The organism is Paracoccus onubensis (assembly GCF_003591515.1).
GTDB classification, from domain to species: domain Bacteria; phylum Pseudomonadota; class Alphaproteobacteria; order Rhodobacterales; family Rhodobacteraceae; genus Paracoccus; species Paracoccus onubensis.
This window is the reverse complement of the sequence record NZ_QZCG01000021.1, coordinates 1-55,876: the sequence shown is the minus strand read 5'-3', so window position 1 is coordinate 55,876 and position 55,876 is coordinate 1. Positions and strand designations below refer to the sequence as shown.

53 protein-coding genes, 1 pseudogene and 1 other annotated feature are annotated in these 55,876 nt (G+C 57.9%); of the genes and pseudogenes, 30 read left to right on the top strand and 24 right to left on the bottom strand.

What is annotated here, in order from left to right; translation table 11 throughout:
• Positions 1–121: 121 nt before the first annotated feature.
• Both D3P04_RS22080 and D3P04_RS22075 read right to left on the bottom strand, forming a co-directional pair.
• Positions 122–823, bottom strand: coding sequence for an IS6 family transposase (locus tag D3P04_RS22080; RefSeq protein WP_119752042.1), 702 nt, complete (start codon positions 821–823; stop codon positions 122–124).
• 212 nt (positions 824–1,035) lie between these two features.
• Positions 1,036–1,932, bottom strand: a complete 897-nt coding sequence (locus tag D3P04_RS22075) for a LysR family transcriptional regulator (protein ID WP_119752041.1) — start codon at positions 1,930–1,932, stop codon at positions 1,036–1,038.
• 296 nt (positions 1,933–2,228) lie between these two features.
• Between D3P04_RS22075 and D3P04_RS22070 the strand changes: the two genes are divergently transcribed.
• The 5 genes from D3P04_RS22070 (at position 2,229) to D3P04_RS22055 (ending at position 6,630) form a co-directional block, all read left to right on the top strand.
• Positions 2,229–3,584, top strand: a complete 1,356-nt coding sequence (locus D3P04_RS22070; RefSeq protein ID WP_119752040.1) for an MFS transporter — start codon at positions 2,229–2,231, stop codon at positions 3,582–3,584.
• A gap of 58 nt (positions 3,585–3,642) precedes the next feature.
• Positions 3,643–4,176 (top strand): 4-vinyl reductase, encoded by a 534-nt coding sequence (locus tag D3P04_RS22065; protein ID WP_182912969.1) that lies wholly within the window; start codon positions 3,643–3,645, stop codon positions 4,174–4,176.
• Between the two features lie 58 nt (positions 4,177–4,234).
• A complete protein-coding gene (locus D3P04_RS22060; RefSeq protein WP_232845130.1) occupies positions 4,235–4,990 on the top strand; it encodes a membrane dipeptidase in 756 nt (251 codons plus the stop codon).
• Entirely contained in the window at positions 4,947–5,222 is a 276-nt protein-coding gene (locus D3P04_RS24020; protein ID WP_456299494.1) for a membrane dipeptidase, read from the top strand. The genes D3P04_RS22060 and D3P04_RS24020 overlap by 44 nt, the downstream gene beginning before the upstream one ends.
• A 307-nt stretch (positions 5,223–5,529) precedes the next feature.
• Positions 5,530–6,630 carry an NADH:flavin oxidoreductase/NADH oxidase gene (locus D3P04_RS22055; protein WP_119752038.1) on the top strand — a complete coding sequence of 367 codons (1,101 nt, stop codon included), beginning with the start codon at positions 5,530–5,532 and terminating at the stop codon, positions 6,628–6,630.
• Between the two features lie 338 nt (positions 6,631–6,968).
• On the opposite strand, the gene D3P04_RS22050 is transcribed toward D3P04_RS22055, so the two are convergent.
• The 3 genes from D3P04_RS22050 to D3P04_RS22035 all read right to left on the bottom strand — a co-directional run bounded on the left by D3P04_RS22050 (position 6,969) and on the right by D3P04_RS22035 (position 10,064).
• Positions 6,969–8,774, bottom strand: a complete 1,806-nt coding sequence (locus D3P04_RS22050; protein WP_119752037.1) for a recombinase family protein — start codon at positions 8,772–8,774, stop codon at positions 6,969–6,971.
• A 475-nt stretch (positions 8,775–9,249) separates the two neighbouring features.
• A complete protein-coding gene (locus D3P04_RS22040; protein WP_119752036.1) occupies positions 9,250–9,579 on the bottom strand; it encodes an ArsR/SmtB family transcription factor in 330 nt (109 codons plus the stop codon).
• On the bottom strand, positions 9,576–10,064 hold the full coding sequence (locus D3P04_RS22035) for a VOC family protein (protein ID WP_220475394.1): 489 nt from the start codon (positions 10,062–10,064) through the stop codon (positions 9,576–9,578). Before D3P04_RS22035 ends, D3P04_RS22040 begins: the two co-directional genes overlap by 4 nt.
• Positions 10,065–10,076: 12 nt before the next feature.
• Here D3P04_RS22035 and D3P04_RS22030 point away from each other — a divergent pair.
• The 4 genes from D3P04_RS22030 to D3P04_RS22015 all read left to right on the top strand — a co-directional run bounded on the left by D3P04_RS22030 (position 10,077) and on the right by D3P04_RS22015 (position 13,432).
• A protein-coding gene (locus D3P04_RS22030) for an IS3 family transposase (protein WP_408634415.1) occupies positions 10,077–11,308 on the top strand; the annotation gives its coding sequence in 2 pieces (ribosomal slippage) (positions 10,077–10,389 and positions 10,389–11,308; 1,233 coding nt in all).
• Positions 10,364–10,480, top strand: a sequence feature (AL1L pseudoknot). (Overlaps the previous gene by 117 nt.)
• A gap of 392 nt (positions 11,309–11,700) precedes the next feature.
• A complete protein-coding gene (locus D3P04_RS22025; RefSeq protein ID WP_119752034.1) occupies positions 11,701–12,240 on the top strand; it encodes a glyoxalase superfamily protein in 540 nt (179 codons plus the stop codon).
• A 157-nt stretch (positions 12,241–12,397) separates the two neighbouring features.
• Positions 12,398–13,195: a class D beta-lactamase gene (gene blaOXA / locus D3P04_RS22020; protein WP_182912968.1), complete on the top strand. Its 798-nt coding sequence runs from the start codon at positions 12,398–12,400 to the stop codon at positions 13,193–13,195.
• 66 nt (positions 13,196–13,261) lie between these two features.
• Complete coding sequence (locus tag D3P04_RS22015; protein WP_119752032.1) at positions 13,262–13,432, top strand: helix-turn-helix domain-containing protein; 171 nt, start codon at positions 13,262–13,264, stop codon at positions 13,430–13,432.
• Between the two features lie 480 nt (positions 13,433–13,912).
• Here the strand turns inward: D3P04_RS22015 and D3P04_RS22010 are convergent, their stop codons facing one another.
• On the bottom strand, positions 13,913–14,851 hold the full coding sequence (locus D3P04_RS22010) for an alpha/beta hydrolase family protein (RefSeq protein WP_119752031.1): 939 nt from the start codon (positions 14,849–14,851) through the stop codon (positions 13,913–13,915).
• A gap of 92 nt (positions 14,852–14,943) precedes the next feature.
• Between D3P04_RS22010 and D3P04_RS22005 the strand changes: the two genes are divergently transcribed.
• Entirely contained in the window at positions 14,944–15,579 is a 636-nt protein-coding gene (locus D3P04_RS22005; protein WP_220475393.1) for a TetR/AcrR family transcriptional regulator, read from the top strand.
• Between the two features lie 173 nt (positions 15,580–15,752).
• Here D3P04_RS22005 and D3P04_RS22000 read toward each other — a convergent pair whose 3' ends face one another.
• Entirely contained in the window at positions 15,753–16,586 is an 834-nt protein-coding gene (locus D3P04_RS22000) for an enoyl-CoA hydratase/isomerase family protein (protein ID WP_119752029.1), read from the bottom strand.
• Between the two features lie 125 nt (positions 16,587–16,711).
• Here D3P04_RS22000 and D3P04_RS21995 point away from each other — a divergent pair, with 125 nt between their 5' ends.
• The 5 genes from D3P04_RS21995 (at position 16,712) to D3P04_RS21970 (ending at position 20,762) form a co-directional block, all read left to right on the top strand.
• Positions 16,712–17,098, top strand: a complete 387-nt coding sequence (locus D3P04_RS21995; RefSeq protein WP_119752028.1) for a winged helix-turn-helix transcriptional regulator — start codon at positions 16,712–16,714, stop codon at positions 17,096–17,098.
• Between the two features lie 488 nt (positions 17,099–17,586).
• The gene (locus tag D3P04_RS21985; protein WP_119752026.1) at positions 17,587–18,213 is read left to right on the top strand and encodes a TetR/AcrR family transcriptional regulator; all 627 of its coding nucleotides are present in this window, start codon (positions 17,587–17,589) and stop codon (positions 18,211–18,213) included.
• Between the two features lie 285 nt (positions 18,214–18,498).
• Positions 18,499–18,900 carry a RidA family protein gene (locus D3P04_RS21980; RefSeq protein ID WP_119752025.1) on the top strand — a complete coding sequence of 134 codons (402 nt, stop codon included), beginning with the start codon at positions 18,499–18,501 and terminating at the stop codon, positions 18,898–18,900.
• Between the two features lie 24 nt (positions 18,901–18,924).
• A complete protein-coding gene (locus tag D3P04_RS21975) occupies positions 18,925–19,605 on the top strand; it encodes a TetR/AcrR family transcriptional regulator (protein ID WP_232845128.1) in 681 nt (226 codons plus the stop codon).
• Positions 19,602–20,762 (top strand): MFS transporter, encoded by a 1,161-nt coding sequence (locus tag D3P04_RS21970; protein ID WP_119752024.1) that lies wholly within the window; start codon positions 19,602–19,604, stop codon positions 20,760–20,762. The genes D3P04_RS21975 and D3P04_RS21970 overlap by 4 nt, the downstream gene beginning before the upstream one ends.
• 114 nt (positions 20,763–20,876) lie before the next feature.
• Here D3P04_RS21970 and D3P04_RS21965 read toward each other — a convergent pair whose 3' ends face one another.
• The 3 genes from D3P04_RS21965 to D3P04_RS21955 all read right to left on the bottom strand — a co-directional run bounded on the left by D3P04_RS21965 (position 20,877) and on the right by D3P04_RS21955 (position 23,494).
• Positions 20,877–21,227: an ethanolamine utilization protein gene (locus tag D3P04_RS21965; RefSeq protein WP_119752023.1), complete on the bottom strand. Its 351-nt coding sequence runs from the start codon at positions 21,225–21,227 to the stop codon at positions 20,877–20,879.
• 280 nt (positions 21,228–21,507) lie between these two features.
• Positions 21,508–22,494 (bottom strand): alpha/beta fold hydrolase, encoded by a 987-nt coding sequence (locus D3P04_RS21960; RefSeq protein WP_119752022.1) that lies wholly within the window; start codon positions 22,492–22,494, stop codon positions 21,508–21,510.
• Positions 22,495–22,753: 259 nt separating this feature from the next.
• Entirely contained in the window at positions 22,754–23,494 is a 741-nt protein-coding gene (locus D3P04_RS21955) for an SDR family NAD(P)-dependent oxidoreductase (protein WP_119752021.1), read from the bottom strand.
• A gap of 519 nt (positions 23,495–24,013) precedes the next feature.
• On the opposite strand from D3P04_RS21955, the gene D3P04_RS21950 reads away from it, so the two are divergent.
• Complete coding sequence (locus D3P04_RS21950) at positions 24,014–24,850, top strand: NmrA family NAD(P)-binding protein (protein WP_119752020.1); 837 nt, start codon at positions 24,014–24,016, stop codon at positions 24,848–24,850.
• A 253-nt stretch (positions 24,851–25,103) separates the two neighbouring features.
• Here D3P04_RS21950 and D3P04_RS21945 read toward each other — a convergent pair whose 3' ends face one another.
• From D3P04_RS21945 to D3P04_RS21920, 6 genes are all read right to left on the bottom strand, one after another.
• Positions 25,104–26,063 carry a quinone oxidoreductase family protein gene (locus tag D3P04_RS21945; protein ID WP_119752019.1) on the bottom strand — a complete coding sequence of 320 codons (960 nt, stop codon included), beginning with the start codon at positions 26,061–26,063 and terminating at the stop codon, positions 25,104–25,106.
• Between the two features lie 42 nt (positions 26,064–26,105).
• Positions 26,106–27,869, bottom strand: a complete 1,764-nt coding sequence (locus tag D3P04_RS21940; protein WP_182912967.1) for a monovalent cation:proton antiporter-2 (CPA2) family protein — start codon at positions 27,867–27,869, stop codon at positions 26,106–26,108.
• A gap of 129 nt (positions 27,870–27,998) precedes the next feature.
• Positions 27,999–28,727: a nuclear transport factor 2 family protein gene (locus D3P04_RS23625; protein WP_220475392.1), complete on the bottom strand. Its 729-nt coding sequence runs from the start codon at positions 28,725–28,727 to the stop codon at positions 27,999–28,001.
• Between the two features lie 79 nt (positions 28,728–28,806).
• Entirely contained in the window at positions 28,807–29,439 is a 633-nt protein-coding gene (locus tag D3P04_RS21930) for a LysE family translocator (RefSeq protein WP_119752017.1), read from the bottom strand.
• Positions 29,440–29,515: 76 nt separating this feature from the next.
• Positions 29,516–30,034 (bottom strand): CPBP family intramembrane glutamic endopeptidase, encoded by a 519-nt coding sequence (locus D3P04_RS21925; RefSeq protein ID WP_220475391.1) that lies wholly within the window; start codon positions 30,032–30,034, stop codon positions 29,516–29,518.
• 275 nt (positions 30,035–30,309) lie between these two features.
• The gene (locus D3P04_RS21920; RefSeq protein WP_119752015.1) at positions 30,310–30,963 is read right to left on the bottom strand and encodes a hydrolase; all 654 of its coding nucleotides are present in this window, start codon (positions 30,961–30,963) and stop codon (positions 30,310–30,312) included.
• 588 nt (positions 30,964–31,551) lie between these two features.
• Between D3P04_RS21920 and D3P04_RS21915 the strand changes: the two genes are divergently transcribed.
• The 3 genes from D3P04_RS21915 (at position 31,552) to D3P04_RS21905 (ending at position 34,555) form a co-directional block, all read left to right on the top strand.
• The gene (locus D3P04_RS21915) at positions 31,552–32,487 is read left to right on the top strand and encodes a pirin family protein (protein ID WP_119752014.1); all 936 of its coding nucleotides are present in this window, start codon (positions 31,552–31,554) and stop codon (positions 32,485–32,487) included.
• Between the two features lie 76 nt (positions 32,488–32,563).
• Positions 32,564–33,832 carry a DUF5996 family protein gene (locus D3P04_RS21910; protein ID WP_333473112.1) on the top strand — a complete coding sequence of 423 codons (1,269 nt, stop codon included), beginning with the start codon at positions 32,564–32,566 and terminating at the stop codon, positions 33,830–33,832.
• Positions 33,833–33,979: 147 nt separating this feature from the next.
• Entirely contained in the window at positions 33,980–34,555 is a 576-nt protein-coding gene (locus D3P04_RS21905) for a YceI family protein (protein WP_408634416.1), read from the top strand.
• 717 nt (positions 34,556–35,272) lie between these two features.
• On the opposite strand, the gene D3P04_RS21900 is transcribed toward D3P04_RS21905, so the two are convergent.
• Entirely contained in the window at positions 35,273–35,893 is a 621-nt protein-coding gene (locus D3P04_RS21900) for a glutathione S-transferase family protein (protein ID WP_119752011.1), read from the bottom strand.
• Positions 35,894–36,226: 333 nt separating this feature from the next.
• Positions 36,227–37,267 (bottom strand): Atu2307/SP_0267 family LLM class monooxygenase, encoded by a 1,041-nt coding sequence (locus D3P04_RS21895; RefSeq protein WP_119752010.1) that lies wholly within the window; start codon positions 37,265–37,267, stop codon positions 36,227–36,229.
• A gap of 347 nt (positions 37,268–37,614) precedes the next feature.
• Here D3P04_RS21895 and D3P04_RS21890 point away from each other — a divergent pair, with 347 nt between their 5' ends.
• The 3 genes and pseudogenes from D3P04_RS21890 (at position 37,615) to D3P04_RS21880 (ending at position 39,917) form a co-directional block, all read left to right on the top strand.
• A complete protein-coding gene (locus tag D3P04_RS21890) occupies positions 37,615–38,508 on the top strand; it encodes a LysR family transcriptional regulator (protein ID WP_119752009.1) in 894 nt (297 codons plus the stop codon).
• A 175-nt stretch (positions 38,509–38,683) separates the two neighbouring features.
• Positions 38,684–38,914: pseudogene (locus D3P04_RS21885) on the top strand (pirin family protein); the annotation flags it as partial.
• Positions 38,915–39,026: 112 nt separating this feature from the next.
• Positions 39,027–39,917 (top strand): LysR family transcriptional regulator, encoded by an 891-nt coding sequence (locus D3P04_RS21880; RefSeq protein WP_119752008.1) that lies wholly within the window; start codon positions 39,027–39,029, stop codon positions 39,915–39,917.
• A 186-nt stretch (positions 39,918–40,103) separates the two neighbouring features.
• Here D3P04_RS21880 and D3P04_RS21875 read toward each other — a convergent pair whose 3' ends face one another.
• Complete coding sequence (locus tag D3P04_RS21875) at positions 40,104–41,354, bottom strand: hypothetical protein (protein ID WP_119752007.1); 1,251 nt, start codon at positions 41,352–41,354, stop codon at positions 40,104–40,106.
• A gap of 156 nt (positions 41,355–41,510) precedes the next feature.
• Between D3P04_RS21875 and D3P04_RS21870 the strand changes: the two genes are divergently transcribed.
• The 3 genes from D3P04_RS21870 (at position 41,511) to D3P04_RS21855 (ending at position 44,306) form a co-directional block, all read left to right on the top strand.
• Positions 41,511–41,951, top strand: a complete 441-nt coding sequence (locus tag D3P04_RS21870) for a hypothetical protein (RefSeq protein WP_119752006.1) — start codon at positions 41,511–41,513, stop codon at positions 41,949–41,951.
• Positions 41,952–42,204: 253 nt separating this feature from the next.
• The gene (locus D3P04_RS21865; RefSeq protein ID WP_119752005.1) at positions 42,205–42,558 is read left to right on the top strand and encodes a DUF2200 domain-containing protein; all 354 of its coding nucleotides are present in this window, start codon (positions 42,205–42,207) and stop codon (positions 42,556–42,558) included.
• Between the two features lie 848 nt (positions 42,559–43,406).
• On the top strand, positions 43,407–44,306 hold the full coding sequence (locus D3P04_RS21855; protein ID WP_119752003.1) for an ArdC family protein: 900 nt from the start codon (positions 43,407–43,409) through the stop codon (positions 44,304–44,306).
• A gap of 27 nt (positions 44,307–44,333) precedes the next feature.
• Here D3P04_RS21855 and D3P04_RS21850 read toward each other — a convergent pair whose 3' ends face one another.
• Positions 44,334–44,582 (bottom strand): PIN domain-containing protein, encoded by a 249-nt coding sequence (locus D3P04_RS21850; RefSeq protein WP_119752002.1) that lies wholly within the window; start codon positions 44,580–44,582, stop codon positions 44,334–44,336.
• 138 nt (positions 44,583–44,720) lie between these two features.
• Here D3P04_RS21850 and D3P04_RS21845 point away from each other — a divergent pair, with 138 nt between their 5' ends.
• Positions 44,721–45,563 carry an isocitrate lyase/PEP mutase family protein gene (locus tag D3P04_RS21845; RefSeq protein WP_119752001.1) on the top strand — a complete coding sequence of 281 codons (843 nt, stop codon included), beginning with the start codon at positions 44,721–44,723 and terminating at the stop codon, positions 45,561–45,563.
• A 495-nt stretch (positions 45,564–46,058) separates the two neighbouring features.
• On the opposite strand, the gene D3P04_RS21840 is transcribed toward D3P04_RS21845, so the two are convergent.
• From D3P04_RS21840 to D3P04_RS21825, 4 genes are all read right to left on the bottom strand, one after another.
• On the bottom strand, positions 46,059–46,847 hold the full coding sequence (locus tag D3P04_RS21840) for a hypothetical protein (RefSeq protein ID WP_147391976.1): 789 nt from the start codon (positions 46,845–46,847) through the stop codon (positions 46,059–46,061).
• 193 nt (positions 46,848–47,040) lie between these two features.
• Positions 47,041–48,618 carry an ATP-binding protein gene (locus tag D3P04_RS21835; RefSeq protein ID WP_119751999.1) on the bottom strand — a complete coding sequence of 526 codons (1,578 nt, stop codon included), beginning with the start codon at positions 48,616–48,618 and terminating at the stop codon, positions 47,041–47,043.
• Positions 48,619–48,891: 273 nt separating this feature from the next.
• Positions 48,892–49,848 (bottom strand): IS5 family transposase, encoded by a 957-nt coding sequence (locus D3P04_RS21830; RefSeq protein ID WP_119751998.1) that lies wholly within the window; start codon positions 49,846–49,848, stop codon positions 48,892–48,894.
• Between the two features lie 497 nt (positions 49,849–50,345).
• Positions 50,346–51,080: an SDR family oxidoreductase gene (locus tag D3P04_RS21825; RefSeq protein WP_119751997.1), complete on the bottom strand. Its 735-nt coding sequence runs from the start codon at positions 51,078–51,080 to the stop codon at positions 50,346–50,348.
• 59 nt (positions 51,081–51,139) lie between these two features.
• Here D3P04_RS21825 and D3P04_RS21820 point away from each other — a divergent pair, with 59 nt between their 5' ends.
• The 4 genes from D3P04_RS21820 (at position 51,140) to D3P04_RS21805 (ending at position 55,456) form a co-directional block, all read left to right on the top strand.
• Complete coding sequence (locus D3P04_RS21820; protein WP_182912966.1) at positions 51,140–52,081, top strand: AraC family transcriptional regulator; 942 nt, start codon at positions 51,140–51,142, stop codon at positions 52,079–52,081.
• A gap of 287 nt (positions 52,082–52,368) precedes the next feature.
• Positions 52,369–52,779 carry a hypothetical protein gene (locus tag D3P04_RS21815; RefSeq protein ID WP_147391975.1) on the top strand — a complete coding sequence of 137 codons (411 nt, stop codon included), beginning with the start codon at positions 52,369–52,371 and terminating at the stop codon, positions 52,777–52,779.
• A gap of 366 nt (positions 52,780–53,145) precedes the next feature.
• Entirely contained in the window at positions 53,146–55,179 is a 2,034-nt protein-coding gene (locus D3P04_RS21810; protein ID WP_119751995.1) for a PHP domain-containing protein, read from the top strand.
• Positions 55,160–55,456 (top strand): hypothetical protein, encoded by a 297-nt coding sequence (locus D3P04_RS21805; protein ID WP_119751994.1) that lies wholly within the window; start codon positions 55,160–55,162, stop codon positions 55,454–55,456. Before D3P04_RS21810 ends, D3P04_RS21805 begins: the two co-directional genes overlap by 20 nt.
• The last annotated feature ends 420 nt before the right edge of the window (positions 55,457–55,876 follow it).

Genomic DNA, 55,876 nt, shown 5'->3' with positions numbered 1-55,876 from the left:
AGCGCTCAAAGAACGCCCATTCCTGGTCCGACATAAGATCTCGTGCCAAGCTGGTCTCCATCGCAGATGCCAGCTTGAAGCATGCCCTACGCCCGAGGGGAATCCCTTTTGTCAACACGACCTAGGCGATGCTGGCTGCTACTTTCCACGCGCAGAGAGCTTCCATCCGGTGGTAGCGAATGGTCAGGGCGGCTCGTCGGCGAGCTGGAACGGAGAAATAATTGCGGACGGCGGAATGGATGGACACGAAGCGTTGCAGGCCGCCCGGAGAGCGATGACCCTGCATCACGCGCTCCCGCTTTCGGAACGGCAAATGGCTGTTCTCGGCACGATTGTTGAGCCCCTTATGCGACCAGTGATCCAGATCGGACAGGAGTTCGCGCTTGGCCGCGCCATATGAGCGGAGCTTGTCCGTGATAATCCGCTTGGGAACAGACCCCGCGCGTTTCATCAACTTGCGCAGAAGCCGTTTTGCAGCCCGTTTGTCCCGCCGGAACTGGAGGATCTCGTCCGGAACAACGCCGCGTTGATCAACGGCGCGCCAGAGCCAGAAAGTCTTGCCGGAAATCTTCACCACGACTTCGTCAAGATGCCAGATGTCGCCGGGGCGGCGCTGGCACCGCCGCAGGTTCTTCGCGATCTGCGGCCCGAATTTGGCAGTCCAGCGCCGAACCGTTTCATAGGAGACGTCGACGCCACGTTCGAGCAGCATCTCCTCGACCTCCCGCAGGCTCAGATTGAACCGGACGTACAGCCAGACCGCGTGGGCAATGATCGAAGGCGGGAACCGGTGGCGCTTGTAACTGATAGAAGGTGTCTGCATCGCTGTAACCTACGTAGCAAACAGCGAGCAAGCAATCGCTACCCGATTAACGTGACAACACCCTCGAAGAATATCTTGACCGGGCCGCAGACCCGCCTCCGGGAACGACCGTAATCTGGAAAGGGTTCTCGCGCCTCGCAGATATCGTCGAAGGCGCACGCAGCGCAAACAACCCAGACACTTATGGGTAACTGCAAGGCAGGTCGGAAGCTTCATCGGGCCAGTGGGCGGAAACGACGCAAAAAGTGCAGGAAAACCGCCAATTCCTCTGAACTGTTTCCGCGTTCCCAGACAGCTGTGATTGGCAGCTTGGCGTCCATGTCTACAAGTTGGCGGATCGCAAGACCTTGCCGGGGCATGTTGCCGATGGCGCTGGAATAAATCGCGACACCCGCGCCTGCGATGACAAGACCGAAAATTCCGTCGCTGCTGGTTGCCTCTAATGAAACCTCGGGCAGAAAGCCACGTGCGCGGCATTCGGAAAAAACCTGATTGCGAAAGATCATCCAACTGTCGCCGGTACCAAAAACGAATTTTTCGTTCTGCAAATCTTTCAGGGTCAGTTGCTTTCGCTCTGCCAGCGGATGATCGGCAGGCAGAATTGCGACATAGTTATTGTCGTCAAAAGGTAAGCTTCCGATCAGTTGCTGGTTCGAGACACCATAGAGAAAACCGATGTCAATGCGATGACGCAAAATCGCTTCATGCTGGTGGATCGTTGGCATGAAGATCAGGTCCAGATATATGTCCGGATGCGCCTCATTGAAGCTGCGCAGGAAATGGGGCAGCGCGCCGTTGATTGCGAAATCCGTATAAGCCACGCGTAATTCGCCACGCACGCCCCGTGCCGCCTTGCGGGCACGCTCGACTGCGTGGTCGATTTGAGCACCAATACCGGCGGTCTCGATAAGAAATATACGCCCGGCCTCTGTCAGTTCGACCCGGCGTGTTGAACGGCGCAAAAGAGGCGTTCCCAGATGATCTTCAAGTTGCTGAATGGTCTTGCTTAAGGCGGGTTGTGCGACGCGCAGCCTCTCTGATGCGCGTCGGAAGTGAAGTTCACTCCCCAGTACGGCGAAAGCCCGCAGATGCCGCAGATCAAGGCTCATCTTCTGCACCTTTATTATTTCCTTTTGAATATCAATAATTAAAAAACTGATATTTTACAACAACGCTTCACCATCCGATTATTTCGGAGGCGCAGACGAAAGAATCTGCGAAAAACTTGTCAATAACCGCAGGGAGCGCATCCGTGACACGCGATTACTTATCGCTTCATGTTTGCCGCAAGGTCATCTGGATTGACGTCCTGACACGGGTCAGAGGCGGTTAGTTGATCCTGACCTGGCGACCGGCCTGGACGATGCTCTCCGTCCTTGTTTCTCTCATGTAGAAAGGGTCAGACATGACAGCACGTTATCAGGATCAGACATCGCCACCGACCATACAAAAGGTCATCAGCGCCGCCGCGATGGGGAACTTCGTTGAATGGTTCGATTTTGCGGTATATGGATTTCTGGCGACGATCATCGCCAATCAGTTCTTTCCCAGCGACAGTGTCAGTTTAGGTCTTTTGAAGACCTTCGGTGTTTTTGCCGTGGCTTTTGCCATGCGTCCGCTGGGTGGGATATTCTTCGGCGTACTGGGCGACAAACTGGGGCGCAAAGGCGTTCTGTCGCTGACGATCCTTCTGATGGCTGGGGCAACGACGCTTATTGGATTTCTGCCGACGTATGCCAGCTGGGGGCTGGCAGCGCCAGTTCTGCTGACATTACTGCGTTGTCTGCAAGGTTTTTCAGCAGGGGGAGAATACGCCGGTTCGATCGCTTATGTAATGGAGCATGCACCAAATGATCGACGCGGCTGGTATGGCAGCTTCGTTCCGGTCTCTACCTTTCTGGCCTTTGCATTCGCTGCATTGTTGGTTTTCGGATTGGAAAGTAGCCTGTCCGCCGAGTCGATGGCAATCTGGGGCTGGCGCGTGCCGTTCTTACTTGCCGCACCTCTTGGCCTGGTCGGTCTTTACCTGCGCTGGCGCATGGAAGAAACTCCGGCTTTCAAGGCACTGGCCGCCGGGGACACTCCTCACGTCCACTCACCCCTGCGCGAGACACTGAAAAGTCAGAGCGGGCCAATGCTGCGACTGGGTGCTTTCATTTCCCTGACGGCGCTGTCATTTTATATGTTCACCACCTATTTCTCGACCTTCCTGCAGGTCGAAGGCGGCTTCACCCGGCCCCGCGCATTGCTGGTATCGACGATTGCACTGTTCTTTGCAGCGCTGATGTGCCCGCTGGCAGGCCGTATTTCTGACAGGATCGGGCGGCGCAGGACGATCCGCTTTGTCTGTGTATGGCTGTTTGTCATGGTGGTGCCGGCCTATATGCTGGCCAGTTCAGGCACTCTTTGGAAGGCGATCCCCGGTGTATTGTTGCTGGCCACCGGTGCGCTGACCGCGAATGTCGTGACTGCGGCGCTGCTGTCGGAAACCTTCCCGACTCGTACGCGCTATACCGCATCCGCCTTCACCTATAATCTCTCCTACACCATTTTCGGAGGCACGGCACCGTTGATGGCAACATGGCTTATCGGCAAAAGCGGCAATAACCTGACCCCCGCCTTTTATCTGATGGCCATCGCGGTTCTGGCAGCCCTTGGCGGGATGGTATTGCGAGAAACCTCACATATCTCGCTGATCGACGATGAGGGGACCGCGCCTGAATCCGATCTCTCACCCTATGCAGCATCTGCGACACGATAATCTGACGCCCCCGCCATTTGCGGGGGCGGTCCTTCCCCTCGGCAATGAAAGAGACGACATGCAACCCACAGTTCAGATCGATGTGGATGAAACCAGTGGCGTCTGGCGCACGGATGGCCTGCCCATGGTTTATGTTCCACGTCATTTCATGGTGAATATGCATAAGGAGACAGAGCGGACACTGGGTCGTGCCGCCTATGCAGAAATGCTGAACCGGTCAGGTGCAAAATCGGCCCGTTACTGGTGTCAGCAGCAGGCGGACTTGCTGGGTCGTCCCGCACCCGAGATATTTGCACATTACCTCCGGCGGCTTTCTGAACGCGGCTGGGGACGTTTTACCATCGAGGCGCTGGATCCAGAGCACCTTACCGCACGGATCACATTGCGGGATTCGATCTACGTCCTTGAAGCGGAAGGGCAGGCAACTGCACCCACTTGTTATATGTTCGAGGGTTTCCTGATCGGAGCCATGCAGTTCATGTGCGATGCCCGCAGTGTTCAGCCCCTGTCAATCACCTGTCGCGAAAGCGCTTGCACCGCCATGGGGGCGCCCGAATGCCGCTTTGAGGTCAACTGCACCTTTGCAGCCTGATCGCAATCGCGAACGGGCATGCAGACCGCTTATCAATTTACAACGGAATGGAAGCATCATGAAGGATAATGCCAGCACGATCTACGAGAATGCGATTGTCATTGACGGTCTGATCATCTCGAACTGGAGTGGCGATCTTTTTCGGGAAATGCAGCAATCTGGTTTGACCGCAGCAAACTGTACCTGCAGCGTTTGGGAGAATTTCACCGATACCGTAGACAATCTGGTCGCGTGGAATGGCTGGTTCCGCGAGTTCAGCAGCCATATCGTCAAGGCTGAAAGTGCCGCTGATATCCGCACGGCGAAGGCCGCAGGGAAGACTGCGATTGTGCTGGGCATGCAGAACACTTCGGCCTTCGAGGATAAGATCGGCTATGTCGAGATCCTGAAGACACTGGGCATCGGCATTGCGCAAATGACCTATAACACCCAGAATTGGGTTGGCAGTGGTTGTTATGAAAGTCGCGACAGCGGCTTGTCAGATTTCGGTCGTGAGGTTGTGGCTGAAATGAATCGCGTGGGCATGCTTTGCGATCTCAGCCATGTAGGACCAAAAACGTCACGCGATGTTATAGACTGCTCAACTGTTCCGGTGGCATATTCGCATTGCTTGCCATCGGGACTGAAGGCACATCCGCGGAACAAATCCGACGAGGAGTTGCGCCATATCGTTGAAAGGGGAGGATTTGTAGGGGTGACCATGTTCCCCCCCCTTTCTTGCGAAAGGGACGGACGCAACCATTGCCGATTATATTGCAGCGATGGATTATGTGATCAATCTGGTGGGCGAGGATGCCGTCGGTATCGGCACTGATTTTACTCAAGGGTATGAGAGATCCTTTTTCGACTGGATTACGCATGACAAGGGGTTTGGCCGCCGTCTGACCAGTTTTGGTGAGATCATCAATCCCGCGGGGCTGCGCGAAATCCGCGACTTTCCTAACATTGCCGACGCCATGTCCGATGCGGGCTGGACTTCAGCGAGGATCGAGAAGGTACTTGGCCAGAACTGGCTCAACTTGCTGGAAGAAGTTTGGGGCGAATAAGCGAGCGGTGATCAGCCATTGCCCCGATGGGCAATGGCCTTTGGGACTGGCGGGCGATAAGGACAGAACGTGTAGTTATCCCGATCCACTTCGTGCTGAACTGGTGCTCAGCTTCGTGCCGGAATTGGCGGTTGGTCTCTCCCAGCCGTGGTGGCAACTGTGCAAGTGGCACGGTCCTGCACAGGATGAATCCTCAGGACGTGTCGCAACCGGCCTTCGGGCGCGAAACCTGACTCATTGGCAGGGCTTTCGAATCCGCAGGCGATCCCTTAACGTGCTCTGCAACTCGCCTGAACGGAGCCGCAGCATGAGCAAGCTCTTTACCCCCATCACCTCTGGCAGCCTTTCGATGCCGAACCGTGTGGTGATCGCGCCCATGTGTCAGTATTCGGCCGAGGATGGCCGGATGACTGACTGGCACATGATCCATCTGGGCCAGCTGGCTCTGTCAGGGGCGGGGCTGCTGACGGTCGAGGCCACTGCCGTCAGTCCCGAAGGGCGCATCACTTATGCCGATGTCGGGTTGTGGGACGATGCGACCGAGGCGGCGATGGTCCCGGTCATGCAGGCCATCCGGCGATGGTCGGATATTCCGGTGGCGATTCAACTGGCCCATGCCGGGCGCAAGGCCTCGACCGAAAAGCCCTGGCTCGGCGGGGCGCAGATTCCGCCCGGGCAGCCGAATGGCTGGCAGACCGTTGGGCCAGGCGCGCTGCCCTTTTCCTCTGATGAAAATGAGCCCGAGGCGCTGGACAAGGCCGGGATGGAGCGCATCCGCGACGCCTTCGCCGAGGCCGCCCGCCGCAGTCTGCGACTGGGTTTCGACGCGATCCAGATCCATGCCGCGCATGGCTATCTGCTGCACCAGTTCCTCTCACCGCTGTCGAATCAGCGCGAGGATGCCTGGGGCGGCAGTCTGGAAAACCGGATGCGCTTTCCGCTGGAGGTGTTCGAGGCGGTGAAAGCCGTGGTTCCGGGCGACTACCCGGTTTCGGTCCGGGTTTCGGGCACGGACTGGGTCGGGGGCGGTTGGGATGTCGAACAAACCATTACCTTTGCACAGGAATTGCAGGCGCGCGGCTGTGCGGCGATCCATGTGTCCAGCGGCGGGCTGGACCCGCGACAACAGATCCCGATTGCGCCGGGCTATCAGGTGCCGCTGGCCCGCGCGGTCAAGGCAGCGGTTGAGATGCCAGTGGTGGCAGTGGGGCTGATCACGGATTTCGATCACGCGGAATCCATCGTGGCAACGGGTGACGCCGATATGGTCGCCCTTGCACGCGGGGTTCTCTACGATCCGCGCTGGCCCTGGCACGCGGCGGCGCATCTGGGTGGGCAGGTGCCGGCGGCGCCGCAATATCTGCGCAGCCAGCCCCGCATGCACCGAGACTTGTTCAATAAGATATGAGGCGTTGACCGAGGGCAGGGCGCGAAGATCCCATAAACTGACGTCGCTGCCTGCACTGTCAGCCCGAGCTGAAGCTGGGCGTAATCATTGAGGCGGGCCGGATGGCCAGTTTCCTCAAAGCTTCGGGCAGGCTGGGGGAGAGCCCCTATTGCACCTGCATCCTGTTTGGATGCCATGATCTGGATTTTGCCATGGCATTCATCTGTATATCCTTTCTTTATGGGTAGGTCGGTTGGGACAGAAGGCAATCAGAGGCATCGGGGGACAACAAGATGAGTTGTCTGGACAGGGTCCTATGTGGTCGGAAGGTTGTGACGGGATAGGGGATACGACCACGCCTATGCTGCACTGCGAAGCAGCCCTTTGGACTTCGCCAACTCTGACTGCTCAAGGAGGGAACGATATGCCGAGAGTAGCCGCAATTTGAGATGGTTGCATGCCCCCGCAACCAACGATTCTTGCGAAACCTCCGCTGGCCCCGTCGCGGAGGTTTTTGCATGTCCGCCGATTGCCTTCCGTGAGCCATCCGACTGCGCCAGCAAATTGTCCAGAGCCTCGGCCTCAGACAGGAAATCCGGGTTCTTTCGGCCGGCAGTAAAGCGCAGGATCGCCCCGAGATCGCCGCGAAGGACGATGGCCAACTCGCCGTTTTCCGGCACAAGCGTCACATCATCGATCAGAGACCGAAGGATCCCGGCCGCCTGCGGACGGCTGTCCTCGTGCTGCAGGTTCTCATAAAGCTCGCCGATCCGCTGCGCATAGAGCGCCGCCATATTCGGATGCAGCAGAGGTGGGGGCTCATCCGCTGAAGCCAGTTTCTCCGCCAGTTCGAATTTGCGGGCTTCGAGCGCTGTCATCTTCTCCTTCATCGAAGGGTGATACATGCCGTCCGTGATTGCCTCGATGATCTGGGCAATCTGCTTGCCGATCCTATCAAGTTCCCGTCGTGCCACCTCCAGATCGGCGCCACGTTCCATTCGCAACCGGTTCACCTCTCTGGTGAACTCGTCACAGAATTCCCTGAACAGCTCCGGCTCCATGAGATGCTTCCGCAGACCATTCAGGACCGAGGCCTCGAGAGCGTCACGGCGGATATTGATCCGGTTGTCGCAGGTGCCCTTGTTGCGTGCCGTCGAGCAACCGAGCAGGTCTTTCGAGATCATCGAATAGCCGCCGCCACAGCAGCCGCATTTGATCAGGCCCGCGAAAAGATGCTTTGGGCGCCGGCGGTCGGTCAGCGGGTTGCCCTCGGGACGTGCGCGCTTCGAGAAGGCCAGTTTCCCCTGTCGGGTCTTCGTCGCATCCCACAGGGTCTGATCGATGATGCGGAGTTCGGGCACCTCCTGTACTACCCATTCCGTTTCCGGATTCAGTCGCGAAACCCGCCTACCGGTATCGGGATCCTTCAGGTAGCGCAGCCGGTTCCAGACCAGCCGGCCGATATAGAGTTCGTTATTGAGGATCCCGGTGCCGCGTTCACGGTTGCCGTGGATGGTTGATGGTCCCCATTCCCGGCCCTGCGGGCCGGGCACGCCCTCGAGGTTCAACGCCATGGCGATGGCTCGGGACGAGAGACCGGCGTTATAGTCACTGAAGATGCGGCGGACCACGGCAGCCTGTGCCTCGTTGATGGCGCGGTCGCCGCGGATCGGCTCGCCATTGGCATCGAACTGCTTCACCACATCATAGCCGTAGGAATTGCCGCCGCCGGATTTTCCATCCTCGACCCGGCCACGCAGGCCCCGGCGGGTCTTGTCGGCCAGATCCTTCAGGAACAGCGCATTCATGGTGCCCTTCAGGCCGACATGCAGATGGGTGATCTCGCCTTCCGACAGGGTGAGCATCTTTACGTCGGCATAGATCATCCGTTTGAAGATGCCGGCGATATCCTCCTGGTCGCGGCTGATGCGATCCAGCGCTTCGGACAAGATGATATCGAACCGGCCGTGCGAGGAATCCATGATCAGGGCTTGAATACCCGCACGCTGGATCATGCTGGAGCCGGAAATGGCGTGGTCGGAATACTCCTCGACAATCTTCCAGCCCTGCTTCTCGGCATGAAGCCGGCACATGCGGAACTGGTCGGCGATCGAGGCGTCGCGCTGGTTGTCGGAGGAATAGCGGGCGTAGAGCGCGACCTTCATGAGTGAGCTTTCTGTTCAGTCAGGGAGGCGCTTGCGGCTCTCGCGTTCCTCCGCCTGGATGAAATCCCGCGCTGCACGCCGTGCCAGAAGCCGGACCAACTCGCGAAGGCGCGGGTCTGAGGCTTTGGGGCCGGATGCAGCAGGATAGGCTGGTTCAGTGACCACCCGAAGCTGCTCCGCTGTTGTCTGGCGCTGCCGTGCCAATGTCTCGCTCCAACTCTCACGCGGCAATACCCGCGCCAGCTGAATCGTGGCGGAGAAAAGGGCGGAATCACAGGCGTATTCGGGCGCATGATATTGGACCTCGGCGGACAACAGCGTAAACCGACGCTGCCGTGCGTGTTGTGTTGTGCGCTGTGCGGCAGTGCATTCCCAGAATGGCGTAAAAATTCCGGGAAGTCACCTCGGTTCTGGAACTGGCCGCTCGGCGGGGTCCGTGGCTCGAAGAGGCTGTGCTTGCCGGTGACAGCAGCCGTCATTGCGGTTTCTTTTCGACATGCGCCTTGAAGGCGGCAAGCTGCGTCACCCACACGGCCTCGGTATCGGCCAGCCAGCGTTTCAGCTCGGCCATGGCCCCCTCCCTCAGTGTATAAACGCGGACACGCGCATCGAATTCGGGATGGCTCTCCTCCACGAGGCCGGACTGCTTCATCAGGCGCAAGTGGCGGCCCATGGCCGGGGCCGACAGACCAAGCATATCAGCAAGTTCCCCAGCCCGATGCGGCTGCCGACCCAGTAATTCCACCGCTCGGCGGCGGCAGGGGTCGGCAAGCGCTGCCAGAGTCTTGTCGATATTCGCGCTCAATCCAGCCTTGCCCTAGTCGTCAGTCCGCTCGCTTCGTCCCATTCCTCAGGCGTCATCTTCTGAACAGTGACACCAAAGGTCCAGATATGACCTTCGGGATCTCTGGCGCGATAGGTGCGGTCGCCGTAGAACTGGGTTTCCGGCTCCTGCAGAATTTCTGCGCCGGCCTGCCGGGCATGGGCGCAATGGGCGTCGAGATCATCGCCCTCGGCAAGCTGAACATGGACGCATTGGGTGTTCTTGCCGCCTACGGATTTCGGGCTCTTGTGATTGTCGCTCCATTCGTTGCCGATCATGACGACAGAGTTCCCATAGGTCATTTCCGAATGGCCGAGATAGCCATCGGCATCGAGAATGACAAAGAGCGGCTCAAACCCGAAAGCGTTTTCGAGCCAGCGATAGGCAGCCTTTGCATCCTGATAAAAGACGGCGCTTGCGAAGCCCTTCTGAAGCGCCCCGGGTTTACCGGAGAGTAAAACTCTCAAAAGGTGAGCCTCATGACAGAGAAGAAACACACCCCGAGCTACACGGCCGAGTTCCGCGCGCGCGGCGTCCGGCTTTTCCGCGAACATCGTTCTGATTACAGCAGCGACAATGCCGCCTACCGGGCGATTGCCTCGAAGCTGGGCTGCTCGTCCTTCAGCCTGCGGGACTGGTGCCGGCGCGCCGCTCGTGATGCGGGCGAGTTGTCCGGTCCGACGAGCGAGGAGAAAGCCCGGATCAAGGCCCTGGAGCGCGAGGTCCGCGAGCTGCGCACGGCCAACGAGATCCTGAAGAAGGCGAGCGCGTATTTCGCGCAGGCGGAGCTTGACCGCCCGTTCCAGAAATGATCGCGTTCATCGCCGATCATCGAGAGGTCTTCGGGGTCGAGCCGATCTGTCGCGTGCTGCCGATCGCCCCATCGACATATTACGCACGCAGGGCGATTATCTGCGATCCTGACCTGGCGTCGGATCGGGCGAAACGGGATGCCCGCGACAGTGCGGAGATCAAGCGTGCTTTCGATGCCAGTCGTGGGCGCTACGGTGCCCGCAAGATCTGGCATCAGCTGCGCCGCGAGGGAAAGGACATCGCCCGCTGCACGGTTGAGCGGCTGATGAAAGCTCTCGATTTGCAGGGCGTGGTGCGCGGCAAGAAGCGCACAACCATTCCTGACCCCGCCCAGACCTGCCCGGACGACAAGGTGAACCGGGAATTTACAGCCGCGACGCCGAACCAGCTTTGGGTCAGCGACTTCACCTATGTCTCCAGCTGGGCCGGCATGGTCTATGTCGCCTTCGTCATCGATGTCTTCGCCCGCAGGATCGTCGGCTGGCGGGTCTCGACCTCGATGACCACCAGCTTCGTGCTCGATGCACTGAACCAGGCGATCTGTCAGCGATGCTCGGATGAGCAGGAGCAACTGATCCATCACTCGGATCGTGGCAGCCAGTATCTGTCGATCCGCTACACGGAGCGGCTCGAGGAAGCCGGGATCGATCCCTCGGTCGGCAGCGTCGGAGACAGCTATGATAACGCCCTGGCCGAAAGCACCATCGGATTGTTCAAGACCGAGGTCATCAACTTCCTTGGCCCGTGGAAATCCGTCAGCCAGGTCGAGTGGGAAACCCTCAAATGGGTCAGCTGGTATAACTCAGAACGGCTGCACAGCGCCATCGGCTATGTCACGCCGCAAGAAGCAGAGGAGGAATTTTATGCCAACATGAACGCCCTTGAAAATGCCGCGTAAGTTTTAGACAAAAAACTCTCCGGTAAACCCGGGGCGCTTCATTCCGACGATATGCATCGGTCATCATACCCCCCTAGTTGCAACTCATATAATTACATGATTTATGAATATTTGTCAATTTTGATAAATATATTGCTATGACCAGATTGCCCTACCTGAAGCTTCCGTTCAGCGATCTGGCGATGAGCGTCGTGATGAGCCCGTTGCCGCCCTAGATGAAAACATCTTGGTTGACAGAAGGGCTGGAATTGGGCTTTTCGATCTGGTTCATGCTACCAGCCGCTCGCGCCCTAGATGGTAAGGTGAAAGCATCACGGACGCATCACATATATCCCCGTCCAGTGACTATCGGCAATGCGAGCACCGTGTGCGTTCACTGGCAGGAGAGTGTGATGACAAACGTTGATCAAGCCAAATCCATGGCGCGGCGGCTTCGGGATGCCCTTTCGTCAGACGGGATGAGTATCTCACATTCCCAGGCCTTGGAAATTGTGGCCAGGGCCTGTGGCCATGCCGATTGGAACACCGCAAGCGCAAAGCTTGACCTGAAGCGTGCCTCCACAAGCGATGTGCGCTTCACCTGCTGCAGTCCGATTCTTCGCATCTTCGATGAAACGAAGGCGAGAGAATTCTACTGTGATTTTCTCGGGTTCCAAGTCACGTTCGAGCATCGCTTCTCCGAGGGCATGCCGCTTTACCTCGGGCTGGAAAGGGCCGGCTTGAGCCTGCACCTCTCCGAGCATCATGGGGATGCAAGCCCGGGAGCGAATGTGTTCGTGTCAACCGCCAACATCCGCGAGTTTCATCGCGAGCTTGCAGAGAAACGGTATGCCTACAATCGTCCCGGCCTGGAGGATCTGCCCTGGGGGCTGCAAATGCAGGTGACCGATCCGTTCGGCAATCGCATCCGCTTTTGTCAGCAAGACGAGTAGGTCCCTTCACCAAGACGAAGCGACTCCACTACAACCGATGGTCGTTTCGTTTCGCATTTCACGATGGGCGGGTGCAATAACCGGTCCGAGCCCGAAGACGACATTAGGGCCTCGCCTCAATCATTCCAAACTACTGCGGAAACAGTCGGAAGATGACTTGGACCTTTCACTCGATATTACGCTATCCCTGGCGCTTCCTGCTGCTGCGAAAGAGCGCGTGGTCTGCACCGTAGCCGTGGAGGCAGGATCGAGTGTCCCCTTGGTGCACAATGGGAGCTGCGACGAGCGGATTTCGGCGGCTTCGACATTCAAAATTGCGATCAGCCTCATGGCCTTCGACAGCGGGATCTTCGTCGCGCCGGACAAGCCAGAATGGCCTTTCAAAGAGGGCTATGCGGACTGGAATCCGAAATGGCGGCAGGCCACCACACCCGCAAGCTGGATGCGGGATTCAGTGGTTTGGTTCTCGCAGCGAGCTACCGAGAGGCTCGGCACCGAACGGTTCGCGGCCTATGTCGATGCTTTCGACTACGGTAACCAGGACGTTTCGGGCGACAAGGGCAAGGCGAATGGGCTGACCAATGCCTGGCTGAGTTCGTCCTTGCAGATTTCCCCGGCAGAGCAGGTAGCTTTCCTGAGGCGCATGATCGACGGAGAGCTACCAATTGATCCTTCCGCAGTCGAGCAGACGAAGAAGCTGCTGGTGTTTGATGAGCAGCCGGGAGGCTGGCGCATCTACGGCAAGACGGGGGCGGGGATGCCGTTTGGCGAGGACGGGGAGTTACTGAAAGGTCAGCCCTTTGGTTGGTATGTCGGATGGGCAGAAAAGGATGAGCGCAAGGTGGTCTTCGCGCGGCTGGTCCGTTTCAGTGAACGTCCTGAAACAACGCCAGCGATGATAGCCCGCGCTGGTCTGCTGGAAGCTCTGTTCAGGGCTAGGGGCGCCCTGAATTGAAGTTGCCTTGACGGGCGCTCCCCGCGGGTGATCTTTGTTTTCAAGGCAAACGGCGGTTGTGTGCGCATGAACATCGAACAGTTGCGGGATTTTCTATGCGTGGCGGAAACGCTGAACCTCACGATGGCCGCCGATCAGCGAAACACCACGCAATCGAACCTGAGCAAACCCCTGAGTGGGTTGGAAGAATACCTTGGCCGAACGCTGGTAGACCGGCGGAGCCGTCCCTTACCCTGACCAAAGCGGGCGGGGATTTTGCGCCGAAGGCGCGGCAAATCCTGTCCGAGATCGACATTTTTCGTGGGCAATCCGCCCCTTGGAGCTCGAACGAGGGCGGCGTTTCCATCGTCAGGCCGCATAGCGCCACCGTGGCGGTGTTTCCGCAGTTCAAGGAATGGCTCTCGCACAAGCTGCCCGGCGTCTATTTCGCGCCTCGGATCGCCAATCAAGATATGGCGGCGCGGATGCTGGTGCGGTCGGAAATTGACCTTGCTATCGTCACGCGGCATTCGAGGCTGGCGATTGACGAGGATTTCCGGGTGTTCCGTCCCGCCAACATTGCGACTGACCGACTGGTGATCGTGGAGCCGCGGGGCACGTCCAAACATGCACAGCTCCCGCTGCATGCCTCTCACCCGCTGACTTGCATCGGGCAGATATGGCAAACCTGCCGCTGCCAACTGCCGGTATCGGAAGAAGCCGGTACAGGCGTAGGGCTCATTTTGTCTCGACGCTGCCTTCCGGCATGGCGTCGGCGGCGAGCGTGGCGACTGCATCCGCCCAGGCAGGGTTGCCGGGGTAGAGCGAACTGCGGAGGAAGGCGGTTGAAAGGCGTTGGATAGCAGCGACCCGCTGGGGTCGTTCATCCGTCGTCTCGCGCGCTTCGTAGCCGGGTATGCCGCCAAGAGCATGCTCGCCACCAAAGGCTGTGAACAACGCCTTGGGCGAAGGGCTTAGATCGTAGGCATCGCGCCACCAACCCGGGCCACGCGTCGAAAGCCTGCCCATGTCACGATCGCCCACGATGATCAGGGTCGGTGCCGCCATGGCTGAGAAGTCAGGGTACATGAACGGGAAGGTGCGGGCTGCATGCTCGGTCAAGTCGTTGCCACTGCCTGGCGCCGCGAGCAGCACGCCCGCCTTGATGCGGGTATCCTTTCTGTTGACCATCGATCCATTGTCAGGATCGGGATGGGTGGCACCGAGCAAGGTACCGGCGGCCTGCCCACCCCATGAATGGCCAGCAACCGCGATGCTTGAGTGATCCAGCCTTCCCCGGATCATCGGTGCCTCGCTCTCGATGCGATCGAGCCCATCGAGAACGGCTGCAAGGTCTTCCTCGCGAAAGCGCCAGAGCTGCGGGCGACGAGGATCGTCCGGGGCAAGGCCGAGCATCCGCGAGTCCAGATGCGTCGGCTGGATCACGACAAAGCCGTGTGCCGCCCAATAATCAGCGAGGGGGCCATAAGCGTAAAGTGACTGTCCGTTGCCGTGCGAGAAGATGATGACGGGTAGTGCGTTGCCCATGATCGGCGCAGAAACCCGTACATGCAAGTCAACGCCCCGTCCAGGGGAGGGCAGGGTGATGGGAGCGATGGAGACAATGGCAGGAAAGTCAGCGGCTTGTGCGCGGGCTTCAGTGAATGCACTGGACATGGGGCTGAGAACCTCCTAACTAAAAATCGGATCATCGATCCGGTTCGCCTATATACGGATCAATGATCCGATTATCAAGAGGAGATAGCAAATTGGCGTTGTCCAAATCCAGGAATGCGGTCGAGATCACCTCAAAGACTAAAGGCGATGCCGAGACGCCCGCACCGCGACTGCGCGCCGATGCCCGCAGAAACGAGGAAGCGGTTCTGGAAGCCGCGAAGATCGTTTTCGCCCGTTCGGGGGTTGATGCGCCTATCCGGGAGATCGCCTCACAAGCAGGTGTTGGTCTGGCCACGCTCTACCGCCGTTTTCCGACCCGAGCAGATCTGGTGGCAGCGGTGTTCCGCCGCGAGGTCGATGCCTGTGCCCATGCTGCTGGGCCGCTTGCCATCGAGCGGGCTCCTGCTGAGGCACTGGCGGCCTGGCTGATGCTCTACACGCGCTTCCTGGCCACCAAGCAGGGGTTGGCCGCCGCGCTCCATTCCGGCGATTCGGCATTTGCCACCTTGCCGGATTATTTCCGAAGCCGGTTCGAGCCCGCCTTGTCGATGCTAATGAATGCAGCTGTCTCTGCTGGCGAAATCCGTGCCGACATTGCACCCTATGATCTGCTGCGCGCGATCGGGAATCTCGCCGTGGCTTCCGGGGACGATGGGGCGGAACACATCGAACGCATGGTCAAGCTGCTGCTGGATGGCCTGCGTTATGGCGTCACAAAGCCGAAATAGCCCGGGTTGCTACGAGGGCGCCTGAAAGGACCATTCCCAAAAGTTGCCTGGCAGGTTTCCACCCCATTCCAGCACTTCTCTATCCGCTAGATAGCGTGATCGGAAAGCCGCCACCGATATAAGTGTTTACAGTCAGCACCGTAAATCCAGTGGCAAGAAACAACAGCGCAGTGTCAAGTCTCCAAGCTGCGGAGGAGACATTCCAGATTTCGCTCCCCTTCCTTGGTCTGTGCACCTGCCTCAAGCCCACCCCGGATGAGCTTCTCGGCTGCAGGGCGTACGAACAGCCCCGCCCAGGCGTCGTGCTCACGGCGAAAGCCTTCCCGCAGGTTTATGGGAGGCACCGCCTTTTTGGCGGCGGCGATGACGCCTTCGGGCAACGCTGCAATGTTGCGCGCCAGCCGGTCGACGAAGCCATCAAGCTCCGAGGCTGGCACTGCCCGGTTGATCCATCCATATCGTTCCGCCGTTGTGGCATCGATGAGATCGGCGCCAAGGATCACTTCGAGGGCGCGGCCGCGCGTCATCCGTGATGACAGATACTGGGTGGCGCCGCCGCCCGGCGTGATGCCCATCAACGCCTCGCATTGGGCAAGTCCCGCTCGACCCTCGGCAGCAAATGTCATGTCGGCCGCCGCGACGAACTCCGCTCCGCCGCCTCGCGCCAGCCCGGCGAGCTTGACGATCGTCACCTGCGGCTGTTCACGCAGAAGTTCGCCGAACGCCTGGAACGGGTTAAGGCCTTCCGGAGCCTCGCGAACAAAATCGTCGAAGGCATGTGGTTCGTCTATCAATGTCATGTCGACATGGGCAATGAAGAACTCCGGATCCGCGCTCTGGAAAACCAGCACGCGCGTGTCGGGATCATCGCGAACGGAGAGAAGAAAGCAGTGTATCTCGCTCATCAAGGGGACATCGAGAACGTTGACCGGAGGATTGTTGATGGTGATCGTCGCGATGCCGTCCAATTTGGAAATTCGAAGCCGGCTGAAATCTGTGTCGGTCATATGTAAAGTCTCTGTTCTTCGGGAAGCTCTGGCGCTGGTGCTTCGCGCCATTGACCTTAAGTATTCATTGGATACTTGGCGTCAATTACGCACCTGTAGCATCCCAGGGATACCGGAGGATACCGATGGATGAACCAACAAGAGAAAATGACCCGATCTACCGTGCCGACTGTCCAAGCCGAGTGATCCTCGATCAGATTGCCGACAAGTGGTCCATGATGGTGCTTGCGGTGCTCAGCGAGCCCCAACGCTTCAATGCGATCAAGCGCCGCCTCGATGGCGTCACCCAACGCGTGCTGACCCAGACGCTGCGCAAGCTTGAGCGCAACGGCATGGTGACGCGCAGGGTTCTGGATGGGCGCGTGCTCGGCGTTGAGTATGCGCTGACGCCGCTTGGGCGATCGCTGCAAGAGCCGTTCTCGATCCTGTTCGACTGGACTGTCGAGAACATCGATGCGATTCAAAACTGCCAGCGCAGCTATGATGCGCGCGAAGATCGGGCCGCGGTTTGAACAATGGAGCGGCGAGGTGAATGAGGTCCTGATCTGCCAGTTCCATCGCTGCGAGTTCCTCGACGCCGCCCAGAGCCTGGTACTGATCGATAGGCTCGATGCGGGTTTTGCCAATCCTGGGCAGCTCCCAGCAACGTTGGCACGGCTGGTTATCGCTTGTGTCGTCACCGTAGTCTGTCAACCTTTGAGCCAGATCGGAGGTGGTATGCCACGAAGGAAGCAACCGAGGAGCGTGGCCGATTGAAAAACTGACACAGTATAGCGCCCCTTTATTGTGATCGGGTGCAGTGAGTCTTGAGAATCTGCAGCCGGCTTGGTTGCAGGGAAACAGAGGCCTATCGTTCGCGGGAATTTGCGATACCTGTGTGCCCGCAAGCCCTACTCCCTTGACCAGGTCTGGATTTCATCAGGCCGCTCATATACGCTGCGTATGCCTATGGCGTATTCGGCTTGCCATGCAATGCAGGGCTTCATGGAGAAGGAAAAGAATGCCGGCGAAGACACGGGCGGAGATGGTGGAGGAAACACGCGCGAAGCTGATCCGCGCCGGTCGCAAGGCATTTGCGGAAAAAGGCTATGCCTCAGCGTCCATGGATGATCTGACCGCCGAGGTTGGACTCACTCGCGGCGCTCTTTATCACAATTTCGGCGACAAGCGGGGATTGCTTGCAGCGGTCGTAGATCAGATCGACACCGCGATGGCAGAGAAAGCAAAAGCGGCCGGTCTCAAGGCGGGAGGTGGATGGGACGGTCTGATGGCCGAAGGTGCCGCGTATATCGAGATGGCGCTGCAACCGGAAGTGCAACGCATCGTGCTGTTGGATGGCCCGTCAGTTCTCGGCGATCCATCCCAATGGCCAAGCCAGGGGCGCTGCCTTCAGGCGACCATATCAACGCTTGAGCGCCTGGCGCAGGAAGGACAGATCAAGCCGGTGGATATCGAGGCACTGGCACGTCTTCTCAATGGTATGGCGCTCAACGCGGCGCTTTGGGTGGCCGCCAGCACCGAGCCGCAGTCGACCCTGCCGAAAGCGGTCTCTGCATTTGAATGCCTTGCCTCCGGGGGGTTATCGACGACGCTTCCCCAGCACGACGGCAAGACTTCTCATCCCTAGCCACTCGCCTGAACGGTACGGGTGAACGGGCCCGCACCCCGCCAATTCATACGCTTGGCACGCTGCCTGCGTTTCGTCCGAGGAGGATGGTGAGCGCGTTGCCCGAATTGAATGTTCCGAAGGCGTAAACCCGGGCAAGTTTCTCTCTTCCATCCATTCGTGAGGTGGCTATATCGACTCATTTTGCATACGGAGCGTATGTTAATTGACATACGCCACGTATGCGAATATTTAACATACGGAGCGTACGCTAATAATGTCAACTCCAACTCACAGGACCGAATCATGTCAAAACCTGAACTCTTCGTAACTCCCGGATACGGGCCGAAATTGTACGACCTCTTGCATTATTCGCAGGCACTCAAAATTGGTGATCGCATCGAGATATCCGGCCAGGGCGGATGGAATGACGATCTCGAAATCCCGGATTCCATTGAGGCAGAAATCAAACAGGCCTTCGAGAATGTTGAGCGTACGCTGGCCACGGCCGGCGCAAGCTGGAAGGATGTCGTTCACGTCAATTCCTATCACGTTGGCGGCTTCCCGGCTGTGGTCAACGAAACCATCACGCGCCTGTACCGTTACCATATGCCGGACCGCGCTCCGATCTGGACCCAGACCGGGGTCGAAGCCCTCGGCCTGCCCACCATGCGTATTGAAATTCGCGTCACTGCAATTCTGGCGTAATCGCAAGGCATATTATCAAGCAATTTGCCGGGGCAGAAAGACCCGGCAAAACACTATAATACCGGCGACCTACCCATTGGTACCATTCAGATTGAGCAGATCTGGTTGCATTTTTTCTACGCACATATATATGTAAAACGAACGTTTTACATTTGCGTGAATCCTGAAATGATACACGATATCGACAAGACATCTCGACTGATTGCTACCGCTGAAGAGCTGTTTGACCGGCATGGCTACATAGCAACCGGGATGGATCGGCTGACCGAAGCCGCCGACATGTCGAGCAGAACGCTTTACAAGCATGCTGGCAGCAAAACCCAACTCATGGCGGCGGTGCTTGCACACCGGGGCCAGCGCTTCATGCACCGGATCGAGGTGGAAAGCGTGGATGCGCTATTTGCCGCACTGGAGGAATGGCTTCAGGTAGAGGGGCAACGCGGCTGTCTGTTTTTGCGCGTTCAGGGTGAAACAGGCGGCAGCACGCCGGAGATATCCGAGGCGATAAAGGCGCATAAGACCGCATTTGCCACACGCGTGCAGGAAATCGTCGCGACAGATCTCGGGCAGGAGAACCCGGTTCTGGCCAATCAGGTGCTGGTCCTGTGCGAGGGGGCAATTCATGCGGCGATCTACAGGGGGCTGGACGCTCTCACGGCTGCGCGCAGCGCAGCAGCGATCCTGGTTGCACGAGCACGGTCGTGAGCCCGGCTGTCAGAATCGGCGCGGTGGGCTTCGGGTTGATTGCCGTCTGCTACGGTTTCGCCCGCTTTGCCTTTGGGCTTTTCCTGCCGTCGATCGATGACGACCTCGGCCTCGGCCCAACCTTGAGCGGGATGATCTCCGGTGGCGCCTTCGCGGGATACTGCGCCGCAATCGTCGCCTCGGCCGCACTGACTGAGCGGATCGGCGCAAAAGCTGTTGCGGTCAGTGCAGCCCTTGTTGCGGGCTTGGGCATGGTGGGCATCGCGCTGGCCCCCACGCCCGTTATTTTAGCGGCTGCGGTGATTGTGGCGGGGTTAAGCACGGGACTGGCCTCTCCGCCTATGGCTGCGGCTGTGGCCGCCGGCGTGCGACCCGTGCGACAGGACGGAACGAATACGGTAATCAATGCGGGAACGAGCGCGGGTGTGGCCCTGTCCGGCCCGGTCGCACTCGGAATGGCAGGGCAATGGCGGCTCGCCTTCGCAGCATTCGCTGCCGTCGCTGCGATTTTGGCGCTTGCCGCCGCGATCTCGCTGCCCGCTGCACGCGGTAGCGGAAAACCGGCCGGACTCCCGCCCTTGAATACGCCCATGCTCCGCTTGATTACTGCGGCGTTCCTGATGGGCGCCGCGAGCACGGCATGGTGGACCTTCGGTGGACAACTCGTGTCGGAGCGCCTGGGATGGGATGTGACGGGACTGGGTTTTCTCTGGATTTGCGTTGGCACCGGTGGGATCGCCGGAGCTTGGGCGGGAAAGCTGGTCGCCCGTTTCGGGCTGAACTTCGTTCACTGTATCTTTCTGGTGCTGATGGCCGTCAGCATTCTCATTCTCGACTCCACGCTTGCGACGCCCACACTTGTCCTGATCGGGGGCGCTGTCTTCGGAGGAGCCTATGTGATGCTCACAGGGGTCTATCTCATCTGGGGTCTACGTGTTTTGCATGACCGCCCCGCGACCGGGCTGATGATCGGCTTCCTTACGATCGCGGTGGGGCAAACCGCCGGCGCACCCGTATTCGGCCTGCTTCTCACCAGTTTCGGGGCCGGACCGGCGGTGCTGGTTTTCGCCACGTTCACACTGTTGGCTGGCCTGTTCCGTGCGGGTTGCGCCGCTTCACCTCATGCCGCACATGAAAACCAACCCAACCGGCTTTAACGGTAGAGGCCTCTGCCTATACCTTCAGTCAGAAGGCCGGACAGTCAGCCCGCCCGACCTCTCCTTGCATAATGCTCATCTGTCCAAAGACTAGCGCCATGCGACCTTGTGAGATCATGTGTCTGGCTGCTGCCAATGAGGATAGGTAACGTAGGCTGTCACAGTCCCTTCCTCATGAGAACATATCGTCACCTTGTCGCCTTTTTGCATCGCGATAATCTCTCCGGGACCCGCTGTTACCGACATCTGATTGTCGGAAACAGTGATCTTTCCTTCCAGGACCACCATGGTGTCGTGGACGGCCATCGTTTCCTCCAGAGTCTGGTTTGGCCCATAACGACCGAAACCGATGGTAACCGGACCACCGTGACGCTGATCGAGAAGATTACCGGTGAAGATGTCGCCATCCTGCCCGGGTGAGCGTTTCAGCGATGCGTCGGCAATGGTGAATTTGTGAATGGGCATCGGTTCATTCCTTTATGAATTATTGCGAGTATCCGGAGCGATGCATGATCCGGTCATACGAACCTGTTCCGCATAGCCTGTGCAGATGTGGAAACTGCCCCGCTTCCTTTGCCGCCCACATATGTGTTCGGGAACGGGTTCGGGTCACCCGTGCGCTTAAGTTTATCTGCCCAGGCTAAGACAATTGCTGCCGTTCGCCGGACGACGGCGCGGCAAGGGCGGTTAGGCGATCACCCGGTTTGAGCCGTGGGACGGGATCGGATTCCCCATTCTACAAACCCTAGTTTTCTATGAACGCCAGGATATCTTCGTTCAGCACATCCGCATTCACCGTCAGCATTCCATGCGAGAAACCGGGATAGGTCTTCAGCGTGCCGTTGGATAGCAGCTTGACTGCCTTCAAAGCGGCGGCGGCGATTGGAACAACTTGATCATCCTCGCCATGCAGCACCAGTGTCGGAACGGTGATTGCCTTGAGATCCTTGGTCTGGTCGGTTTCCGAGAAAGCCTTGATGCCGTCGTAATGGGCCTTGGCACTACCCATCATGCCCTGCCGCCACCAGTTCTGGATGACGCCCTCATGGACCGTGGCACCTTCGCGGTTGAAGCCGTAGAATGGCCCCGAGGGGACATCGCGGAAAAACTGCGCACGGTTGCTGGTCAGCGCCGTCCGAAAGCCGTCGAAAACCTCCTTCGGCGTACCCTCGGGGTTGTCCGCGGTTTTCAGCATCAGCGGCGGAATGGCGGCAACGAGAACGACCTTTGCCACCCGGCCCGCGGGCTCGCCGAATTTGGCCACATAACGGGCCACCTCACCGCCACCGGTGGAATGTCCGATGTGAACCGCGTTCTTCAGGTCGAGCGCCTCGGCAACCGCAAAGGCGTCAGCCGCGTAATGATCGATATCGTGGCCCTCGGCGACCTGCTCGGATCGCCCGTGGCCACGCCGGTCATGTGCGACGACGCGGTAGCCCTTCGACAGGAAAAAGAGCATCTGCGCGTCCCAGTCGTCGGAACTGAGCGGCCAGCCATGATGAAAAACAACGGGTCGGGCATCCCGGGGGCCCCAATCCTTGTAGAAAATCTGTACGTCATCCTTGGTCGTGACAAAGCCCATGATCTGTTCTCCTTCTGAAAGGTCTGGGATGGCAGGCCCCGCGGCATTCGCTGGGCCCAGCGGAAAGGCGAAATTTGCGGCAAGTGCCGAGGCCGTGATCAGTGCATCGCGGCGGGTAAGCGGGACGCCTGCGGTAGATATGGGAGACATTGCCTCACTCCGTAGTTGTTCCGAGTGGCGGATTTAGTGCGATAGACGTCGACCACCCGCGCTTTGGTGACGTAGCGAACACTTTCCCGTAGCGAGGGCGACAAAGCGTCCACTGTTATGGGCCTCGATCGCTTGACGGATTTGCTGCCCGCGAGGGGCGATGCCGGATCTGCCTGATCAGCTCGCGATGGCACCGTGCGACGCTCGATGACACTGAAGACGGAGCAGACAATTTCCCTGCCGGAGAGCTTGACCTCGATCAGGCGATTGCACCCCCGTCAGCGGTCAGGATAGCGCCCGTAATTACGCTGGCAGCCGGACTGGCGAGAAAAACGACAGCATTCGCGATTTCGTGCGGCTCGCCGTAGCGCCCCAGCGACGTCAGGCCTCGCTGAAATTCGGCAGCCACGCCATTCGCCGGATTCGCATCCGTGTCCGTCGCCCCGGGCTGCACGAGGTTCACGGTGATACCGTTCGGACCCAATTCGCGGGAAAGGCCGCGAGTGAAGGAGGTGAGCGCGGCTTTGGACATCGCATAGGCCGTGATACCCGGAAACGGGACCCGCTCACCCAGAGCTGAACCGATGGTAACGATGCGTCCCCCTTGCGCGAGATGCGGAATGACTGCTTTCGCGAACAGCACCGGCGCGCGAACATTGACATCCATCAAGGTCTGATAGTCATTCACCTCAATGTCGGCAATCGTTCCGGCGTGTCCGATGGCTGCGCTATTGACGAGAATGTCCAGCCCGCCGAGCGCCGAGACGGCGTCGATTACCGATCGCGTGATGGCCTCCGGGTCGGCGCTGTCGGCTCGGATGGCGACTGCGCGCCGCCCCGTGCTTTCAATGGATTTGGCCACCGCGTCAGCCTTCTCGGCCGAGTGCTGATATGTGAACGCGACGTCGGCGCCGTTCTCGGCCAGCGCCAAGGTAATCGCGGCGCCGATGCCCCGCGATCCTCCGGTAACCAGTGCACGCTTTCCATTGAGATCAATCATGTGCTGATCCTTTTCCTGTATTTCATGTTCATGTGCCCACGCGCCTCGCGCAGGATGAAAAACCCACTCGACGATCTGGTCACGAAGCCAATGTCCGCGGTGAGGCTCTGGTAGTGTCGAGACGGGCCAAGCTGTGTTGCGAAGCGGGGAACGTCGACGGATGGCTTTTCAAGGCCGCTGAGTCGATCGTTCCACTGAAGCGACGACTGTTCCGTCGAGAAGAGGGAAATAAACCGGGCACTATCCTATCCTTCCGGCAGATGAAGCTCGGCTACAATGTGGACTTGTTTTTGAAGGATACGCGCTTCACGTTACCCGTCCTTTCAGTTGTGTGCTGCTGTGCCGATGCGTCGCCCTGAGGCGTAGATGCCACTCCGATACGCGAAGCGATAGTGCCCCTTCGCGAGAAGCTGTGTCGCCGATGGCGGAACACTTGATCGAATTTCGGATGCCGTTCCGCGGGCGATTGCGCTGTGCCATCGATCTGCACCAGAATCTAAACAGGGGAATGGGTACCCCATGCAATCTGGTATCTTTCAGGTTCGCAATCTCGACAGCGACGCAGCGCGGGATCTGGCGGCCAATGGCGTTACACTGTTTCGGGGCAACCTCTTTGATCCTGCGTCGATCCGGGCCGCCATGGCCGGTGCCCACGGTGTCTTCAGCGTTCAACCGAATTCGGGCAGCGCCAACTCGGATATTACAAATGACGAAGAGGTGCGGTTCGGTAAAAGCGTGGTGAATCTCGCCGTGGATTCCGGCGTGCAGCATCTTGTTTACTCATCGGCGAGCATCCTCGGCAAGGGGCCGACCGGGCTGGAAAATCTCGATTGCAAGCTGGAGATCGAGGATCATGTCCGTCGCTCGGATATCGCGAGTACCATCATAAGGCCGTCGACCTTCATGGAACTGCTGACACTTTCGGGAATGGGACTGGATAAGGGCACGATTTCGTTCTTCTTGCACCTGGAGCAACCCGTGGAGTTGATCGCCAGTCAGGATATTGGAAAAATCGTCGCCGCTGTCCTCGGGAATACCGAGCGCTATTCCGGCCAGACCATCTCTATCGCGGGAGATGAGTTGACCGGCATCGAGATACAGAGCGCCATGACCGGGGCCGCTGGACAGCCTATCACGTATCGTCGCTTTCCCGATGCCCTGCTCGAGAAAAACACGTTCCTCAGGCGGAATGCGGAACTGTTCGACGGGGGTCGGGCGGCCGGAAACACGGACATCCCTGCTCTGAGCAAGGAATTCGGAAAACTCTTCAACCTCAAAGACTGGCTCAAGGGTCCCGGCATGCCTCGACTTCTCTCCGCACTTCAGGCAAGTCAAAACGAAGTTGCTTTGCAATAGCGGGCCGTGCCGGGCCCTTCATGGGAGTTGTCACACCGAGCGGACCGTCCAGCCAAAGGATGGTCCATGAGTTCCGCGAGTTTTTTTGCCGCCATGTCATGAATGGCCGCCACAAGAATGCTGTGCTGATACACAAACTGGAAAGATTGACTGCGGTCTGCTCAGAGATCGGGGGGACGCAAATTCCAGACGTCGCGTACAGGTTTCATCGTCAGGCCGGAGATCTTGTCTGGATCAGATCACGGACAAGGTGTCACGGTTGCATTATGACCCTCCCGAACGGTCTGCAGCGCTCGGCGTAGTCATGAGCCTTGGCCGCTGAAGCTAGCGGAAATCGCTTGTCCAGGAAAACCTTGAGCTTTGCCTCAGCTATCTGCGAAAGCAAGCTGTCCACCGTGGCTCTGACCTGCCGCTCGATGAGTTTCGTGCCCATGAAGACGCCGAACAGCGACTGGTTCGCCTGAAGTGCGGGCCAAAGGTCGAGGGTGAGGTCGCCTCCTCCGGCATTGCCGACGAACACGAGCCGACCATCCTGTGCGAGCGCCTTCAGCGAGACAGTTAATGTCGCACCGACGGGATCAACGATAAGGTTGGCTCCAGCACCGTCAGTCAGCTCAAGCACGGTTTCAGCGACATCGTCGTTGCGATGGTCGATCACGTGATCCACATCAATCGATTGCAATTTCGGCAATCTGCCTGATCCGCTCGAGACCGCGATGACCTTTGCACCGGCATGTTTCGCAAGCTGGATTGCCGCAAGTCCCACGCCTCCGGCTGCTGCCTGAACCAGCACCGTCTCACCGGTCTGCAGCGCGCCGCGTGCGAAAAGGCAGTGATGGGCCGTGCCAAATGAAATCGGCAGAGCGGCAGCTTCGGCAAAACCGACGCCGTCCGGAACAATCCATGTCTGGTTTTCGGGAACGGCACGCAGTGCGGCATGTGACCCGTCGCTTGCGAAGCCCGTAACCCGGTCGCCCGGCTTGCGTTCGGTGACTTTGTCGCCCACCGCAATGACGGTTCCAGCAGAGGCATACCCGACGATGTAACCGGGCTCCAGTGGTGGTGTCAGGCGCCTGTTGATAAGATCACCGCCTTCAATCGAGATCGCCTCGACATCGATCAGGACATCCGACGCGCCCAGGCAGGGGTCGGGAACATCCTTGTAGGTCAGAACCTCTGGCACACCGCATTTGTCATAGACCGCCGCTTTCATGGTCTGTTCCCTTCTGCTTCAAAATTTTTGCCGCTCATTGGCCTATTTGGACGCCGATGGTCCGCTCAGCGGCTCCGGGGCAGGCCGGATATGGAGCCTGTCGCGGCCCGACATCGCATCACCCTGCACCTGTTCGGACAGGCGTTCGGCATCACGCTGACGGATGTCTGCGGTCGCTTCCTCGACATCGACTTCCGCAAAGCCCAGCACGCGAAGGCCTTCGGCTCCCATCAAGTAAGCAGATTCAACAGTTTCGCGGATCTGATACTCGACGCCCGCACGGATCAGTTCGACCGCATGCCCGCGGTCATAACTTCGCACCAGAAGGCTTGCCTGCGGAAATTCATGCAGTGCCAGTTCCACGATCCGCATCGCGTCCTTCGGATCGTCGATGCAAACCATGATTGCATCCGCTTCTCGCGCACCGGACTGGCGCAGAACATCCAGCCGGACACCGTCACCGAAATAGACCTTGAAACCATATCGTCCCGCATCGCGGATCCGGGCAGGATCCCTGTCGATCACCGTCAGATCGATCCCCCGGGATAACAGGGGCTGCGAGGCGATCTGACCGAAGCGGCCGAAGCCGATGAGAAGGATCCGTCCTCTGAGATCGCGGGCGGTGTCGATGCCCTCCATCGAGACCTCGGTGCGTAACAGACGGTCGGCTGCGATCATGAGCAAAGGCGTCAAAGCCATGGACAGGATCACGATGGTGGCGAACAGGGCGTTTTCCCGCGAACCGATCACATCGCCCGACATTGCCGCAGCATAGAGCACGAAGGCGAATTCTCCGCCCTGCAAAAACATCGATGTTCTGTGCAGGGCTTGATGGTTGGAGCTGCCCAGAAAACGCGCAACCGAATAGACCACGACACCTTTGGCAATAGTGAACGCAACCAGCATGGACAGCACAAGGCGCCATTCGGCCGCAACGATGGAAAGATCAAGTGACATGCCGATGGCGAGAAAAAACAGTCCCATGAGCAGGCCACGAAATGGCTCGATATCGCTCTCGATCTGGTGACGGTAGCTCGAATTTGACAGCATTACCCCGGCAAGGAACGCACCCATTGCCATCGACAGGCCGACGGCGTCCATCAGGAGCGCCGCGCCGAGAACCACCAGCAATGCGCCAGCCGTCAGGACCTCTCGTGTTCTGGTCCTCGCCAGCAGGGCGAAAAACGGGTTCAGGCCCCAGCGCGACGTCCCCAGAAGCGCCAGCAGCGCCGCAACCGCGACCACGATTTCCGCCCATCCTCCTTGTGTGTGCGAGACTGGCGACAGGAAAGCCACCACCGCCAGTAGCGGCACGATCATCAAATCCTCGAACAGGAGGATCGCCACCGATTTCTGACCTTCACTGCTGGCGGTCTCGCCCCGGTCCTGCAACACCGACATGATGACAGCGGTCGAGGAAAGGACGAAACCGGCCCCGGCTATGAAAGCGACCGGCACCGACAGCTTAAAGATTGTCGCGCTGGTCAGTGCAAGGACGGCAATCGCAAGGCCGACCTGTACAAGACCGAGACCAAAGATCTGGCCACGCATTGACCACAGCTTGCGAGGACGCAATTCCAATCCGATCACGAACAGGAACATGACCACCCCAAGCTCGGAGAAATGCAGAATGGACTGGGCATCGGAGAACAGGCCCAGCACTGATGGGCCTACCAGCAGACCGGCAGCGAAATAGCCCAGGACCGACCCGAGCCCGAGCCTTCGAAACAACGGCACCGCAACGACGGCAACCCCCATCAGGACAACCGCAGGTCCGATCATTTGCCCAAGGCTCGCTTCAGCCATCAATTCGCCTTTCTGAATGTGTTTTGAGGCATTGACACTCTTCTACCGTGACCGGATCGTTTCTTGGTCAACACCACGGAATTCTGCACCCGCTTGGAATGCTTCGGACGCCTGATTGCCGCCACCCCGTCATCTCCTGGTGCGATCGCCTCTTTCCCCGGGATCGAACATCGAAAGACCGGCTATGCCGGTTTTAACCGGCACTTCGTTCTGTAAGACGTCCCAATGTTCGATCAGCTTGCCCCGCTCGACCCGGAAGATGTCAGCCGCGATCTGCGGCTGGTCCGCCCAGCCGCGAATACGTCCATGAATCGCAACGAGATCGCCTTCAGCGATGATCAGTCCCGGCTCGTAGTAGACGGAAGATGACAGCGACTCGACGATATCCTGCAAGGCGTCCCGCCCTTGAGGAATGTTTGGATTGTGCTGGATGTAATCGTCGGCATAGAGGCGTTCGACCGCCGAGGCATCGTGACGCTGAAAGAGGGAGGTCATCGCATCCAGCACCAGCGCCTTGTTGCGGTGGGGGCGATCGTCGGAAATATGATCGGCAGGACGGGCGATTGCAATTGTTCCGGTCATTCGGAGAAACCTCCCATCAGGCAGAGTGGCGAACGAATGGATCACGCCGCGGTCATAGTCCTGGACGTTCGTTACAGTTGCCCCGTCCTTTTCCTGCCAACTGACGGCGAAGATACTATTGCCGAGTGGTACGACCTGAATATCGACGGTATCGGTTCTAGCAAACCTTCCGTCCTTGATCTCGAATTTCAATTGCGAAATTGACATGAGCGTCAGGCTGACCCGGAAGTCCGGATAGGTGACGTCCATTTCCAATCCGATCGGGAAACGATCCATAGGCATTTTCTTGATTGCTCCTTTGAAATATCAGGGTTCGGCGGTGTGGGATGTGATGCTAGAAACCGGCCGTTCCACTTTATGAGCCCGTCAATGCAGACCAGATCATCAGCCCTCCAAAGATCAGGAGTATGATCCCGGTCAATATTCGGCCGCGCTTCGCATGCTCGGGCTGTCGCAGCAGCCGTGCGATATGTCTGGCTCCAAGTGCGTAACCGGCAAGGACGACAAGTTTCACGCCCACGAAGGTTGAAACCAAGAGGGCGAGGATGGATGGGCCACTTCCTGCCGGAACGAACTGGGGAAACAGAGCAGCGAAGAACAGGACGGCCTTTGGATTGCTGATGCCCACACCGAACGAGCGGAGCCAAACCAGCAGCCCGGCTCCCCCGTCCGCCATATTCATGACCGCCGCTGCCTTTTTCGGCGAGGAAGAACGTAGCTGCCCCCAGCCCAGCCAGATGATATAGAACGCGCCCGCAAGACGCAGGGCAAGGAAAACTGCGGGATAGGCGACGAGCAAGGCTCCCAGACCGATGGCCGAAAAAATGGCCAACAGCGCGATTGCAAGAAGATCGCCGCTTAACGCGGCAAGGGCGCGACACCACCCAAAGGTGAGAGAGTTGTTTACGAGCAACAAGGTGGACGGGCCTGGTGTCGCGCTCTGGGCTGCGCTGACCAGGGCGAAGGTAAGATATGAAGAGAATTCCATCGCGCACCTATAGGCCTCAAAGATGTTGGCGGATCAAATGCAGCCCATCCGCCTCTCGAAACGATCCGGAGCCCGATCATGTGCCGGTGCCCGTCAGGATCATGAGAGGTATGGTCGGCAGATTGATAACGAAATGCACAGTCACGGCGGGCCAGATCGAACCGCTTCGGCGGAATACTTCTCCGGCTGCCAGACCGGCTACGACAGCCGCCGAGAACACCATATTGATGCCATGGAAAATCGCGAAGATGAGCGTGCCACCGCCCACTCCGATGAAAGCGCCGTATCGAAGCAGCGCGGTCGTGATCACCCCCCGAAACAGAAACTCCTCGCCGATCGGGGTGACGATGCTCAGGAAAAAGGTAGCGGCGATCATGGTCCAGACACCACCGCTTGCTCCGGTCGCATAGACGTCCTGTATCGTCCGATTGTCCCCGGTGAGAGAGGCATAGGCGAGGATGGCAAGGCTTTTCGCGAAGAAGGCAAGCACACCGATTCCGGCACCAGCCGCGATCCAGCGCCAGGTCGCGCGACGCACACCAAAAGCGGCCCAGCACCGGATACGCAGCAGGAAAGCCGCAAAGAATCCGGCCATACCACCAACGCCCGAAAGTGCAGTCAAGATCAGACCGAGCACCACCGGGTCAAGATTTAGCCGAACCAGACCAATGCCGCCTCCGATAGCGACAACGAAAATGCTGACCAGGCCCAGGAAAATTTCAGGCCAGCCAGGAACAGCGGGTACAAATCCTGTCCTCATCGCTTCAATTCCCGCTCGCACGAAATTTTACCGGTAGCAAAAGAATGACGAGGCATGGCCATCTCCAGATAGCTCTAGCGCTTATCCTTGCCCCGTCATCGCTTTTCAGATCAGCCTTTGGCGTCTGGCACCGGCGTATTCAGCAACTGCTGCTCCCAAAGATAGGCGATGCCGCTGCCGCTGAAGTGCTGGATGAGAATCTCGGTCAGTTCCTCGACATGCCCGGTGCGCGCCCAATCACGTTGCCATTCGCCAGCTAGCGCCATCACGGTCATCACGTTCGCGCCGGCCGCGATCATGCGCTGGATAGCGACTTCGTGAGACTCTTTCGAAATCCCGCCCGACGCGTCGGTGATAACGGTCACATCCCAGCCTTCGCCGGCAGCCTGGATCACAGGCATTGCGACGCAGACCTCGGTCCACAGCCCGGCGATGATCAACTGCTTGCGGCCGGTCGCCTTGACGACGTTCACCACATTTTCGTCCTGCCAGGTATTCACCCAGGTGCGATCGATGACTTCCTGGTCCGGAAAGACGTCGGTGATCTGCTTGAAGAGAAGTCCACCACGCCCTGCGATCACGCTGGTGAGAATGGTCGGAACATCGAAGGCCTTGGCCAGCTTTGCCAGCGCGGTCGTGTAGTTGACCACAGCTTGCGGATCGTGGCTGTTCAGGTTTGCGAGCTGATAGGGCTGGTGATCAATCAGAACGAGGACCGAGTCTTCGGGGCGAAGAAGCGAATCGAGGCCGTTGCGAAAAGCCATTACGACTTCCTTTCCTGCTGTTGTAAGCGGCATTGGGTTTGATGACAGGCACCCGTCAGCGATGACGTTGCCTAGGCGCAATCTGCCGTTCTCATTCAAGCTTCGATAGTGCCGCACCGCGGTTAGCTGTGTCGCAATTTGGGGAACAATGCGGTGGTGGGTCGGCTATCCTTCGGATTGTCTCACCCGTGACTGGGTATCGGCCGGCGTACAGTTCTGATCACAATGTGCGAACCGTCCCTGCCGGCAGGGCATATGACGTTCGTCCTCCCGGCCAGCATCCTACGCGAAAAATGCGGAACATAATCGACATCCCGATCGAGCAGTTTAGAGAGAATGCGCGGCTTCGGGTACGCGGCCTCTGCATTTTGCGTTGAGGATTTGTGCGTCCGCGACGGTCGCCCGAATGCAGGTGGCTAACCATCGGTCGACGTTCCATTTGACGCAACACAGTTGAGCACATGGCGAGGCTAGCCACCTCCATGGTGGCGCGCCATAACGCCAGGTACGTACTCTCGGTCCACATGCCCCGGATGAAACCGAGCCCAGTCGCTACGACCACCTGAGAACAGGAAGAGGAAGACATCCATGAGCTGGAACCCGGCAATCGAACCAGGCTGTCCCGACGAGGTAGGCATCGAGGCGATCGAAACCCTCATCATTCCCCGGTCCCGTGACTTGGGCGGCTTTGAGGTACGTCGCGCCTTGCCAGCGCCCAAGCGGCAGATGGTGGGGCCATTCATCTTTTTTGATCAGGCCGGACCAGCCGAATTCCTCACCGGCCAGGGCGTCGATGTTCGGCCGCATCCGCATACTGGCCTGGGCACAGTCACCTACCTGTTTCGCGGTGACTTCCATCACCGGGACAGCACCGGAGCCGACCAGATCATTCGCCCCGGCGAGCTGAACTGGATGGTCGCCGGGCGCGGTGTGTCCCATTCGGAGCGCACGACTGCGACTGCCCGCAGCGGCCCCAACAGCCTGTTCGGAATCCAGACCTGGCTGGCGCTACCCGACAAGGATGAGGACATGGCGCCCATGTTCGAGCATCATGGCAAAACGGTCCTGCCGGTGATCGAGGACCGTGGCGTCTCGGTCCGGCTCATTCTCGGGAACGCCTATGGTGAAACGGCGCCTGCGACGATGTTCTCGGAAACATTCTACGCCGATGTGACGCTTGAAGCAGGCCGCAGGCTGCCGATGCCGGACAATCATGAAGATCGCGGCATCTATATCGTCGAGGGCTCGATCTCTGTCGCTGGCCAGGAATACGAAGCGTCTCGGATGATGGTCTTTCGTCCCGGTGACAAGATCACTGTCGCGGCTGGCAGCAGAGGTGCAAGGCTGATGATCCTTGGCGGCGCGACCCTTCCGGGGCCTCGTTTCATCTGGTGGAATTTCGTGGCGTCTTCGAAGGAGCGCATCGAAGAGGCCAAGGCCGAATGGCGCGCGCAGAACTGGGGCAGGGGACGCTTTGACCTTCCCGTCGACGACCGGGACGAGCATATTCCACTACCGGACTGACTGGCGCCGACCCGCCGGCCCTCACTGCGGTAATCGCTTGATGCAGAGGCATGGTCGGCATCCGCATGGCTGCTGAATGAAAGACGTGGAAATGAACAACAATTGGCCCCAACTCGACTATCTCGGCTGGCGCGACACCTGCTCCGCCCTGCACCTCTATTCGCAGATCGTGGGTAAATATCGCCTGGCCCATACGCCGTGGCTCAACCATTCTTGGAACGCGACCTTCTATGTCACGCCATGGGGGCTGACATCCTCGCTGATCCCCGACGGCCCCGGCATCGAAATCCAGTTCGATTTCCAGAACCATGAGGTTCGGGGCACGAGTGGCGACGGTCGCGCGGCAAACTTCGCGCTCGGGCCGTCCACAGTTGCGGCGTTCCATGCGAATTTCCTTCAGCTTGTTTCCGACCTTGGTGGTACGCCAACCTTCAGCGGCCAGCCGAATGAGATGCCATTCCCGGTGCCGTTCATTGAAGATCATCGCGATCGGCCCTATGACCGCGATGCCGTTCAACGTTTTCATCACGCGTTGCTGGCGGTCGACAGGGTGTTCAAGGAATTCCGGTCCTCCTTTCTCGGCAAGTCCAGCCCCGCACACCTGTTCTGGGGTGGTTTCGATATGGCGGTGACCCGCTTTTCAGGACGACGTGCCCCTCTCCATCCTGGCGGCATTCCGACATTGCCCGATCACTTGACGCACGAAGCCTATGATCGTGAGGTATCGTCAGCAGGCTTCTGGCCCGGTGGGGGCGGTATAGATTTTCCTGCATTCTACGCCTACGCCTATCCAGAACCGAAGGGCTTCCGCGGTGCGTTGGTCCGACCGGAGTCCGCCTATTGGAACGAAAGCCTGTCGGAATTCATCTTGCCCTACGATGCTGTGCAGTCGGCTCCCGATCCCGGCGCGGTGCTCATGAAGTTTCTCGTATCGACTTACGAGGCCACAGCCGATCTCGGAGGATGGGACCGCGAGCTGCTGGACTGCATGCCGGGGCGGCGAGGCCAGGCACGGCCACATAACGCCGGGCAGCCGGACCCAGTCTCACCTCCGACCACTGAAAGGGTTGAACGGGAGGACAGCGCATCGAAAGGTCGTTACATAATGGTCATCGATGGCGCCGAGGCCGAGATGACCTACAGCAGGGCCGGCGAAGGAATGATCATCATCGACCATACGGAAGTTCCGACAGTGTTGCGGGGTCGGAAGATCGGCGAGCGACTGGTGCGACAGGCGGTCGAGGATGCCCGTCGTGAAGGGATCACTATCGTCCCGCTTTGCCCGTTTGCGAAAGCACAGATCGGGCGACATCCGGAATGGCAGGATGTCCTCGCTCAATCGTAGCTCGAGATCCAATCTCAATAACTTTCATGGCTACAGGAGACAGTATTCTATTCCGGGGCCGTGCCCAGTGTTCGAATCCCGTATTCGAAGCAGTCCGAAAACGATGCTATCGCCCATGCTTTCCCCGCAGCCAAGGAGACTTTGATGATCAAAACCACTGCATTGACCGTTGCCTTTGCCCTTGCCGCCGGTGCCGTTCTGGCCGAGCCGCAATCCTATGTCTTCGACACATCGCATAGCCAGATCGTCTTCACCTATGAGCATCTGGGCTTCTCGACCACTACGGGCATGTTCAGCGGGATTGAGGGTACCATCCGCTTCGCCACTGAAGAGCCTGAGAATTCCTCGGTCCAGGCCAGCTTTCCGGTTTCTTCTCTGATGACCGGTGATGACGGGCGCGACAAGCATTTCTTATCCGGCGATTTCTTCGGTGGCCGGGACAGCGACCCAACCGTGACCTTCGTCTCGACCGCGATCGAGGTGACCGGCGATAACACGGCGCTCGTCACCGGCGATCTGACCCTGAACGGGATCACCAGGGAAACGGTTCTGGATACCGTCCTGAACCAGCAGGGGAATCATCCGATGGAGAACAAGCCTTGGCTGGGCTTTGACGCGACCACCACGCTGAAACGCAGCGATTTCGAACTGGGAATGTACGTCCCGGCCGTCTCTGACGAGGTTGTCATCTCAATTTCGGTCGAAGCCATGGCAGAGGGTTGAGCTTCAGTTGCTGCGTCGCCCCCTTCACTGCTGCGCGTGGATCCGGGATGGTGGTGTAGCGAACACTGGCAGTCCCCGATTATCGATCCACCGTATGATTTCTCGGGGCATCTAAGGCATGTGATGCTGCCCTTGTCAGCAGGAAATCCGCGGTTCGCTTTTACGTGTCATCCTCGGAATCACCTATCTGGGTGTAGACGTATTCACCATGCCAAGGGCAAACCCATTCCGGCCGAGCGAGCTTCGAGGAAGATTGCCACAGTAGTGTTTTGTAGAGGGGTCCGTCGTCAACGATGCTCAGACCCAGCGATGTTGCATACATCATCTTGGCATCCCCGACTCGAACATCAACATGTGGCCATGACCTTGGAAAAGACCGTGATCCCGGGATGGGCAAGAAACAGGCTCAACAAACTCTCAATTAAGAGGTTGATTGACACCCGACTCCGCGGGTGGGAGATGGAGTGCGCAACTCGCTGCAGTTCCTGCACTATTACTTCGCTTTGGGTCATCTGTTCGTCATGCCTTGTCCTTGGGCACCTGAACAGAACGGCGGACAGGCGAGTTCAGATAGGAACACGAGTATGAAGCGATTACCCCCGATGATCGACTACTGACCAGAGAGCCGTCATTTTTTTGCGGCAACACCCGAAAGAAAGTAGAGGGATCGGTCCGTGAACAACTCGCTGATGGAGGACGCGACGAGCCATAATGCTGTTAACCGCGCGCCTCACGCGCAAGCACTTTTTGCACTGCCGGATCGGCAGCCAGTCTATCATGCAGCGTCTGCACGTTCGGGTATCCCTCCAAGCCGCCCGGCAGGAGCTTTGTCGCCCAGCGGATCATCGGGAAGGCATAAGCATCGATCACTGAGCGGCCCCCGTCGAGGATATATTCTCGCCCCTCGAGATGGCGGTCAAGAATGCCGAACTGCCTTTTAATCAGCTTATGTCCGGCATCGACTACCGCCTGCCGGGCCGGTACGCTTTCATCGATTGTATAGCGAAAAGGCATGAAAACCGGCCAGAACGCGGCATGAACGTCTGAAGTTAGGAAAGCAGACCAACGATGTGCCTCGGCCTTGGTGCGTTGGCCATCGCCGCCGGCAAGTCCAGCCTCGGGGTGCTTGTGCGCCAAATAATCCAGGATCGCGCCAGCCTGCGTCAGAATCCAGCCATCGTCCTCACGAAAAGTCGGCACGGCGCCAGCCGGGTTGACGGCAAGAAGCTCATTGGAGCCATACTGCACCTTTACTGCTTCGTAGGGCACGCCGATCCATTCGAGAACGATGTGCGGTGCCAGCGAGCAGGCGCCCAGGGCATAGTAGAGTGTGGGCATGATTGTTCCTTATACTGCTGTTCGACCTTGTTCGGATTTGCGAAAGGGCGGATAAAACTTGCTACAGAAGAGGCCACAGCGCGAATCCGCTCGCTGGAAGCCCAAGCATCAGTGCGGCTCCCGAACGGGTTGAAGGAGCAGTCGGCTGCTGCCCCACATGATGTCTCTCCTTGACGTTTCTCAGACAGGCATTCGGCATACGCCGACGGATGTCAGTCGTGGCGTCTGTGATTTCGGCTGCCACGTAGCCTAGGGCTCGCAAACCTTCCGCTCCCGTCAGATAGGGGGATTCGCCCGTTTCGCGAATTTGGTAACAAGCACCGGCGCGGATCCTCATGTTTGCGACACAGCAGCTCGGATGATGGGCGCGACTTCGGCGCCGAGAAGGTCGATTGAATGCTTCATTGCCTCCGTTTGGACGGAAGCGGTGCTCATTTGGAAGGTAATGCGCGAGAGGCCACCCAGCGCCTGGCTGGCCCGAAGCACCTTCTCCGCAACCGTCGCCGGATCACCGACCAGGAAGGCGCCTTGAGGGCTGGCCATAACTTCAAACTGCTCACGCGTCGGGGGCGACCAGCCACGTTCGCGCCCGACCTTTGCCGTCAGATGCGCCCAGCCAGGGAAGAAGGCGTCCTTAGCCGCAGCGTCGGTCTCGCCAACAAAGCCCATCGCATGAACGCCCACCTTGAGCTTCTCGGGACCATGCCCCGCGCGCATGCCGGCCGCACGATAAAGATCGACGAGCGGGCGAAACCGCTCATAGGTTCCGCCAATGATCGCCACCATCAGCGGAAGGCCGAGCGCACCTGCGCGGGCGAAGGATTGTGGCGTCCCGCCAACGCCGATCCAGAGGGGCAGTTGTGGCTGGTGTGGGCGCGGGTAAACGCCTTGACCGTCAAGCGCCGGGCGGAAGCGGCCACTCCACGATACATTGGTTGTCTCGCGAAGCTTCAGAAACAGCTCCAGCTTCTCCGCGAAAAGCTCGTCATAGGCCCCGGTATCCAGTCCGAATAACGAGAAGGCTTCGCCGAATGAACCGCGTCCGACGATGATTTCGGCACGGCCGCCGGAAATCAGATCAAGGGTTGAGAACTCCTGAAAGACCCGCACGGGGTCGGCGGCGCTCAAAACCGTCACTGCACTCGTTAGCCGGATTTTACCGGTGCGCGCCGCTGCCGCTGCCAGGATGATTGGGGGTGCCGAATCCAGAAACTCGGCGCGATGGTGCTCGCCAATTCCGAACACGTCGAGTCCCACCCGGTCTGCAAGTTCGACTTCCTCGATAAGATCGGCCATACGCTCAGTTGCCGATGGGAGCTTGTCCGTCATCGGATCGGGCAGAATGGCGGCAAAACTATCGATACCAATTTCCATTTTGATTCCTTGCAATTCTTACGTTCTGTAAGCAGCTTCCGTGCCACAGGAGCGAGGGCCCGACAGAGCTGCTCATGAGCAGCCTCGTATATTCCGCCGATGCCTCAGAGGATTCGAACTTTCCCGAACGGATGGATTAGCGTTCCCGAGATCAGCTTCTACGGAATCGAATGAACCCCGCTCAGAAAAGCCATTACAACTTCCTTTCCTGCTGTTGTAAGCAGCATTGGATTTGATGACAGGCACCTTTCGGTGGTGACGTTGCCTGGGCACAATTTGCCGTTCCCAGTCATGCCGCGATAGTGCCATAGTGCAGCTAGCTGTGTCGCGAAACGGGGAACACTGTTATGAACATTGAAGATTTGCAGACCTTCGTCGCGGTGGCCGATACCGGAGGCGTCTCCGCCGCCGCGCGCCGGCTCGGAGTCTCCAAGTCAATTGTCAGTAGGCGGCTCTTTCGGATCGAAGCGGAACTCGGTGTCCAGTTACTTGCCCGAACGACCCGCGGTGCCGCGCTCACCGAAGCGGGAACCACCTTCAGGGATCATGCAGCCCGGGCGAGTGCCGAAATCGACACCGCCAGGGAAACGATACTTCCGAATGGTGATCTTCGTGGCCGCCTGAGGGTGGCAATGCCGCTCACCTTCGGCCCGACCCATTTTGCCCCGGTGCTTGCGGAAATGGCGCGCTTGCACCCGCGGCTTCATATTCATACCTCCTACAGTGATCGCCACGTCGATCTCATCACAGAGGGGTTCGATTGCGCGATCCGGGCTGGTTACCTTCAGGACTCCAACCTGATCGCGAAGCGCGTCGGACCGATCCATGGAAAGCTTGTCGCAAGTCCGGATTATATCGAAGCGCATGGTTCACCTGAGACGCCAGACGACCTCGTCACCCATCAGGCGCTCATGCAGGGAACGGAAGCCTGGCAATTCATGGATGGCGGTAAGGTTGTTACAGTGCAGCCGCAGGGCAGGTTCAAGGCCGACAGTGCCACGGCGCTTGCCGCAGCGGCGGCGGCAGGACTCGGCATCGCCTGGCTTCCGGGCTGCATCACACATGAATATCTGGTCTCCGGCGCGCTGGCCCCGATCATGACAAGCTATCCGGTACCTCCGGCGGCCGCCTATGTCGTACGCCCGCCAGGTCAGCATCCCACGCGGAAAGTGCGGGTGCTCACCGAGATGCTGATCGAGTATTTCAGACGGAACCCGGATATTTGGGGGCACGATCGCTAGGACACGAACGTTTCGATGCCTTGCCAGGTAATTGCGTTCGAGGGCAAGGCTGCTTCGGCGGCACGGCCCGCATGTTCCACTTGCTGCGACACAGCTTGCTAAATCACGGGGCTAGTTCAGCAAACGTTCGCGCGCCAGATTGAGTGTTCTGGACTCTCAGGAGAGGATGGCGCGCATGAGTTGGAACACGGCAATCGAACCCGGCTGCCCCGATGAGATGAGCATTGACGCGATCGAGCCCCTCATCATTCCCCGATCCCGTGACATGGGCGACTTCGAGGTGCGTTGCGCCTTGTCGGCACCCAAGCGGCAGATGGTGGGTCCATCCATCTTTTTCGATCAGGTCGGACCGGCCGAGTTCCTGGCCGGCCAGGGCATTGACGTTCAGCCGCATCCGCATACCGGCCGACGGGTGTAATCGGCAGGGTGCGGCGATGCCTTGGCGCGGAGATCGTCGCTCTTCTCTGCAGTGCTCCTCTTTTGCTCTAATCGGTTTCGCGCTACGGGGAACAACTGAAATGAACCTGGAAGATCTGCAGACATTCGTGGAAGTTGCCGATTCAGGGGGCATTTCAGCAGCCGCGCGGCGACTTGGACTCTCGAAGTCGATCGTCAGCCGGCGACTCTTTCGGGTCGAAGCGGAACTTGGTATCCAGCTGCTTGCACGATCTACACGTGGAGCCGCTCTTACAGAAGCTGGTGAAGCATTTCGAGTTCATGCAGCGGCGGCCTGTGCCGAGATCGACGCGGCCAAGGAAACGATTCTACCCGCCGGTGAACTTTGTGGGCGCTTGCGAGTAGCAGTCCCGCTAACCTCCGGCCCGATACACTTCGCCCCCGCGCTTACGGAGATGGCGCAACACCACCCGCAGCTTCAGATAGATGCGGTCTATAGTGATCGCTTCGTCGATCTGATTGCGGAAGGCTTCGATTGCGCGATCCGCGTCGGTATGCTTCGTGCCTCGAACCTGATGGCAAAACGCGTCGGCCAGATCTACGGCAAGCTTGTGGCCAGCCCTGACTACATCGCTGTACATGGTTCACCGGAGACGCCAGACGAGCTTGTCAACCACCAGGCCTTGGTCGGTGCCGAAACATGGCGGTTCGTGGATGGAGAGAAGGTTATCACCGTGCAGCCGCACGGCCGCTTCAAAGCCGATAACGGAATGGCGTTAGCCCACGCAGCTGCGGCTGGACTTGGTATTGCCTGGCTCCCGGATTGTACTATCCATGAATATCTTGCTTCCGGGGCGCTTGTTCCAGTCATGACCCTCTACCCGTTACCTGTGGGTGGGGTCTACGTCGTGCGGCCACCGAGCCCGCACCCTGCGCGTAAAGTGCGCATTCTCTCCGAGTTCTTGACCGGATCCCTGAAACGGAATGCGCATAGGTGGGATCCACAGAGCTGATCTCCGGTCGAATCCATGTTTCCCGAGTAAGGTTCTGGGGATGGCCGCCTGATATCGACCTCGACACACGAATGGCGAAAATGCGATAGCCGCACCGCAGCAACAGGAACGCTGATCAATGGCAGATCTCACACTCGTCCCCAAAGTTCGGTGTGGGCCGCCCAGATCACCCCTGCCTTTGCCGACCTACTCACTCCCTTTTCCTGCATCGATCATCGCCAACCTCACCCGGAGCCGCCTGATCATCGGATCATCCTGACCGTCTCGCTCAGTCATCATCCGGCGCAACTCATCGATGGCCCAGGCTGTCTTGCCCAGCCGGGCGCATGCCTCCATGAGGTGCTCCACCGCCTCGTCGAGATCGGCCGGGCTGGTGTCGTACCCGCAGCCAGCAAGCAAATGCATGATGGCCTGCAGGGCTACCTGGACCGCGAAGGCAGGATCTCGAGCCTCAAAATCTCTCGCGGCGCGGATCAGGGTTGCCGGGGCGGCCTCCGAATCTCGTGCGCAGTCAAGCGCGATGTCGAGATATCCTGCGGTCTTGGCGGCCGCGAACCATTTGCCCTTGCGTCCATGCAGGGCGATCAGGTCTTCCAGAATCGCGCGGCCATCACACTCGGGATAACGTTTCACTAAATCGCGCCACATGGCCAACCATGTGGCGCCGGCCGCGTTGGGCAGGCCGAAACGCCGATAGGCCTCGTCCTTCCTGGCCTGTCGTCGCAGGATCGCTTCGCAGAACAGGGCGATGTCGTGGCGGCCCCAGCCTTGCGGGTCGTTGTCCAGCAATTGCGCGGCCCGGGCAAGGGCCACGTCTTCCTGTCCCTGGCGCAGCAACGCCTCGGCGGCGAATTTTTCATCGAACCAGAGCCGGGTTTTCTTTACCGCCAGCAATGCCAGCAACTCGTGATATCGTCCGGCCTCGAGCAGACAGGACAATGTCAGCGTGGCTGTCGGGACATGGGAAAATCGCGCGTGGTCCGACCAGGCCGCCTCGATCAGGGCGAGATCGCGATCCGCATGCTCGTTCATCAGTGCTGGAAAGACAGCAATCTCACCGAACCGATCCGAGAGCGGAGCAAGGTAATCCACCCCGTCGTTCTGGATTGCGATGCGCAACCGCTCCAGCCATTTCACCCGCGTCGCTTCATCGGCAGGGGCGTCGATCAGAACCGGTAGCAGTCCTTCGAGGGTTCTGTTCACTGCCGTGCCCAGGGCTCCGGAGGAGGTGTCGATATGCGCGAAGGCGGGCCAGATCCGTTCGGCCAGTGCGACCACGCCCTCTGCCGCGGCCTCCGGATCGGCGCGGTTCACCGCCCGGATCTCGGTACCGGCCGATTTCAGGTGCTGGATGGCTTTCGCCGAGCCGCGCCAACCGAAGGTACCTGCGCGCATGCCGGGCTTGAACGCCCATTTCCGTGACGTCTTGCGCGCCATGACCTCTCCTCTGTTGCCCCACGTCAGGAGCGTGGCACAGGGGATTGTGGGAATAAAGGCCTGGGGATCGCTCGCTGCCTAGGCCGTTCGGGCCGGTCCCGCTTGACCCGGCCTGCCATGTCGCGTTGATGGGGCCGGTAAAACGGAGATGCATTCATGGCCGGGGACAAGGAGATACGCGAGAAGCTGGCGAAGCTTGAGGCGCTGTTCGCGCGGGGGGCGACCGCGGGTGAACGGGCGGCGGCCGGGGCGGCACGCGATCGTCTCCAGGCAAAGCTCGCCTTCGAGTTGGAGGCCGATGACGAGCCTGAGACCGAGATGCAATATTCCCTGCCGGATGTCTGGTCGGTTCGGATCTTCGTCGCGCTTTGCCGCAAGCACGGCATCCACCCCTACCGTTATCCCCGGCAACGCCGCACCACGGTCATGGTTCGCGTCCGGCAATCACGCTTCGAGCGAACGGTCGCCGGGGAGTTCCGCATGTTGCACCGGGAGCTGACCGCCTATTTCAATGAAACAGTGGAGCATCTGATCGCCGATGCGATGAGATCGGATGGCGATGACGAGACGCTGGAGCATAATCAACTGCCGGGATGATCCGGTCTTCTCCGGGACCATGATCATGAGATGGAGCCCGGAGGCGGTTTTGAACGGTATAAAGGTAACCGTCATTGCGGAACATGAGGCTGCCATGCAATCGACGCTGGCCAATCTTGCTGCCCTCGTCGCGTAGAGTGCATCCATTCCCGCCGCAGGAGTGCCGTATAGACGCCGGAGCGCGGAAATCCTGTTGACGAACCGGCGGGCCGTCAGGTTCCCTCGGTCATGATATCCGGGATCAGGAGGCAGGATGGCAAAGCACAGGATTTTCACGACGAGCTTCGCCAGCGTTTATCCGCATTACGTGGCGAAGGCGGAGAAAAAGGGTCGGACCAGGAACGAGGTTGATGAAATCATTCTCTGGCTGACGGGCTACAGTCAGGAGGTACTGGCGGCCCGGCTGGAAGACCAGATGGATTTCGAGACCTTTTTCGCCGACGCGCCTCATCTGAACCCGGCACGAGGCTTGATCAGGGGCGTGGTTTGCGGCGTTCGAGTGGAGGATATCAAAGAGCCGACCATGCGGGAAATCCGCTATCTGGACAAGTTGATCGACGAATTGGCTAGAGGAAAGGCGATGGAGACGATTCTGCGGAAGGCATGAGCCATCCGGGCTATCGCCGTGAGTATACGTCCCAGTGGTTTGTTGCCACTGGTCGACGCAGAACAGCAATTTGAACAGACAACATATTCACTCCCTCATTTTTCGCAAAGACTGAGTGGTTTGTGACCTCATGCACCATCACTGGATCTGGTGATTGACAGATGGAAACCAGGCGGCAGCGGGCTTGTTTTGCCTCGCTGCAGTCAGACCACCCCTTCGCTGTGATTGACGCGACGAGACATGGCAGAGGTTGTTGGTGCGGTCCGCTTGAGAGTGCTTGCTGCCCCGGCGCGCGATGGATGCGTTGCCAAAGCTGTGCAGCGGAAACCGGCTTGTCCCCGTAGGTCAGTCAGCCTGCCGTTCCCGCCACGACAAGTTTGGCGTGACAGGGAGGCGCAAAGCGCCCTCGATTCTGCGGAAATCCCGGCCTTGGCCGGGATCACGGTAAAACCATAGCCGTGCCGGAGGATCGACGCGGAGCCCGCGCAGGCGCGCGCTCCGCGCTCACCTCCCGCCCGACAGCTTTCTGTTTGATAGTGTCCGCCTGACAGACCGTCCCGGTCGGGTCAACCTTGCCCATCCCCGAAAACCGGCACCGATTTCCCCTGCCCGGCGGGCATTCCTCGCGCGGCAAATCGGCGGCGGTTTTCGCGGCAGACATTCCCGGCGTGAATGTGGGCGTTGACCAGCCCGGTCCGGCCCGCAGGCCGGGCTGGCGCCCTCACCTGCTCCGTCCAGCCGAAATGCATGGGGCGCATTTCATCTGACAGATCACGCGAGGCCCCGCCACTGCGGACAGGGGCAGAAGGTCCCGGTCGTGTGTCGCAAGGGAAGGGAAAGGACATCCGATGACCCGGAATTTCGATATCAGGCAGCATGTCACCGACACCATCATCGCCCAGATCGAGGCTGGCACGCCGCCATGGCGCAAGCCCTGGACCGGGGATCTGAGCGGCGCCAGCTTTCCACTGCGCCATAATGGCGAGACCTATAACGGCATCAATATCCTGATGCTCTGGGCCACCGCCCATCAGCGGGGATACAACTCGGCCCGCTGGATGACCTTCAAGCAGGCGGTCGAGCTGGGCGGATCGGTCCGCAAGGGTGAGAAGGCCGCGAAATCGGTCTTCTATGGTGCGATCGAGCGGGAGGACGAGGAGGCAGAGGGCGAAGAACACAAACGTCGGATCCGCTTCGCCAAGGTCAACAATGTCTTCAATGCCGATCAGATCGATGGTCTGCCGGAGGAGTATTACATCCGTCCCGAGCCGCCCCGTGATCTCGGCACCCAGGCCGATCCGGAGCTGGAGGCGTTTTTTGCCCGGACCGGGGCCGAGATCATCACCTCGGAAGAGCCACGCGCCTATTACCATCCGGTGAAGGATCACATCCACATGCCGCCGATCGCGAGTTTCTACAATGCGGCCGGATATTACGGCACGCTGGCGCATGAGTTGACCCATTGGGCTTGCGGGCCGGCCCGGCTGGCCACGCAGAGGACCCATGCCAGCCGCAAGGAATATGCCTTCGACGAGTTGGTCGCCGAGATCGGCGCCTGTTTCCTTGCCGTGCAGTTGGGGGTGGAGCCGCAATTCGATCAGAGTGCCGCCTATGTTGAAGGTTGGTTGGAAGCCATGAAAGCCGACAGGGAGATGATCTTCAAGGCCGCGGCCGAAGCGCAGAAAGCCGTGGATTTCATCAACCAGACGGTCGGCGAACGCGACAGATCTGGACAGGATGCCGCGTGAGCGGCGCCAAACCAACAGACGCTGCCGTCAATGCGGCAGCGTCAATCCGGCTGATGGTCGTGGCAGCCGCGCCTTGCAATATCCGGCAGCCTGCGCCGCCTTCACGAATTTCCGGTCGAAACTCAGGGAACCCGCGCAATGCGCGGATTTCCCCAAATGCAGCGCATCGGCGAAATCCATGCCGCGCTCCGTCGGCTCCGGCACTACGGCGACGATCGCCGCTTCTTCGATGGTGACGCTCGGCAGGTCGCCGAAGGCGCGCAAGGCCTGGGCCACGTCCTTGCGCTTGTAACCATGGGTGCCATAAGGAGAGCGTAATATCCGCGAATAGCATGATCATGTTCATGGCAAATATGTGTTCCCGATATGTTCTTGTCGGTATATGCTGCTCGAAATCTTTCTACGGAGAAAACCATGTCAGTTCAGCAGGCCAGGTTCAGGCAGTTCAAAGCCCTTCATGAACAGGATCATGCCTTTGTCATGCCCAATCCCTGGGATGCCGGCTCGGCGCGTCTCCTCACCAGTCTGGGATTCGCGGCGCTGGCGACCACGAGTGCTGGATATGCCTTCTCGAAAGGCAAGCGGGATTCTTTTGCAGGTCTTTCCAGACGCGAGGTCCTCGACAATGCCGCGGAAATCGCCGGAGCGACGGAGCTCCCGGTCTCCGCTGATCTCGAAGACGGTTTCGGTGCCGATCCGGAAACCTGTGCCGAAACCATCCGCATGGCCTCCGCGATCGGGCTGGTTGGCGGATCGATCGAGGACGCCACAGGTGATGCTGATGCTCCGATATACGAGTTATCCCACGCGGTCGAACGTATCCGGGCCGCAGCGGAAGCCACGCGCGATTTACCCTTCCTGTTGACCGCGAGGGCAGAGAATTATCTCTGGGGAAGGCCGGATTTGAACGACACGATTGCCCGGCTTCAGGCTTTCTGCGAGGCGGGGGCCGATGTCGTGTACGCGCCCGGGCTTCCCTATATCGAGGCAATCAGGACCGTGTGCCGAGCAGTGGACAAGCCGGTCAATGTCGTCATGGGGCTCAGGGGCAAGAATTACTCGGTTGCCGAACTGTCCGGGGCCGGAGTGCGCCGGATCAGCGTCGGTGGCTCCTTCGCGCGAGCCGCATTTGGTGCGCTGAAGCGGGCTGCAGAGGAGGTGAAATCCTCCGGCACATTCGGCTATGCAGCGGATGCGATCTCCGGTGACGTCATGGCACAGCTCATGTCACAGGAGAAAAGCACTGACCGCCGGTAACCGGAGTATCCTCATCTCGAAACCGGCCTGTTTAGTGAATCTTCTGCTACCGGCTTGTCTTGGACACACATGGATTATATCCCCATCGGCATTTCGATGCCGGATATCCGGTCGATGTCGTAAAGAGCTCGAGCTGCTGTGGGCAGCTTGTTCCGCAGGTGCAGAAGGCCGGTCGCAGCCCGACATTCGTACATCGCGCAGCATTCACGATGCTGCGGCTGCGCACAGCGAATCCCACCTTTCCCATAAAGCGGGCATTCATGGGGCTGTGTTAGCCACGATTGATGCTGCGATCTGCACCGAGGTCGGCGAAGCGCAGGAACCGGTCTTTGCAAAGTCCGCACGTTGAGTGTTGAGTACGAAAGATGCCTGTCGCTTTGTGCGTTTGTCAGGACAACCTTCCAACAAAAGAAAAGCATTTGAATCATCTTGGAAGGGAGATAAAAACAAGCGCGAATAAGTAAGGCAGGGTTAATTCGTGCCTGAGATGCAGAATCATAACCCAAAGAAGCTCTTCGCCATCAGAATGATCCCGGAGACCAAAAAGAATGGGATTAGAAGAAGCACCCAAAGGATTAATGAAGCTAATACAGACTCAAAGATATTTCCAATAATGAAGCTCCTGAAGCTGATATTTTCAGAGATTATGAGGCCGCTCATGTGGCTTATCGCTCTCGGCCTTGCTGTTCCATCTATAAAGAAAAGACTCTTACTTCTTGAAGAACCTAAATCACCAAAACACAATAACCAGTTTTCACCAATACTCCAATTTATCAGCAATATCGCTACTGCAATGCACAACTGAAATAATGCCAATAAACTCCATTCAATATTGACTATTGAGAGAAGGGTAAAGAGCACCAACGCCAAATGAATCCATGTTGGTGGGTCAGCTATATCTGTTTTCAGTTCAAGACTGTATTTCGATTCGGTGATGGCTCCTCGATACCGGTCCGCGCCCTTCGTCATCAACCCTCCGGTTCTGACAATGTCGTCGAAAAGGGCGATTCTCTTGTTTGTACTAAGGTTTTTCCACGCGTCAGCGCAAGATCGAATGATATGTCGCGAGATGAAGAAATGAGTTGCGGTGATCGCCACCATACCGATAACTGATCCTGCAACGGGAAAATGAATTCCGATAAGCGCAATTTCATCTCGACCAGAGATACTGGTTAATGCAGATGATGCGGTGAATATTAACGCGACCCATGCTAAGCGATCGACCCAAGCGATGCTCTTCTTTACGCCTGCAATCACGGGATATTCTTCTGTCTGATAACGCATGCTGACTAACCTTTTAGACCAGAAAAAAGTTTCTATGACACTCATTCTACTGGAGTTGATGCGCTTGACCAGACATGATATCCGTTCAGAAGTGGCTTCTGCAGTTCGTCGCGCGTACCACAGATTGTCATTTGCAACGCCTAATGAGAAAGTGATAATAGATGCTTTTTTGCTTCAGAGAAGCGGTTGCAACTCAAAAATTCAAATCAAAAAGCTCACTCAAAATTCTTTCAACTACCTCACGATAGTCAGCAAGTTCTACGTCTGTAATTTGAAGTGTTGCACGTTCGTGAACAAGTTTATTTCGGCGATCATAGTAATGTCGGACCTTGTCCCAAACCGGTTCTTCAGTCGAAAGATGAGGCTTCACAGTATTTATTACTTCATGCCTCCGTTTGAAAAGATCTGCGATTTTCGAGTCATTGAACTTGTCGGGCCTAAAAAGGTCGGCACGGTGCACGATAAACTCTTTGAGTGCAATCTCTAAATTGCTGTCGAGTATGATCAAGGAAATCCGATTCTTCGTCTGTAACCTCTTTCGTGACACAGAGTCGGCGACACCCATCGCTTCGACCAATCCCAACGTCCATGGCTGTGCCATAGTCACGTCGTAATTATTTTCAAGAATCAGATCCGGATATGCTTTTTTTCTTCCTCTGGGAAGAGGCAAATCCACAACTCGCTTTCCAGTTCCATCACCATCTAAATTTATTGATTCAACGTCCCCTGATTGATAGGCAAAAACTTGTTCTTCACGCACATTTTTCAAACGCCTAGAAATTTTTACAAAATGACTGGTCAGCGCAACCACCCTTTGCCGAACTTCTAGAAATGTCGGGTGACTCCAGTTGATTCCACTCTTGTTAGATATCCACGGCATCAACTCAGGTGGACCGGTCAACTCGACAATAACTCGTGCCAGCGATGCATCTGGATGCGGCACACCAGCTTCCCCTTTGTAGAAGCCGACTTCGAGTGCTTTTTCGTGAGCAACAATCAAACGGTTGTTACAATATATGTATACGCCGTAGTTTTCCTCTACCGGATCTCGGTCACGGATGAGCCCCCCGGTGATGGTTACTTCAACCACCTCATTATCGCTGGGGCGAATGCTGAACTGAGAAGTTTTCGGCTTATGGTCAGGTGGGAATGCCCATAGCCCGAATTCTGTTTTCCCCACAGGGTCTCCGTTGACCGAGATCTGACAGTCATGCCCTACAAACATAGCATATATCTCGGCAAGCCGTCTCTTTAGAACATCCACCTCTTGATATGAAAAACCTTGTCTCAGGCTAGAGATAGCTACGTTTGTCGTTCCCTCGCCTATCTCAGATACTGGTTCGACCTCAATCTCCCATGTGTCCTTCGCCAGCCAATCATCCGAGAATGTGAAACGAAATGTTTGTTGGTCGCGATAGCGAGTAGAAACTTCGACCCGTTGTCCCAACGCGATTCCAGCTCTTTTGCCTCCAACGCCGAAATTTCCGATGAAATGGTGACCGACTTCGTCCCTTGAGGCGCCTGGCGCTATCAAGAATTGGATTTGGTTTATGGGAACACCGCCAGCGTTATCTCTTACCGTGATAAGTTGACGATCAACATTAAGGAATAATCTAACGTGAAGGCCGTCTTTACGACCCATCGCTGTCCAGTGATCAATGGCATTGTCAATCAACTCGCAGACCGAAGTTTGCAGACTGTAGTCAGCAATTATAGATCTGAAAATCCGCTTCTGCGGAGTTCCATCTACGAAATATGAAGCTTTTGACAACGAACTCCTCCATCACTGACGCAGTGTCTCATTACAATACGCATAGAGTCTATCAAAATATCATGTTGTTCAATTTCTGATGTTCAATTGAAGGTCTGATTGGCACCTTCCTCGGTGGGCGCCCGATCCAAGGAGCGTCTGATCAACGCGTTCTTCTACGCCAGGATTTCGGTGTGACCAGCTTGGCAGTGGCGCAACGCGGTTCCAGGGACGGGTTTCGCGGTTTGACGCCCGCCGTCGTGGCGGTTTCCCGATTTCTGGACAGACCTGCCCTCATGCCATCAGCTTACGTCGGATCAGGAACAGGTTGCCGAGTGCGAAGAGCGTGAAGAGCTGGGCCCGGTTCTTGGCCAGACCGCGGTAGCGGGTCTTCACATAGCCGAACTGACGCTTGATGACCCGGAATGGATGCTCGACCCGCGCCCGAACCTTCGCGATGATCCGATTGATCCGTTCATCGGTCGGGTGCAGTTTTCCGCCCCTGGCGGCCTTGCGCATCACGCCCCAGACCTTCCCCTGTTCCTCGAACCTCGCGGCGCGCTCGGCGCTGACATAGGCCTTGTCGGCCCAGACAGAGCTCTCTTCGCCATGTAACAACTCGTCCCAGACCTGGCTGTCATGCAGCTTGGCGGTCGAGGTTTCCAGGCTATGTGTCACACCGCTGTCGGCATCCACGCCGACATGCGCCTTCATGCCGAAATACCAGTCATTGCCCTTCTTCGTGGACGACATTTCGGGATCGCGGGCACCCGCCTTGTTCTTCGTCGAGGACGGTGCATCGATGATCGTGGCATCGACCAATGTGCCTGAGCGCAGCGTGATGCCCCTGTCGGCAAGATGCGCGTTCACATCGGCGAAGATCGCCTCGGTCAACCCGTGCCGCTCCAGCAGGTGGCGGAAATTGAGGATCGTGGTTTCATCAGGGATCCGATCGTCGCCCAGCTCGATCCCGGCAAAGCCGCGCATCGCCTCGCTGTCATAGAGCGTCTCTTCCGCCATCGGGTCGCTCAGCGCATACCAGTTCTGCAGGAAATAGACCCGCAGCATCGTCTCCAGCGGCATCGGTGGGCGACCACCTTTCGGCCCCGCCTTGGGGTAGTGCGGCTCGATCAGCGCCAGTAACCGATCCCACGGTACCACGGCATCCATCTCCGCCAGGAATTGTTCGCGACGCGTTCGCTTCTTCTTCATCGCGGCACGAAGGCTGGGAAAGGCTGGTTGCTTCGGCATGGCTGAGACCCCTCGTCGTCGTCACTGAACTCTACCAAATCAGGGCGGGAGAGGGAGGTTTTTCAGATGTTCCCCAAAGACTTGGAGCCGCTCACTGAGAACCAATGTCTTTACTGAGCTGCTCTGCTAACTTCGCGGTGCCGGCACCATCGGTCGTTCAGAGCTGTCTTTTCCACGCCGTCGCGTCAAGCGGGAACGTCCAGTTTGGGCTGTTCTGCCGTTATCGAGCAACCCGATGTGATACTCTTGGGCAGCGACCCACGCGCTGCACCACCGCAAGGCGGCTCCGAACCCTGCTTGCCACACCGCGCAGGTGCGGCGTTTTGCGGGTGCAGCACAGGGATGGTGGAAAGGCCGGCCCAGAGCGGATGAGGTGGATGGCTCCTGCTCCACCGGCATCAATCGTGCCAAAGTGCAGTTGTCATTGACTGCGAGGAAAGGAGCCACCCGATGACAGTACGCCTCGTTTAATCCGGGTTGTAGGGCGCGCTGCAAATTCACCCCTGAGCGGTAGGTCGGATCACGATACTGCCGACGTCCACGTCTGAAGGTTGTTCCAGCGCAAAAAGTATTCCACGCGCTATAGCCTCGGGTGCGATCGCGATCTCGTCTACTTGCGCCGCGATCATCTTCTTTGTCGGGTCGTCGGCGATACCCTCGACGAAATCGGTTGAGATCATGCCCGGAGAGACTTCAGTCACCCGGAGGTTCGGCCCTGCCTCCTTTCTCAGCACTTCAGTCGCAGTGCGCACGGCGTTCTTCGTAGCGGCGTAGACGCCCATGGTCGGCGTGATCGCGATGCCGGCCGTCGAAATGACATTCACTACGTGACCGGAGTTCTGGCGCTGGAAGACCGGCAATGCGGCCGCTATCCCGTAGAGCGCCCCGCGCAGGTTCACGTCGATCATCGCCTCCCATTCCTCGACCCTGAGGGCATCGAAGCGCGAGATCGGGCCGATCCCGGCATTGCTGACGATGACGTCGAGCCGTCCGAACCGTTCGGTCGCCGTTGCGACGAGCGCCTCGACGTCGCCGCGTTGGCGCACGTCGGTGGTCCGGACGGCAGCCATGCCACCGGCTGCGGTGATCTCCTCTTCAAGCGTACGAAGCAGGCTTTCCCGTCGGGCACCCAACACGACGCAAGCGCCGCGCTCGGCAAGCAGTTTCGCCGTTGCTCGGCCAATTCCACTGCTCGCACCCGTGATGGCCACGACTTTGCCTTCGATACTCATGGGGTCTCCTTTTCAAAGGATTGGTTTCTGTCGGGAGAGACATATGAGAGAAGGGCAAGATGAACGATGCCGCTAAGTCTAAGAAATTGTCGCAAGCATCCAGTCTTGCACTGGACCCGCTCTCGGACGTACTCGATGTCCTCGGCGCGGCCGTGACGCGGCGCACCCGGATCGAAGCGGCAGGAGACTGGGCACTGTCGTTTCCCGGCGTCGACCGACTCAAGTTCGTCGCACTATTGAGGGGGCAGTCGTGGATGCTAATTCCGGACCAGCCTCCGCAGCTCATGCAGGCAGGGGACGTCTGCCTCATCGGACGCACCGACTACGCCATCGCCAGCGATCCGACGCTGACGCCGACGGATGGTCGCAGTCTCTATGACGAGCCGGAGAAGGATGTTGCGCGCATCCATGGGGACGACACGATCGCGATCGGCGGGACGGTGACTTTTGCCGGGGCGAATGCTGACTTTCTTCTCGACATGCTGCCGGGTTTCATTTTCGTTCCGCAAAGCTTGTCGGCCTCGGGTGTGATCACCACACTCCTCTCCATCATGTCAGGCGAGATCGAGCGGAGCATGCCGGGATGCGGGATCGTGAGCTCCCGGCTTGCCGATATCCTAGTGGTGGAAGCGATCCGCACACATGCCGCGCATGTTCGGCCCGGGGACATGGGCTGGCTGGGCGCGCTGCTCGATACCCGCCTCAGCCGCGCCTTGATCGCCCTGCATGGGGATGTCGCGCACCCGTGGACCGTGGCGGAACTGGCCGGAATCGCCGGCATGTCGCGCGCGGCCTTTTCCGCAGAGTTCGCTCGCCGGGTCGGCCAGCCGCCCCTGTCCTACCTGCGCGCCTGGCGCATGACAAAGGCGCGGATCGCTCTCAAGCAGGACACCGCGACAGTGGCCGACATCGCGAACGCGGTTGGCTACGAGTCGCAGAGCGCCTTCAGTCAGGCTTTCCGTCGCGCCTTCGGCCTCTCTCCGAAAGAGGTTGCCGATTGACGTGGGCGCGTTGACCATCCGGACGATCTGCCAAAGGGCAAGCTTCTGACTTCAGGGTAAAGTCGGCTTGGGGCTCGAAGCGGTAGGGCCAAGCGCCTGGTCTCCCCTAGCGAGATGTCGCTCCGGGCCAAAGCGGAATTTCATTTGGGAATTTTCCGCTGCAACGCAGCGCTCCGAAGGAGACATCCGTCCCTAATGCTGAGATGAGCATTGCAGTATTCCTCGCCAATACTTTGCTTCGTAAGCACACGCGAGTATCATTCTGCGCATGGCGGGGGTCTGGCAGCATGAACCAGTACGAACACAAAATCATTAGCTTGGTATTGAACGAAATGGCGTTCGAAGGGGCAATCAAGCACTTCCACGAAGCGCCGCCCGACCTTCCAGTCGAGTTGTTCGAAGATTTGAAGGCAATCGGGATACCTGGCCGCTACGATGGTAACATCGAGGATTATCGCTATGTGGACATCGAGTTCGACAACGATAAGTCCGTGTTCGAGAATTGCTACGGGCAACTAAGAACTATCAGGAACAACATTGTCCACGCCAACAAGGCCTACCGCCCAGATACACCAGAGCGCCTAAATGACCTACTGGACTGGGCCCAAGGATTTATCCACAGTGTCTATCAGTCCAATTCTGCTCTAGCGAAAAGGGCCGCGGAAATCAAAGCTGCGCTGAGGATCGAGAACTTCTGATGGCCACAATCGTCCGCGAAAACGAGATTCTATAGCACACGTATGAGCAGCCGAGACCGACCCATGTCTGCCAGTTACGTGACTACCATTGTGCTGTGGCGGCACGTCAGGTCGTACATTCGCACCAGATGCTAAGCTCGCGCCCATTGAATACGCGAGAGCGGAAGCTCACTCGATTTTTGGACGACGACTGAGGAGATGCATGTTTGCAATCGCTTGTGACATGCTATGCGATATGTAATAATTCTCCAAATTTTCTTCGCGCCAGACCACAGCCACATTTGGTAAAGAGAACTGACAAGGCTTTCGGCTCATAAAGTGCTCCCTTCCAGATAAGATAATCGTGCGGCATGAGAGGTTATAAGTTTGAAGAAAGTCGATTTACACATACACACCAAGAGCAGCAATCAGGATCGAGATTTTCTGTTCAGTGAAGACAATCTCAAGCGATATGTGTGCAATGCTGAATTGGACTGCATTGCGATAACAAACCACAACCTTTTTGATAGGGAGCAATTTGAGGGCATCAGGTCAAGTTTGGATATCCTTGTTCTTCCAGGGATAGAAGTTGATGTTGAAAAATGTCACGTGTTGGTCTTGGCCGACGGACGAGATTTGGACGAATTTTCTGATCGATGCGACGAGGTTGCGCGAAAATGGCAAGCGAATGGAATATCGCTGCGGCATGAGGAATTTGAAGATATTTTTGGGAACCTTCGTCAATACATCCTCATTCCTCACTACCTGAAGGACCCAAAGATTAGCCCCGAAAGCTTGAGGAAGTTGGAAGGTCATATTCACTGCGGTGAAGTCAGTAGCCCTAAAAAATTCTTGACTTGCCTGAATGACCCTGAGATGCTCGTCCCTGTGTTCTTCAGTGACTGTCGAATTAGTGACACCCTTTCCGACCTCCCCACCAAACAAACATACGTTGATTGTGAAGAACTAACGTTCGGCACGCTGCGACAAGTTTTAAAGAACAGGGACAAGGTATCTTTATCTAATACCGGCGGGAACAGTTACTTCCAGATCTTTCCCGATGGACAGAAGCTTTCGACTGGACTGAACGTAGTGTTGGGCGATCGGTCGTCTGGTAAGTCTTATACGCTTCAAAGGATATGTGATTGGTTTGGCGCCGAGAACACTAGGTATATACGCCAGTTCGATCTTGTTGCCCGTAATGAAGCGGAAGATGAACGGAAATTCAAAGATTTCCTTAGTGAGAAGACCAGCCTTTTTTCTAGAGAATATCTGGCCGATCTACAAGAAGCGGTCGCGCACATGCTTGAAATCAACCTCCAATTGGATCTAGACACCGTGGAGCAATATGTGTCCACGTTGCTGACTTATGCACGTGAAACCAGTAGGCATGACGCATTCTCGAAAGCTAAGATTTATAATGAGGAGCCATTTTCACAGAAAAACCTGAGAGGCTTGGAGAACCTCATATCATCGACAAAGCAACTTGTTAGCAACGTCGAGTATCGATCCATAATTGATAAACACATTGAACAGGCTGCACTCAAGGCACTATATGTTGAGCTGATGAAGGCTTATTGCAACCATAAAGAGCTTAACCAAAAAAAAGATTGGGTAAACACCGCCATTCATGACATCAAAGCGAAACTTCAGAGAAAATCGTCAGCGCCTAGTGTGACGGACGTAGACCTCCTGAGAGTCGCAATGAATAAAAGGGCTGTAGCTAGATTCGAAGATCTGGTGAAGGCGGCTCGCAAGCCCAAGACTCCGCTTCGGAAGAAAAAAGGCAGCTTTGAGATTGTTGCTCAGGTCGGACCATTTATGAGGAGTGGTGAACTTAAGGACCTGTCCAGATCGACTAAAGGCTTCAGCGCAGCCTTTGAAAAGTACGATAGGCCCTTTGAGTACCTCCAAGAGCTCCGAAAGATTGGATCTCCGGTTGCAGCTTCTGATTTCAGCAAATACTTGGTTAAGGTTGAGTATAAGATCCTCAACAGGGATGGGCTCGAAGCATCCGGGGGAGAAAGGTCGGAATTTTTCTTGCTAGACAAGATAGAAGGAGCGAGCTCCGCAGATGTCCTTCTCATCGATGAGCCAGAGTCGTCATTTGACAACCATTTCCTGAAGGCTGAAGTTAATGAAATTATAAAAGAGATGTCCAGGAAGATGCCGGTTGTCGTTGTTACCCACAATAATACGGTAGGCGTTTCGATCCGCCCAGATTACATCCTCTATACTCAGAGAAAGGCAGAGGGCTCAGAGATTAAATGGCAAATTTTCTCCGGGCCACCAACAAGCAAGAAACTCGTCTCTACGGACGGATTAGAGCTGCAAACAAGGAACATACTGCTTGGGAACTTAGAGGCAGGAGTGAGAACGTACGAAGAACGGGGTGCAACTTATGAAGATCTTAAAGATTGAAGGTGGATGTGGCTACTTTTGGGTTGCGGCTTCGGATGAGTGGCGCAAAATAGACGAAATTGACAAGCACGAACTGCTTTCACTGCTAAACTTGTTTCTTGATGGTGATGTCCAAATGGATTCCCCTGAAGAGAACAGCCTGCCTAACGAAGTACACAAGATCATTTACTCCCACATCTTCCAGAAACTTTCCTCGCTTTCTGAAAGCAAGTCTTCCTTTAAGGATGACAGCGAGCGCCTTTACTTCGATGAAATCAATAAGTACTCGTCAGCCTGACGCTCTGATCAAAAGCCACCCCGTCGCGACCGAGGATGGCACTTCGTCTCACTGGCGAACGTCCGCAATTCCATCATTGCATACCCGCCTCGCAATATTGGCGGATTGGTCTTGCGTCATAGAAGCATGAATAATGCCATCCTTTGTCCTGAACCAAACAGGCTGTTCGTTCTCGGGTCGAACGCCTCGTCTTGAGACAGAAGGCGAGGTTGATCAGAAAGGTGAGCGAGCGGGTGCCAGTGCTGTAGGTGCGGATTTCGGCCTTGCCGATATGCTGTCGCTGGCGGGTATGCGTAAGCGCGACGTTGCGGCCCTATGCTGCGAGGCTTGACGGCTGGTTGAAGCGCCATGGCATGAGGTCTTCGATACCGCTTTGCGGGTGACCGTCGAGGATGGCGCGCAGTGTGGCGGCGAGATAGT

Excerpts from the sequence above, each read along its gene's own strand:
- D3P04_RS22080 (WP_119752042.1), bottom strand. The coding sequence starts at position 823 with ATGCAGACACCTTCTATCAGTTACAAGCGCCACCGGTTCCCGCCTTCG.
- D3P04_RS22075 (WP_119752041.1), bottom strand. The coding sequence starts at position 1,932 with ATGAGCCTTGATCTGCGGCATCTGCGGGCTTTCGCCGTACTGGGGAGT.
- D3P04_RS22070 (WP_119752040.1), top strand. The coding sequence starts at position 2,229 with ATGACAGCACGTTATCAGGATCAGACATCGCCACCGACCATACAAAAG.
- D3P04_RS22065 (WP_182912969.1), top strand. The coding sequence starts at position 3,643 with ATGCAACCCACAGTTCAGATCGATGTGGATGAAACCAGTGGCGTCTGG.
- D3P04_RS22060 (WP_232845130.1), top strand. The coding sequence starts at position 4,235 with ATGAAGGATAATGCCAGCACGATCTACGAGAATGCGATTGTCATTGAC.
- D3P04_RS22055 (WP_119752038.1), top strand. The coding sequence starts at position 5,530 with ATGAGCAAGCTCTTTACCCCCATCACCTCTGGCAGCCTTTCGATGCCG.
- D3P04_RS22050 (WP_119752037.1), bottom strand. The coding sequence starts at position 8,774 with ATGAAGGTCGCGCTCTACGCCCGCTATTCCTCCGACAACCAGCGCGAC.
- D3P04_RS22025 (WP_119752034.1), top strand. The coding sequence starts at position 11,701 with ATGACAAACGTTGATCAAGCCAAATCCATGGCGCGGCGGCTTCGGGAT.
- D3P04_RS22015 (WP_119752032.1), top strand. The coding sequence starts at position 13,262 with ATGAACATCGAACAGTTGCGGGATTTTCTATGCGTGGCGGAAACGCTG.
- D3P04_RS22010 (WP_119752031.1), bottom strand. The coding sequence starts at position 14,851 with ATGTCCAGTGCATTCACTGAAGCCCGCGCACAAGCCGCTGACTTTCCT.
- D3P04_RS22000 (WP_119752029.1), bottom strand. The coding sequence starts at position 16,586 with ATGACCGACACAGATTTCAGCCGGCTTCGAATTTCCAAATTGGACGGC.
- D3P04_RS21995 (WP_119752028.1), top strand. The coding sequence starts at position 16,712 with ATGGATGAACCAACAAGAGAAAATGACCCGATCTACCGTGCCGACTGT.
- D3P04_RS21985 (WP_119752026.1), top strand. The coding sequence starts at position 17,587 with ATGCCGGCGAAGACACGGGCGGAGATGGTGGAGGAAACACGCGCGAAG.
- D3P04_RS21980 (WP_119752025.1), top strand. The coding sequence starts at position 18,499 with ATGTCAAAACCTGAACTCTTCGTAACTCCCGGATACGGGCCGAAATTG.
- D3P04_RS21965 (WP_119752023.1), bottom strand. The coding sequence starts at position 21,227 with ATGCCCATTCACAAATTCACCATTGCCGACGCATCGCTGAAACGCTCA.
- D3P04_RS21960 (WP_119752022.1), bottom strand. The coding sequence starts at position 22,494 with ATGTCTCCCATATCTACCGCAGGCGTCCCGCTTACCCGCCGCGATGCA.
- D3P04_RS21955 (WP_119752021.1), bottom strand. The coding sequence starts at position 23,494 with ATGATTGATCTCAATGGAAAGCGTGCACTGGTTACCGGAGGATCGCGG.
- D3P04_RS21950 (WP_119752020.1), top strand. The coding sequence starts at position 24,014 with ATGCAATCTGGTATCTTTCAGGTTCGCAATCTCGACAGCGACGCAGCG.
- D3P04_RS21945 (WP_119752019.1), bottom strand. The coding sequence starts at position 26,063 with ATGAAAGCGGCGGTCTATGACAAATGCGGTGTGCCAGAGGTTCTGACC.
- D3P04_RS21940 (WP_182912967.1), bottom strand. The coding sequence starts at position 27,869 with ATGGCTGAAGCGAGCCTTGGGCAAATGATCGGACCTGCGGTTGTCCTG.
- D3P04_RS23625 (WP_220475392.1), bottom strand. The coding sequence starts at position 28,727 with ATGGATCGTTTCCCGATCGGATTGGAAATGGACGTCACCTATCCGGAC.
- D3P04_RS21930 (WP_119752017.1), bottom strand. The coding sequence starts at position 29,439 with ATGGAATTCTCTTCATATCTTACCTTCGCCCTGGTCAGCGCAGCCCAG.
- D3P04_RS21925 (WP_220475391.1), bottom strand. The coding sequence starts at position 30,034 with ATGGCCGGATTCTTTGCGGCTTTCCTGCTGCGTATCCGGTGCTGGGCC.
- D3P04_RS21920 (WP_119752015.1), bottom strand. The coding sequence starts at position 30,963 with ATGGCTTTTCGCAACGGCCTCGATTCGCTTCTTCGCCCCGAAGACTCG.
- D3P04_RS21915 (WP_119752014.1), top strand. The coding sequence starts at position 31,552 with ATGAGCTGGAACCCGGCAATCGAACCAGGCTGTCCCGACGAGGTAGGC.
- D3P04_RS21910 (WP_333473112.1), top strand. The coding sequence starts at position 32,564 with ATGAAAGACGTGGAAATGAACAACAATTGGCCCCAACTCGACTATCTC.
- D3P04_RS21900 (WP_119752011.1), bottom strand. The coding sequence starts at position 35,893 with ATGCCCACACTCTACTATGCCCTGGGCGCCTGCTCGCTGGCACCGCAC.
- D3P04_RS21895 (WP_119752010.1), bottom strand. The coding sequence starts at position 37,267 with ATGGAAATTGGTATCGATAGTTTTGCCGCCATTCTGCCCGATCCGATG.
- D3P04_RS21890 (WP_119752009.1), top strand. The coding sequence starts at position 37,615 with ATGAACATTGAAGATTTGCAGACCTTCGTCGCGGTGGCCGATACCGGA.
- D3P04_RS21880 (WP_119752008.1), top strand. The coding sequence starts at position 39,027 with ATGAACCTGGAAGATCTGCAGACATTCGTGGAAGTTGCCGATTCAGGG.
- D3P04_RS21875 (WP_119752007.1), bottom strand. The coding sequence starts at position 41,354 with ATGGCGCGCAAGACGTCACGGAAATGGGCGTTCAAGCCCGGCATGCGC.
- D3P04_RS21870 (WP_119752006.1), top strand. The coding sequence starts at position 41,511 with ATGGCCGGGGACAAGGAGATACGCGAGAAGCTGGCGAAGCTTGAGGCG.
- D3P04_RS21865 (WP_119752005.1), top strand. The coding sequence starts at position 42,205 with ATGGCAAAGCACAGGATTTTCACGACGAGCTTCGCCAGCGTTTATCCG.
- D3P04_RS21855 (WP_119752003.1), top strand. The coding sequence starts at position 43,407 with ATGACCCGGAATTTCGATATCAGGCAGCATGTCACCGACACCATCATC.
- D3P04_RS21845 (WP_119752001.1), top strand. The coding sequence starts at position 44,721 with ATGTCAGTTCAGCAGGCCAGGTTCAGGCAGTTCAAAGCCCTTCATGAA.
- D3P04_RS21840 (WP_147391976.1), bottom strand. The coding sequence starts at position 46,847 with ATGCGTTATCAGACAGAAGAATATCCCGTGATTGCAGGCGTAAAGAAG.
- D3P04_RS21830 (WP_119751998.1), bottom strand. The coding sequence starts at position 49,848 with ATGCCGAAGCAACCAGCCTTTCCCAGCCTTCGTGCCGCGATGAAGAAG.
- D3P04_RS21825 (WP_119751997.1), bottom strand. The coding sequence starts at position 51,080 with ATGAGTATCGAAGGCAAAGTCGTGGCCATCACGGGTGCGAGCAGTGGA.
- D3P04_RS21820 (WP_182912966.1), top strand. The coding sequence starts at position 51,140 with ATGAACGATGCCGCTAAGTCTAAGAAATTGTCGCAAGCATCCAGTCTT.
- D3P04_RS21815 (WP_147391975.1), top strand. The coding sequence starts at position 52,369 with ATGAACCAGTACGAACACAAAATCATTAGCTTGGTATTGAACGAAATG.
- D3P04_RS21805 (WP_119751994.1), top strand. The coding sequence starts at position 55,160 with ATGAAGATCTTAAAGATTGAAGGTGGATGTGGCTACTTTTGGGTTGCG.